We start from the raw sequence: 57,671 nt of genomic DNA, 5'->3' as shown, positions 1-57,671 counted from the left end.
CAACGGTGTCGCTACGTTCCGCTATCTGGCGATGCAAGGAATCGACGTAGCACTGGTTGAGCGCGGCGACTACTGCCAGGGAGCATCCGGCGCCAGCTCGCATATGATCCATGGAGGCATCCGCTACCTGGAAAACGGCGAATTCCGCCTGGTTCACGAGTCCGTGCAGGAGCGCAACTCGCTGCTTGAAATTGCACCCCACTACGTCAAGCCGCTGCAGACCACCATCCCCATCTTCTCGACATTTTCCGGCATTCTCTCAGCCCCGATGCGCTTTTTGACCCACAAGTCGGGCAAGCCCACCGAACGCGGCGCCGCCCTGATCAAGGCCGGCCTGATCATGTATGACGTGTTCGCAGGCGTCGGCGGGCGCAACACCCCTTGGCACAATTTCAAGTCCGGCAAGGCAGCCCGCAGGGATCTTCCTGCCTTGCGCGACGATGTGAAGTACACGGCAACCTACTTCGATGCATCGGTGCACAACCCCGAGCGGCTCACGCTTGATGTGCTGCAAGAGGGGCTGAAGGCCAGCCCCTTGGCCCGCGCCAGCAACTACGTCGAGCTTGCAGGAGTGGAGTCAGGCACCGCGAAGCTGCGCGATGTCCTCACCGGTGAAGCTTTCGACTTCGATGCCGACGTAATCATCAACGCCACCGGCGCCTGGGTGGATTTGACTAACAAGGAACTGGGCCGTGAGACCAGATGGACCGGAGGAACCAAGGGTTCGCACATCGTCCTGGACCACCCTGAGCTGCTGGCGGCCACCGGCGGCCGTGAGATCTTCTTCGAACACGAAGATGGACGCATCGTGCTGATCTACCCGATGCTTGGCCGCGTACTGGTGGGCACCACCGACCTTGAGCACAACATGAACGAGCCGGCAGTATGCACCGACGAAGAGGTCGACTACTTCTTCGAGCTGGTCCACCATGTCTTCCCCGGAATCAAGGTCAGCGAAGAGCAGATCGTCTACAAGTTCTCCGGGGTTCGCCCGCTGCCAAACCACGACGACACGGCCCCAGGATTTGTTTCGCGCGACTACCAGGTGAAAGAAACCCGCCTGACGGATAAGACCACGATGCTCTCGCTGATCGGCGGCAAGTGGACGACCTTCCGTGCACTGAGCGAAAACCTCGGCGGCAAAGCGCTGGAATTCCTCGGCGAACGTGAAGTTGCAAGCACCGCGGGAGTCGCCATCGGCGGCGGAAAGAACTACCCCAAGAATGAGGGGGAGCTGGCAGCCTGGTTTGCCGCACGCGAACACTTGGCAGGACGCGAACGCCTGCGCGTGTTGCTTGAACGCTATGGAACAGGCGCAGATTCAGTGCTCGACCAGCTCGACGACGACCAGCTATTGGAGAATTCCTCCGAACTTTCGGTCCAAGAAATCACCTACATGGCCGCCAACGAGCAGGTGGGCCGCCTGATCGACGTGTTCATCCGCCGCACCAACCTTGCCTTCCGCGGCTTGGTTAGCAAAGACCTGGTCACCGAGGTTGCACAAAACCTCGCCGGACCAATGGGCTGGGACAAGTCTCAGACCCAAACCGAGATCGACCATTCGCTCTCGGTCCTCGCGGAAGGCCACGGAGTCACCCTGGTCTAGTCCGCGCCGCGGCCGGCGGCAGATCGCCGTCGGCCGAAGACGAAGTCACTTAGGGGTCGCCGTTGTCCACTCATGTGTTTCTTTCCGAAGTGATCGGAACCTTTGTCCTCATCCTCATGGGCGCCGGTGTCTGCGCCAACGTATCAATGAAAGGCACCCTTGGCAGCGCCGCCGGCTGGATCTCCATCAGCTTCGGCTGGGGTCTGGCAGTGTTCTGCGGCGTGTGGGTCTCAGCCCCATCCGGTTCGCACCTTAATCCTGCTGTCACCGTCGGGCTCATGCTCAACTCAGATGCAACGGAGCTAGCTCCTGGCGTCGACAAGACCATCGTCAACGTACTGCTCTACGTTCTCGCCCAATTCATCGGCGCCTTCCTCGGAGCGGTGACCGCGTGGCTCGCCTATAAGAAGCATTTCGACGACGAAGCGAATCACGGCAAGGTGCTGGGAGTATTCGCCACCGGCCCGGCTATCCGTTCCTATGGTTGGAACGTCGTCACCGAAGTCATCGGCACCTTCGTGCTGGTATTTGTCATCGGTGGATTCGGCAGCACGCCTCATCAGCTCGGCCCGCTGGCCGTTGGCCTGCTGGTTGTCGCCATCGGTCTGTCTTTGGGCGGCCCTACGGGATACGCTATCAATCCAGCGCGTGACCTCGCGCCGCGTATTGCCCACGCGGTACTGCCGATTCCCAACAAGGGTACTTCTGACTGGGCCTACTCCTGGGTTCCCGTCGTAGGTCCGCTGTTGGGCGGCGCCCTGGGCGGCGTAGCCGTGGCCGGACTGCTGTAGCCCCATCGAAAAAGAGAAAGTTAATTGACCATGAGCAAAAAATACGTCATCGCAATTGACCAAGGAACCACCAGTTCCCGCGCCATCGTCTTCGACCATGCGGGCGAAGTCGTTTCGGTGGGCCAAAAGGAACACGAGCAAATCTTTCCCGCCGCGGGGTGGGTTGAGCACAATCCGGAAGAGATCTGGGTCAACGTACGCGAAGTGATCGGCACCGCCCTGTCGACGGCAAACCTAACGCGCCACGACATTGAGGTCGTCGGCATTACCAACCAGCGTGAAACCACGGTGGTGTGGGATAAAAATACCGGCGAAGCCGTCTACAACGCGATCGTGTGGCAGGATACCCGCACCCAGGACATTGTCGACGAACTCGCGGCCGACGGAGGGATCGAACGCTATAAGCAGACCGTCGGGCTGCCGCTGGCAACGTATTTTTCCGGCACCAAGATCAAATGGATCCTCGATAATGTCGAAGGCGCCCGCGAGCGGGCCGAGTCGGGTGACCTGCTTTTCGGAACCACCGATACCTGGGTCCTGTGGAATTTGACGGGCGGACCCGAGGGTGGTGTACACGTCACCGACGTGACCAATGCGTCGCGCACCCTGTTCATGGACCTGAAAACACTGAGCTGGGATGAACAGATCATGGCTGACTTTGGTGTGCCGGTGTCCATGATGCCGGAAATCAAGTCCTCTTCCGAGGTCTACGGCACGGTCGCTTCCAACCAGCTGTTGCGCGAGGTACCGGTAGCCGGCATCCTCGGCGACCAGCAGGCGGCGACCTTCGGACAGGCGGCGTTCACGGCTGGCACGGCGAAGAATACCTACGGCACCGGCTGCTTCCTGATCTTCAACACCGGCACCGAGATTGTGAATTCCAGCAACGGACTGATCACGACCATGGCCTATAAGTTGGGTGACTCCGCGCCCGTGTACGCGCTGGAAGGTTCAATTGCCGTGGCAGGTTCCCTGGTGCAGTGGCTACGGGACAACATCGGCATGATCGCCACCGCGCCGGAGATCGAAGAACTGGCGAACCAGGTCGAGGACAACGGCGGCGTATACATCGTCCCGGCATTCTCAGGCTTGTTTGCCCCCTACTGGCGTTCCGATGCGCGCGGCGCAATTGTGGGCCTGACCCGCTTCGCGAACAAGAACCACATCGCCCGCGCGGCGCTGGAGTCGACAGCATTCCAGACCCGCGAGGTCCTCGACGCGGTGAACGCCGACGCGGAGGTGCCGCTGACCGAGTTGAAGGTCGACGGCGGCATGGTCGCCAACGAGCAGCTCATGCAGTTCCAGGCAGATATCCTGGGGGTTCCGGTGGTTCGTCCGAAGGTTACGGAAACCACCGCGCTGGGCGCCGCCTATGCGGCCGGACTGGCCGTCGGATTCTGGAAGGATCTTGGGGAGCTTGAAGCCAATTGGTCCGAGGACAAACGATGGATTCCCGCCCTTGCCGAGGAAGAACGCGAACGCAGCCTCCGCCTATGGAAGAAGGCTGTCACTCGAACCTTCGACTGGGTGGATGAAGACACCAAGGCCTAACTAATCAAGTTCTAGCTTAAGGTCCGGCAGCGCCCGGACCTTAAGCTGTTTAAAGGCTGCCGTTGAGCACGGACGTCAGCCAGGCGGTTCGTCTTCGATCGGGCCTGGATAGTCCGGGGCATCGCCCAACTGCAGCCCGTCCCAATAGGTGTTGCGACGAGGAATCTGCTCGGGGTCGATGTGTTTTGGCAGGATGACATGCGGCAGGCCCCCAACATCGACGATCTTGATCTGTCCCACATGGCGGCTGTGATGCCCATCGGTGCATATCGCGGCACCCGAGTCGACGCTCGTCGTACCGCCTTCAGCCCAAGGGCGTTTGTAGTGATCGATCTCGACCTGATCCGGTGCAGTGGTGCAGTCTGGGACGATGCAGCCGCGGTCGCGGGCCATAATGGCGGTTCTGATCGCACCGACGTGGAATCGCTTGGCCCTGCCCACGTCCAGCGGCTGCGAGTTTCCGCCCAAAACAATGGGGATGATATTCGCGCTTGCCAGAATCCGGCGCAGTTCCCCAGGTGGGATGCGCACGGAATTCGAGGTGATCCCGTGGGTTCTGGCAAGGTGGTACAGGTCGTGCAGCCACATGTAGACGACGACCCGTGGCGTGATGCAAGTCGAATCTCCAGCGCCGGGCCTGCTGCCGAGTTTAGCCATCACGGCGTTGAGCTTGCGCAGCGGCGGGTCCACTTCAGCCTCGGCGTCGTTGGCCGGTTGCTGTTCGGGGTACGCTCCCGCCGGTCTTGGGTCTTCTGATGCATACGGCGCGGCCCATTCGGGCATGGGCGCATCGGCAATCAGCCACTCGGGGACCGAAGGCTCCGGCCCGGGCTGGCTAGTTCCGGCGTTGCGTCCGGATTCGGTGCGGCGAGAAGAGGCCTGGGCAATAATCGAGTGCAGCACCTGTGCTTGAGCCGCTGTAGTGCGCAACTTGAATTCATGCACACCTAATTTTACCGGGCCGATGAACAGTCCCCGCGGCGGCGGGAGCTCTTCGCTGTGCTGCGAAATATAGTGCGAAAGCGCCGTGCTGATCTGTTTGCGGGCAGAACGCGGGCCCAGAGACGCCAAGTTCTGTGCACAGCGTTCTTCCAGCAGGACCCCGTCCTCGTCTTCTGCCTGCAAATCGATCTGCGTTCCTTCAAAAATCAGGTCCTTCGGTTCCAGCTTCGCCAACTTGCGCGCGGTGGATATCAGCTGTTGCGGATCAGTGGCCCCGGCTTCGCAGAGCCTTGCCAGGTTCGGCATGCGCGGCGGCGCCACGGTGCCCTGCACAGTCCGTCTGCCGACGAGCAAGTGCGCGTCGGAAAATCTGGCGGCAGCCGCGAAATAGTTGATGTGCAGCCAGGCCGCCAGAAGATCCTCGGCGCTGCGGTAGCAGGGTTTGCCTTGCGTCCGCTCCGGCTCTTCGCTGAAATCTGCGTCGCCCCTACGAATCGAGTCCAGGACCGGAAGGCTTAGTGCATTGGCGCCGCTGACTTCTAGATCCAGGGCGGCGGCAAGCTGCTCGCGGTGCACCCTGCGGGCGAAAATTTCGACCAGTTGCGCATAGGCCAGGCTCAAGCGGGGATCCTGACGATCATGAACCACGTCGCCGATGGCCGTGAAGAGGCTCAAACACATTTCACCCAGCCGCAACAGAGCGGCACAGCTCAGCTGCGCTCCCAGCTGCAGGGGCGTCGCGCACAGAAGGTGCAGCGCGTTGAGATAGGCCTGGTAGTTCATGCTCCTAGGATGTGGTACCCCGCGGCGGACAGCGGGGTGGACGCCGCTGCTTGTGGATAACCTAAGCTGGCCATATGCAGGAAATTGAACTAAGCGGCGGCAACGCCAGCGGGGTTGTGGTGCGCGTCGGTGCCAGCGTGCGCAAGCCGGCGACTGCATCCACCCCTGTGGTGATGCGCTACATGGAATTCCTTCGCCGACGCGACGTGCCGGTGCCAGCACATTACGGGTTCGATGAGCTCGGCAGGCAAAACCTTGAGTATATTGACGGCACGCTGGCCATGGACTGCACCGAATTCGGAGGTCCAGAGCTGCGGCGGGCCGGCGCCATGGTGCGGGAAATCCACGATGCCAGCGCCGAATTCCGCTGGGAGCAGTCGGATCAATTCTGCACGCCGATCGCCGCCCCAGATCAGCAGCTGATGTGCCATAACGATCTAGCTCCGTGGAACCTGGTGCTCGCGGATCAATGGGTATTCATCGACTGGGATGCCGCGGCGCCCAGCACCCGCCTGTGGGATCTTGCCTACGCGGCGCAGAGCTTCGCGGTCAACGACCCATCCGCCGATCCAAGGGAGGCTGCAGGGCGCCTGAGCGCGTTCGTCCACGGTTATCGGGCCGAGGCGGAGCTGACCGATCGGCTGATGGAAACGATGATCGCGCGGGTTGCAGCGATGCACGAGCTGCTGCGCTCATCGCACGAGGCGGGGATCGAGCCCTGGGGCTCGATGTATACCCAGGGCCACGGCCAGCACTGGGCCGGCGTGTATCGGTATTTGATAGCGCATCGGGTGGTACTGGGCGCAGCGGTTTAACCAATGCACGTGCGTGCGCAGAACTGCGATAGAATCGGGGCATGCATTCAGCGAGCAACCTAGTCTAAGCACGGCCAATGGCCGTACCCCCGAGTGGAAATTTGGGGGCTTTTGTTGTGTCTGGATACAAATACAAGTTTTTCCGTCAGGAAATTTTTCCGCAAGCGTGTGAGAAGAGCTCAGTGACATCATCGACGAACGAGACCAGAACCTACGACTTCAAGGACATCGAGTCCAAGTGGCTATCGGTTTGGGACGAGCTAGAGGTGTTCAAGCCCGCCGACGACGGCTCGCGTGAACGCCGCTACGTCTTGGACATGTTCCCTTACCCCTCGGGCGACCTGCACATGGGGCACGCCGAGGCTTTTGCCATGGGCGACGTCGTCGCACGGTACTGGCGCTTGCGCGGCTATGATGTCATGCACCCGATCGGCTGGGACTCCTTCGGGCTTCCGGCAGAGAATGCTGCGATCAAGAACAACCAGCATCCGAAGGAATGGACCTACAAGAACATCGAGACCCAGGCCCGCAGCTTCAAGCGCTACGCCATCTCGGCCGACTGGTCCCGCCGCCTGCACACCTCGGATCCGGAGTACTACCGCTGGACCCAGTGGCTGTTCACCAAGTTCTACGAGAAGGGCCTTGCCTATCGCAAGGACCACCCGGTCAATTGGTGCCCGAAGGACCAGACCGTGCTCGCCAACGAGCAGGTAGTCAACGGCGTCTGCGACCGCTGCGGCACCCCGGTGACCAAGAAATCGCTGAACCAGTGGTACTTCAAGATCACCGAGTACGCCGACCGCCTGCTTGAGGACATGGAGCAGCTCAAGGGCCACTGGCCTGAGCGCGTGCTGCTGATGCAGAAGAACTGGATCGGCCGTTCCGAGGGCGCCCAGGTCACCTTCGAAATCGAGGCACAGGATGACAAGCCTTCGGTAAAGATCCCGGTCTTCACCACCCGCCCCGACACCCTGTACGGCGCCACCTTCATGGTGGTCGCCGCCGACGCCGATCTGGCCGGCGAGCTGGTCACCGACGAGCACCGCGCCGCCCTGGAGGAATACCAGGAGCAGGTCAAGGCGCTCTCCGAAATCGAGCGCCAGTCCACCGAACGCGAAAAGACAGGTGTGTTCACCGGGCGCTTTGGCATCAACCCGCTGTCCGGCGAGAAGCTGCCGATCTGGGCCGCTGACTATGTGCTGGCCGACTACGGCACCGGTGCGATCATGGCCGTGCCGGCGCACGACCAGCGCGACCTTGACTTCGCCCGCGCCTTCGACCTGCCGGTGCGCGTGGTTGTCGACACCGGTTTGGAAGACCCAAATGAGACCGGCATCGCCACCGCCGGCGAGGGTCAGCTGGTCAACTCCGGCGAGCTGACCGGCCTGACCAAGGTGGACGCCATCGCCAAGGCCATCGAAATCGTTGAAGCCGCCGGCACCGGCGAGCACAAGGTGAACTTCCGCCTGCGGGACTGGCTGCTGAGCCGCCAGCGCTTCTGGGGCACCCCGATCCCGATCATCCACTGCGATCACTGCGGCGAGGTGCCGGTTCCCGAGGATCAGCTGCCAGTGCGCCTGCCGGATGACCTGCGCGGCGAACAGCTGGCACCGAAAGGTACCAGCCCGCTGGCCGCCGCCGAGGACTGGGTCAACGTGGCCTGCCCGACCTGCGGGGCGGATGCCAAGCGCGACACCGACACCATGGACACCTTCGTGGATTCCTCCTGGTACTTCCTGCGCTTCACCTCGCCGAACTACACCGAAGGCCCCTTCGACCCGAAGGCGGTGCGCGACTGGATGCCGGTGGGCCAGTATGTGGGCGGCGTGGAGCACGCGATCCTGCACCTGCTCTACGCACGCTTCTTCACCAAGGTTGTGCATGATCTGGGCCTGGTCGACGCCTCCGAGCCTTTCGGCGCGCTGCTGAACCAGGGACAGGTGCTCAACGGCGGCAAGGCCATGAGCAAGTCGCTGGGCAACGGCGTGGACCTGGGCCAGCAGCTTGATAAGTTCGGCGTGGATGCCGTGCGCCTGACCATGGTCTTCGCCTCGCCACCCGAGGACGATGTGGACTGGGCCGACGTTTCCCCTTCGGGCTCGCAGAAGTTCCTGGCCCGCGCCTGGCGCATTGCCCAGGACACCGACAGCGAGGCAGGCGTGGACTACGCGGCCGGGGACAAGGCGCTGCGCCAGGTCACCCACCGCACCGTGCACGAATCCGCCGCGCTGCTGGATTCGGGCAAGTTCAACGTGGTCATCGCCAAGACCATGGAGCTGGTTAACGCGACCCGCAAGACCATCGACTCCGGTGCCGGGGCCGCTGATCCTGCGGTGCGCGAGGCGGCCACCGTCGTCGCCCAGCTGCTGAGCATGTTCGCCCCGTACACCGCCGAGGACATGTGGGAGTCGCTGGGCTATGCACCGAGCGTCGTCACCAGCGCCTGGCCGCAGGTCGATCAGTCGCTGCTGGTGGATGACACCATCACCGCCGTCGTGCAGATCAAGGGCAAGGTGCGGGCACGCCTGGAGGTCTCGGTGGACATCACCGAGGACGAGCTGCGCGAGCAGGCCCTGGCCCATGAGGCAGTGGTGCGCATGCTGGACGGCAAGGAGCCGCTGAAGGTCATCGTGCGTGCGCCGAAGCTCGTGAACGTGGTCCCAGCACCATAAGTTTGCAGATCAACGGCCCAAGTGCCGTAAGCTTTGCTACATGAATGAACGTGCAAAAAGCCCACGTGGAGGTTGGCTGCCCAAATGGCTGGCTCCGCGTGGGCTTTCGCGCGCCCGGATTGGTGTGGTCAGTGACTCGGCCTCCTGCCTGCCCGCGCAGCTGCTTGACAGCGAGGACTTCATCCAACTGGGCATCCCGATCATCGTCGACGACGACGTGCAGGGCGAGGATGTGAACGCGCTGATGATGGGGCTGGCCATGGGCAAGAGCGTAAAGACCTCGCGCCCGGCGCCGGGGGAGTTCACCCGCGCCTACGCGCAGCTGGCGGCCGCCGGCTGCGAATCGATCATCTCCATCCACCTCTCGACGGGGCTTTCGGGCACCGCGGACGCCGCCCGGCTTGCCGCCGGGAGTGCACCGGTGCCCGTCACTGTCATCGACTCGAAGACCGTTGCCATGCCGCAGGGCTTTGCCATCGCCGACGTGCTTGAGGCGCGGGCCGCCGGGGCGCCGTTGGCCATGCTCGAACAGATCGCCTCCGGCGCCACGGCAAACACCGTCTACTTCGCAGTGCCGAGCCTGGACACCCTGCGCCGCGGGGGACGGATCAGCGCGGTGTCCTCGGTGTTCGGCAGCCTGCTGAACGTCAAGCCGATCCTGAGCATCCTCGACGGCGCCATTGCACCCATCGAAAAGCCGCGCTCCTTCGCCCGCGCCCAGGCCCGGCTCGTTGCCCTGGCCCAGCGTGATGCGCTGCGGGCCCAAGGCCCGGTCCGCATCGGCGTCATGCATTTCGGCGCGCTGGAACTGGCCCACGAAATCGCCGACGAGCTGCACCCCTACGCCCACGGCCCGGTGCTCATCGAATCGCTGCCAGCGGTGCTCGCGGCGCATACCGGCATCGGGGTGCTGGGAGTCTCCGTTGCCCCGCTGTATCCACAGGCGGAAGCGCAGCAGCCGGGGCAGGCGGCGAACTAGTCCACACTGGGGCCCATGGGGCGCCATGACTTCTTCAGCAGGTACGCGCCACGCCCGTCGCGGCTCCGCTTTGCCGTCTCGCGTGTGGCGGTGTTCGTGCTGGTGCTCATCGTGCTCGGCTGGATCGGGCTTTCGATCCTGCTCGCCCCGCCGCCGAAAAGCACCCAGTTGGATACCCTGCCGCTGGTCTCCTCGCCGTCGGGCACTCCTGCCGAGGAATCAGACCCTGGCCGATCTGCGACACCGGCTGCGCTCACCGTGCATGTGGTCGGCGCGGTAAAGAAGCCGGGCGTCTACCAGCTGGCTGCCGGTTCCCGCATCGTCGATGCCATCGCTGCGGCCGGTGGGATGACCAAAAGGGCCGTTCCGGAAAGACTGAACCTGGCAGCCCTGCTCGTCGATGGGCAGCAGGTGGTGCTGCCGGGGGCCACAGCGACGGGAGGCCAAGGCGCGGATGCGGCGTCGGAGAGCAGCGGCGGAAAAGTGTCGTTGAACACCGCCGATGCCGACGCATTGCAGGAGCTACCGGGAATCGGCCCCTCCCTGGCCCAACGCATCATCGACTTCCGGACCAAGAACGGTCCGTTCACCTCGGTTGCGGACCTGGATGCGGTCTCCGGGATCGGGCCGTCGATATTGGCGAACCTCGAAGGTCTGGCCGAACCGTGAGTACGGGCCGATGAATACCGATTTTCGCGGACTCTGGTTCCTGGCCGGCGCATGGCTCACGGCACTGCTCAAGCCCGCGTGGCCGGTGATGCTGGCGGCAATTGTGCTCTTTGCGGTGCTCTTCGCACTGCTGCTGCGCCAACGCCACGACAAGCGCTACGCGGCGCCGTGGTTCACCGGTCCGCTGCTGCTCCTATTGGCGTCCCTGGCGGTGGCCGGGGTGGGGCTGGGCGCCAGCGAGTGCGGCCTGCCGGTTGCGGGGGAGCAGCAGCGGCGGGTGCAGCTCGCATTCGACACCCCGCCAACGCCCACCGATCGCGGCCAGTTTTCCGGGAGCGGGCGGATCGTGGCTTTCTACGACGCGGAGGGCTGGCGCCAATGCACCATGTCTGCATATATCAGCCTGCGTGAGGCACCGCCCGATGACACCGACGTGTTCTCAGCCATTGCCACACTCCAGCCTGCCGAGGGTTCCGGAAAGTTCGCCTGGTGGGTGCACACAGACACACGAATAGCGGTGCTGAGCAGGCATGAGCAGGGCCCGATCGAGAACCTCAAGGCAAGGTTCAGCACCCAGCTTGAGCCATTGAGCGAGAATGCACGGGGACTGCTTCCGGGCATACTCTACGGCGATCGGTCGGGGCAGAACGAAGAACTCAAAGAGGCGATGAAGGGTAGTGGACTGAGCCACTTGACCGCCGTAAGCGGATCGAACATCGCGCTGATCGGCTCCATCGTCATGCTGATCCTGCGGCTGTTCACCCTCCCGCGGGTGCTGAGCACCCTCATACTGATTGGCGTTCTTGCAGCCTTCGTTGTTTTCGTCGGCCCCGACCCAAGCGTCTTGAGGGCAGGCGCAATGGGAGCGGTTGCCAGCCTTTCACTGCTTTCTGGGCGTGGTCAAGGCACCTTGAGCATCCTCGCATTCTGCGCCAGTGCGCTGCTGCTGCTCGACCGCGGTCTGGCCAGCGACCCTGCCTTCGCACTGTCGGTGCTGGCCACGGCAGGAATCATCATGCTGGCGCCGGCCCTCACATCGGCTTTCAGCAGGGCGGTGCCGCAGACTTTGGCGCAAATGACCGCAATCTGCTGCGCCGCACAATTCACCTGCCTTCCGGTGGTGATCGCATTGAACAGCAATTTCAGCCTCTATTCTTTGCCAGCAAATCTCCTGGTAGCACCGCTGCTTCCGTTCATCACGATCCTCGGGGTGGCTGCGGTGTTGCTCTGCACCCCCATGCCGCCTGTGGCTTTTGCCCTCAGTTGGCTGATCAGTTGGCCGGCCGAATTCATCGGGCAGATCGCTCGATGGGTCATCATGCTACCCGGCGCCGCCCGGCCATGGCCTGCCGGAGTCTCCGGGATGGTGCTGGCCGCAGGGGTTGCCCTCATCTTCACGGTACTGGTGGTGCTCGGGCATGAAACCGAGCGGCTGCGCATCAGGCGCACAGCTCAGCTTGGAATGAGTGTGCTGGCGGTATTTCTGACAGCCTTGGTGCTGCCGGCGACGCTTTGGTGGCCTCAAGGTACAGACCAGCCCTGGAATATAGCAATGTGCGACGTCGGCCAGGGTGATGCACTGCTGGTCCACACCAGAGAACAGGACGCCTGGCTGATCGATACCGGGCCGCCCGGCTCCCCGTTGCTTTCCTGCTTGGCCCAGTTGAATGTGAAGACATTGTCAAAGGTTTTCATCACCCACGCAGACAACGATCATCGCGGAGGAATACCGGATCTGGAAAATTCGGGGATTCTCATTGGGCAGCGGCTGGTATCCGGTGGATTTCCATCCCACCTGTGGAAGAACCCCCAGGTGCTGCAGCCAGGCGACAGCGGTACGGACCTTGCAGTCAAGTACACGGTGATCGGCCCCGATCCGCAGGGGTTGAAGTATGCCGAGTCCAACGACACCTCGCTGGTGCTTCGCTTTAGTTTCTCCACACCCACCGGAAACGTCGAATTTTTCAGCGCGGGAGACATGGAAGAAGAGGCAATGCACCGACTGCTGGCCACGCACCCTCAGCCACCGGCCGCAATCCTGAAGGCGTCGCATCATGGTGCGCGCAACGGCGGAGTTGAGCTCGTTGAAGCCATCGATCCCAAGGTCTTTTTGATTTCGGTGGGCGCCGAGAATACCTACGGCCACCCCAACCCAGGAATCGTAGATGCCGCCAAGGCTCAGGGCGCCACAGTATTGCGCACCGATCAGCTGGGGACTGTGGTGCTTAGCATCGCTTCAGACGGCGTGCATACCGCGTCGTTAGGCGCCCCGGTTCGGTAGGCTAGAGGTATTGCACGCGGCACTAAGGAGTTCGATGGCACGCGCCCAAACCAGCCCCGGGATCTCATGGAGGCAGATCACCCCAGCCCCATTGATTTTGCTGCTGGGAACCGACCAGTACCTTGCCTCCCGGGCATTTGAACTATTGCGTCAGCAAGCTGCCGGACGTGAAGACATTCAACAGACGCGCCTGAATGCCCAGAGCTACGAACCGGGGGAGTTGCTGCTCGCAACTAGTTCTTCGTTGTTTTCCAGTGCAAACCTCGTAGAAGTGCACGATCTGGCGACCATGAACGAATACTTCTTAAAAGACGCCAGCAACTACCTCAAGGATCCAGCCGCTGAAAACGTATTGATCCTCCATTATTCCGGCGGAACGCGCGGCAAAAAACTCATCGATGCCATCAAGGCGGCCGGTGCAGTCGTCGTGAATTGCCAGCCCTTGAAAAAGGATGCGGAGAAGATCGAGTTTGTCAGTGCCGAATTCAAGGCCGCCAAACGACGCATCACCAACGATGCGGTCAAGGCATTGGTTGCGGCTGTCGGAAACTCGCTGGCAGAACTCGGGTCAAGCTGCGCGCAGTTGATCCAAGATACCACCGGTGTCATCGACCAAGACCTAGTAGATAAATACTACGGCGGACGGGTTGAGGCTACCGCCTTCAAGGTGGCAGACGCAGCGATTGCGGGCAACGCCCAGCTGGCATTGCGCACTCTGCGCCACGCACTGAATACCGGGACCGATCCGATCCCCATCGTCGCGACCCTGGCAATGAAGACACGTCAGCTGGCCAAGGTGCTTGGGGTCAATGAACCGGCTGCGCAACTTGCCTCTGAATTAGGCATGGCGCCGTGGCAGGTTCAGCAAGCGCAGCAACAAGCCAGGGGCTGGAAGAGAACCGACCTGGTGGCCTGCATCGAAACAATCACGGAAACCGATCATATGGTCAAGGGCGGGGGAAAATCCCCTGATTATGCCCTTGAACACGCCGTGCTGTTCATCGCTGGAAGAGCACCACGAAACTAGCAACCCAGCACTACCCGCCCAAAGATCCTACTTCGGGCGGGTAGTTGATGCTCAAGAACTTGTCAGAAAAACAAAACCCTCGCATCCTGTGGATGCGAGGGTTTTGAAGAAGTCTAGCTGCGCTTAGAGGGCGTTAACCTTCTTGGCCAGAGCCGACTTGCGGTTAGCAGCGTTGTTCTTGTGCAGAACACCCTTGCTAACAGCCTTATCCAGCTTCTTGCCAGCCAAACGCAGAGCGTCGGTTGCCTTCTCCTTGTCACCGGCAACCACTGCGTCGTTGACGCTGCGGATTACGGTCTTAACCTCGGAGCGGACAGCTACGTTACGCAGGCGTGCCTTCTCGTTGGTGAGGATGCGCTTCTTCTGGGACTTGATGTTTGCCACTTAATAAACTCTCTCGTTTATCGTCTTATACGGTCGGTAGAGGGTTCATCCTTCAGGCCATCGACTGAGCGGTGTGGGGCACCTATGGCGACCTAAAGGGGGCGTGTCGCCCAACCTGCGCGACACACAAGAATTAACTTTAGCAGAAACGCGAGTTTCCAGCGAGCGATTATCCGTGCTGGTTTAGGGCGTTCACCACAGTTTTGAAACGCTTTTCTTCGAGGATTGCTCCCTCGCGACGTACCGTGCTCTGCGAAACGCGGATGATGCGGTCCAGTTTCACCTCGCTTGGGCGGCGTTCTCGGTCCCACGCACCGGTTCCGATATCAAGGTAATTCGGGTTGTGATGTGCAGAATTATTCTTATCCTTGCTGGTCAGCATCAGCCCAAGGAGCCACTTGCCGTCTCGTCCGATGATAAGCACCGGACGGTCCTTACCCTGAGAGTGGTCTTCTTCAAACGGGACCCAGCCCCAGACGATCTCACCGGGATCTGCGCTGCCGTTTTTGTTCGGGTTGTACTCGTAGTGGACTACGCCATGGAAGTCGCCTGGGTACTTTGCTGCACCGGCTGGTTTGCCGGCAGTTGTGGTCGTGCGACTCGCATCCGAACCCTTTGAATCGGAGGATGCAAGCGACTTGAGTGTCTTCTTGAGGAACTCGAAGATCTTATTTAAGTTCAAAGCCATGATCCACAAACTACCAGCGTTGGACGCCAGAAATATGTGGTGACCCGCAAACCATGACAGAATGGAAGTTAATTCAACTCCGTCTGCTCATCGCAAGTGAGGTCTGTTTAGGTGTCTCCATTGGCCCGCACCGCTCCGGTGCCTGCCGCGACCGATCCGTCGCTCATCCGTAACTTCTGCATTATCGCGCATATCGACCACGGTAAATCCACTCTGGCCGACCGCATGCTGCAGCTCACCGGCGTCGTTGCCGCCCGTGACATGAAGGCGCAGTATCTTGATCGGATGGATATCGAACGCGAGCGCGGTATCACCATCAAATCCCAAGCCGTACGCATGCCCTGGGAGCAGGATGGAACCTCCTACGCCCTGAACATGATCGATACGCCAGGCCACGTTGATTTCACCTATGAAGTCTCCCGCTCGCTAGCCGCCTGCGAGGGTGCGATTCTACTGGTAGACGCCGCGCAGGGCATCGAAGCTCAAACCCTGGCGAACCTGTATCTGGCGATCGAGGGCGACCTGACGATCATCCCGGTGCTTAACAAGATCGACCTTCCGAACGCACAGCCGGAGAAGTACGCTGCCGAACTTGCCTCGTTGATCGGTTGCGAGCCCGAAGATGTGCTGAAGGTTTCGGGCAAGACCGGCGAAGGCGTCGAGGCACTGTTGGATGAAGTCATCAAGCAGCTGCCAGCCCCGGTCGGCGTCGCAGATGCACCGGCCCGTGCCATGATCTTCGATTCGGTCTACGACACCTACCGTGGTGTGGTGACCTATGTCCGCGTGGTCGACGGCAAGCTGGAGCCTCGCGAGCGGATCCAGATGATGTCCACCGGCACCACCCATGAGCTGCTGGAAATCGGTGTGTCCTCCCCGAACCCAGTTCCGAGCAAGGGCCTTGGCGTCGGTGAAGTGGGCTACCTGATCACCGGTGTGAAGGACGTGCGCCAGTCAAAGGTCGGCGATACCGTCACGAACTCGCTGAACCCAGCCACCGAGTCGCTGGGCGGCTACGAAGAACCCAAGCCAATGGTGTTCTCCGGCCTCTACCCTTTGGACGGCACCGACTACCCTGCACTGCGCGACGCACTGGATAAGTTGCAGCTCAATGACGCCGCGTTGATTTACGAACCGGAGACCTCCGTCGCACTGGGTTTCGGCTTCCGCGTCGGATTCTTGGGTCTGCTCCACCTGGAAATCACCCGTCAGCGCCTTGAATCCGAATTCAACTTGGATCTGATCTCCACCGCACCAAATGTGGTCTACGAGGTGATGGGCGAAGACAAGCAGCTGATCACCGTGACCAACCCTTCGGAGTTCCCGGACGGGAAGATCCTCGAGGTGCATGAGCCGATGGTTTCGGCCACCATCCTAGCTCCGAGCGAGTTCATCGGCGCCGTCATGGAATTGTGCCAGTCCCGCCGCGGCACCATGCGCGGCATGGACTACCTCTCCGAAGACCGTGTGGAGATGCGCTACCACCTGCCGCTGGCGGAAATCGTCTTCGACTTCTTCGACCAGCTCAAGTCCCGTACCCGCGGCTACGCTTCGCTGGACTGGAAGGCCGACGGCGAGCAGGTCGCGGACCTGGTCAAGGTCGACATCCTATTGCAGGGTGATCAGGTGGATGCCTTCAGCGCCATCACCCACCGCGACAAGGCCTACAGCTACGGCACCATGATGACCTCCAAGCTGCGCGAGCTCATTCCTCGCCAGCAGTTCGAGGTACCGATCCAGGCGGCCATTGGTTCGCGCATCATCGCCCGTGAAAACATCCGTGCCATCCGCAAGGACGTTCTTGCCAAGTGCTACGGCGGCGACATCAGCCGCAAGCGCAAGCTGCTTGAAAAGCAGAAGGAAGGCAAGAAGCGCATGAAGATGGTTGGCCGCGTGGAGGTTCCTCAGGAAGCGTTCATTGCCGCACTGTCCACCGAAGAACCCAAGAAGAAGTAGCTTCAATGCCTTCAGTATTGCCTGACGGCGATCCGGCTCCGGCCGATGGTCTGCTCCCTGCATCGTGTGCGCACGGTGCTGCGGAGCGGACCATGTCCTTTTATGTCCACATCCCGTTCTGCACCGTGCGCTGCGGATACTGCGATTTCAACACCTATACCGCGAAGGAGCTGGGTTCCGGTTCAAGCCAGGACACCTATGCTGCCACCGTCGGCAAGGAAATCGGTTTTGCCAAGCAGGTGCTTGACCGCTCTGGTGTGCCTCACCGAAAGATCGACACGGTGTTCTTCGGCGGCGGCACGCCGACCCTCTTGCCTGCCCGCGATCTGGTATCCGTGCTGGGACGCATCCGCGATGAGTTCGGCATCAAGCCGGATGCTGAGATCACTACCGAGGCGAACCCCGACTCGGTGACCCGGGAAAGTCTGCAGGAACTGGCAGATGGCGGGTTTAACCGCGTGTCCTTTGGCATGCAGTCGGCGGTTCCGCACGTTCTAAAGGTTCTGGAGCGAACCCACGATCCGGCTCGTGTCCCACAGGTGGTTCGGTGGGCTCGAGAAGCAGGCCTGGATGTGAGCGTCGATCTGATCTACGGGACTCCGGGGGAGACGCTGGCCGATTGGCGCACCAGTATCGAAGCGGCGTTGAGCTACGAGCCGGATCATATCTCGGCCTATGCGTTGATCATCGAAGAGGGCACCAAACTTGCGGCGCAGATCCGACGCGGCGAGGTGCCCAATATCGACGACGACGATCATGCAGAGAAGTATCAGCTGGCCGACGAACTCTTCGCCGCCGCCGGGCTGTCCTGGTATGAGGTGAGCAACTGGGCCCGGAGCCCGCAGCATGCCTGCCGCCACAACCTTGCCTACTGGCAGGGCGGCGACTGGTGGGGTGCAGGCCCCGGAGCCCACTCGCATGTAGGCGGGCTGCGCTGGTGGAACGTGAAGCATCCCGCCGCGTATCAGCAGCGCATCGACGGCGGCATCTCCCCGGGTCATGGCAGGGAATTTCCAGATGCTCAGGCCGTGCAGCTCGAACGCACCATGCTGCTCACCCGCATCAATACGGGCCTGCCGATCAGTGAGCTGGATGAAACGGGACGCACCAAGGTCGCGGGCCTGATCGCCGATGAACTGATCGATGCGAAACAGGCGTTTGCTGGATATGTCGTGTTAACGCAACGAGGCCGGCTCTTGGCCGACCTCGTGGTGCGAGAACTATTGGATTTCTAAGCGTCCAGGCTGCTCCGCCGCTATTTCATGAGTCGAAGATTGATGAGGTAGCGGTAGGGGCGGCCCTTATTTGCTTGAATGCCGGCGTAGGCCCCAACCACTGTCATCGTCACCCAGAGGACAACTGCGATGATCGCAAAGAGCCAGCCGATGGCTGGCAGCAGCGCAAGGATATTCAGGACGATTGCCAGCACGGTCAGCGGGAAGGTGAAGTTGAACGCTTCCTTGGACTCCTGTGCGGTAAACGGTCCGCGGTCCCGGAAGACTGCGTAAATCACCGCGGAGGGAATGCACCCGAGAATTGCGCCGAAATGCGAGAGCATGGCCCACTGTCGATCCTCGGAAGGGGAGAGCGGCAATGCTGACACGTTTGATCCTTCGAAACGCGAATTCTCTGATGATGGTGCCTGGTGAGATGTCACGGGATAATCCTTGTCTTGCAGTGCGGCTTAGTCCAATAATATCCAGCATCCAACGGCGACCTATGCATCGGCGCTCAAAAAGTCCAAATCTTAGTCAATTGTTAGGAAACCGTAATCTTCAGTGGTTAAAAAGTCGATCAATTCCTCAACTTTTCCTAAGAGTTGCGGTTCTAACTGCCCATAGTGCTGAACCGTCGATAGGATGCGCTGCCATCCCAGCCCAATGTCTTCGGCGGTTTCATGGGGCCAGCCGAAGGCTCGAAGAATTCCGGTCTTCCAGTCCATTCCACGGGGGATGAGCGGCCAGGCTTTAATTCCCAGGGTTTCGGGCTTGATAGCCTGCCACACATCCACATAGGGGTGGCCGAGGATCAAGACGTTGCCTGCGGCCCCGGGAACCTTCATGGCAGCCTGGACGATGCGTTCTTCCTTGGTCCCGGTCACCAGGTGGTCTACGAGGATGCCCAGCCTTCTGGTGGGAGAGGGCGAGAATTCCCTAATTGCCCCGGCGAGGTCGTCCACGCCGTGCAGCGGCTCGACCACGATGCCTTCCACCCTAAGGTCATGGCCCCAGACTTTTTCCACCAGTTCGGCGTCGTGCTTGCCTTCGACCCAGATGCGGCTGGCACGGGCTGTGCGCGCCTTGTGCCCGGTGACCGCGCGCGAACCCGATGCGGAGATCAGTGGTTGAGCTGGCTGGCTCTTGGCCACAGGTTCAACAATTTCGACTGGTTCGCCTTCGAGCAGAAAGCCGAAGCCAGCCTGAAAGGATCTGGTTCGATTGTGACGGTCTTCGAGAACTATGACGCGCATCCCGCCAGACTTTTCGGTGCGCACCACTTCACCGACCCATCCCGAAGTCGCATCTTCAAGGATCATGCCGCGTTCTACAGGGACCTGACGAAGTTTTTTCGGTGCTGGAGCACTAAGGTCCTGCGGTCCCCAAGAGTAATTAGACACGGACTGCCTTTCGCTGTGATCGAATACGCTCGAAATCCCATGCTAGCAACAGCTTGACGTACTAGACTTGGCACTTGACAGGTTGGAGTGCCAATTCTTGGCCAAACGTCCCGGGAGGTGTTTTACGTGAGCGAATTGCGTCGTCTCGATGTGCTGCGCGCCATCGTGGAGGACTACGTGCAATCCCGGGAGCCAGTAGGCTCCAAGGCGCTGCTTGACCGCCACAACTTGGGCGTCAGCGCGGCTACTATCCGTAATGACATGGCGTTGTTGGAAGAAGAAGGCTTGATCGCAGCCCCGCACACCTCATCCGGACGGGTCCCTACCGAAAAAGGATATCGCCGCTTCGTTGATGAAATCGGGGAGCTTAAGCCGCTGTCCCGTGCCGAACGCGATGCCATCAACAAGATCCTCGATAGCTCCCAAGATCTCGACGAGATGCTCAACAGCACGGTGCGGCTGCTGGCTCGGCTCACGAACCAGGTGGCAATGATCCAGGTTCCGCACTATGACACCGCCTCATTGAAGAACCTCGATCTGGTAGGTCTGGGCAGTAGCCAGGTGCTGATGGTGATGATCGCCTCCAACGGCACCGTCGACCAGCGCATGCTGTCTGTGACCCGGCTCTACGCCGACGAAGAGCTCAACGGTCTCAAACAATGGCTGCTGAACTCCTTCGGCGGCCGGCAGTTGGCTGAGCTCGTCGGCCCGCTGAGCGGTGAGGGGCTGATCCCGGAACAGCGCGATGACGCACTTGTGGCTGGCGTCCTCAAAGGCCTGGAAGAGATGGCCCAAGCGGCAAATGTGCAGCGCATCGTGATGGCGGGCACCGCAAATCTGGCCCGTGTCGAGGGAGATTTCCCCCTGAGCATCACCCCGGTGCTGGAGGCGTTGGAGGAACAGGTCGTGCTGCTCAAGCTCTTCTCCGAACTGGAGGCAGATGCCCACGGCATGTCGGTGGCAATCGGCACCGAGCACCACTACGGGCAGCTGTCGGATGCTGCGGTCATCGCAACTACCTACAGCAATGATCAACGCAGCAAGCTCGGGGTGCTGGGCCCGACGCGCATGAACTACCCGACCTCCATGGCCTCGGTCCGTGCGGTAGCGCGGTACCTATCCAAGATTTTGGCGAACTAGCTTCGCAAAGTGCAATAACAAGTTTTGAACTGAAAAGTTTTTTAGGAAAGGACACGGCGAATATCGTGAGCTCGCATTACGAGACGCTGGGTGTCGCCAAGGACGCGACCCCACAGGAAATTAAGAGCGCCTACCGCAAGTTGGCCCGCAAGCTTCACCCGGATGTGAACCCGAGCGAGGAAGCTGCCGAACAGTTCAAGCTCGTAACCCGCGCCTATGAGGTGCTTTCCGATGAGAAGAAGCGCGCGAACTACGACGCTACCGGTGATGAAAACGGCAACGGACAGCCGGGCTTCGGCGGGGGCGGATTCGGCGGATTCGGCGATATCTTCGAGCAGTTCTTCGGCGGCGGTCAGGCACAGGGGCCGATGTCCCGCACCCAGCCGGGCCGCGATGCACTGATTACCATCACCATCGACCTGGAAGACGCGGTCAAGGGCACCGTCTACCCCCTGGAAATGGAAACTGCGGTGGTCTGCAAGACCTGCAACGGCACCTGCGTGCGCGAAGGCACCAGCGTCGTCACCTGCACCATCTGCCATGGCGCCGGCCAGGTGCAGCGTCCGGTCCGATCGTTCCTGGGCCAGATGATGACCGTGGAAACCTGTGCCGCCTGCCGCGGGTACGGCACCACGATCCCGGATCCCTGCCTAGAGTGCAATGGCGAGGGACGCGTGCGAGAGCACGTCTCAAAGTCGCTGAACGTTCCTGCAGGCGTTGACTCCGGAACCCGCATCCAGTTGCGCGGACAGGGTGAAGCAGGCCCGGGTGGCGGTCCGAACGGCAACCTGTTCGTCGAGGTTGACGTCCGCCGCCACAAGGTCTTCGAGCGCACCCAGAACGACCTGCACGCGAAGATGACCATCCCGATGACGGCGGCGGCGCTGGGCTGCGAGCTCAAGCTTGAGACTTTCGATGGCGAGCAGTCATTGAATGTTGTTTCCGGGGCCCAGGACGGGGACACCATCACCCTGCCGGGCCTGGGCGTGCCGCGCCTTCGCGGCGGGAAGCGCGGAGACATCATCGTGCACCTGCAGGTGGAAACCCCAACCAAGATCGATGCCGCCCAGCGCGATCTGTTGGAACAACTGGCAAAGCTGCGCGGGGAAGAAATGACCTCGGGACGAGTGGAGCATTCCGGCGGGATGTTCTCGCGCCTGCGCGATAAGTTGAATCAGCGCTAAGAATGAGCAACCACAGTTTTGTGATCGACCCGCAGCAGGCGGAATCGGCACGGGTAGGCGATGTGCTGGAGCTGACCGGTCCGGAAGCCCACCATGCGGTGGCGGTGAAACGAACCCAGGTCGGCGAGCATCTGGATCTGCTGGACGGACGCGGCCTGCGGCTCATCGTTGAGGTGCTCGGCGCATCAAATCAGTTGCTGTCGGTGCGCGTCATCGAACGCGTTGAAGAACCGCCGCCCGCGCATCCGACAACCTTGATTCAGGCGTTGTCAAAGGGCGACCGCGATTTACAGGCTGTGGAATCAGCGGTGGAACTCGGCGTGTGGTCGGTCCGCCCGTGGCAGGCGGACCGTTCGATCGTGCGCTGGAACGCTGGCAAAGTCGAGAAGGCCATGGCCAAGTGGCGTTCGCTGGTGCGTTCGGCGCAGAAGCAGTCACGTCGAAGCTATGAACCGGACGTTTTGGACCCGATGGGCAGCAAGGCGCTGGCGCAGAAGATCCAGGAACATACAGATTCGGGCGACCTGGTGCTGGTATTGCATGAGCAAGCTAAGGAATCGGTGGCTTCGGTCTGCTCCGCCTGGATTGCCGACGCGCCAGAACGCACCGGCGTGGTCCTGATCGTAGGCCCCGAGGGAGGGATCAGCGATGCCGAACTTGCCGCCTTCGAGCAAGCCGGGGCCAAGCTTGGCCTTCTGGGACGACATGTCCTTCGAGCCTCGACGGCGGGTCCGTCGGCCCTCGTCTTGGTCAGGCACATCGCAGGAGACCTGTAGTTGGTGACGAACTACTAAATAAACGCCGATGGCGCCGTTCAAGCGGCGCCATCGGCGTTTGCGGTATTTTTAGCCCGACGGACTAGTTGACGGTGAATTCGGAAGTGACCAGCCCGATCTTTTCCTTGCCGTCGTTATTTTCGCCCCAAAACGTCAGGGTGTACTTCCCTGGATTCAGTCGTTTCGTCATGATGAAAGAACCGTCGGACTCTACTGACTTGGGATTAAGCCGCGTCGGACCCGCAACAGACTTGCTCGCACCGTTGGCGTTCTTTGACTCCAAGGAATAGTAAGTTCCCTCGGTGAAATCTGACGTGCGGCCATGGATTCTAACCGCCCCGGCGTCGACGGTGGAGCCGAACTGCGGGTCAATGATCCACAGGGGCGCCATAAACGAAGCATCGCGCTGGTAGGAATCTTGCAGCGTGTAGTCACCGAAAACTACGGCATTGGGTTGACCATCGACGAGAATGCGGACGCTGGCAGGGGTGCTTCCAACAAGAATTCCAGAGTTCGCGGCGGCGGCAGTGGCGGTAAACACCAGCTGCTGAACGGAGCGTTCGGACAGTCCGCGGTCAAGGCGTGCGCTGAAGACCTTGGCAGGCAGGTCCAGGGTGATCAGATTTGAATTGTCGATCGAAGCGCCGATGTCTTCGCTGGACTTCAGGTGCGTGTACCACGTGGGATCGGCTGGCTTGCCGGCCAGCAGGTAGGCAATGGCGTCGCTGATCGGCTCCTGATGGCGGGTATCCTGCGCATACTCCCGATAGAGGTACACGCCTGAATCAGTATTATCCAGCCAATAGACGGGCATGCTTTGTCCGGCACCGGCACGTTCCACGGAATCACTGGCGGGCGGAACATAGGTTGAGGAGGCAGATGTTCCCGTCGGCATTTCATAACTATCATCGCCGTTGGTCAACCCGCAACCGGCGGCAAGACCAATACCGAGAATGGCACACGTAGCCGCGATTCGACGCGGAACACGACGTGTAAACCAATGCTGCACTTGATACCAATCCGATGAGTACGTTAAAGCTCGAAAATCGCCCTGTTGGCCATTGCTGGTTCAGGACGCTCATATAGCCTGACACATCAACTTGTAGATTCGGACCGAATTTGGGCTAACTTACCAATCCGTAACCAAATCTATATCTTTGGCATCGGCGCACTCAGTCGCGTGAAATGCCGACGTTTTCTCTTTTCAGCGCAGGGCTAAGCGCCACACCTCGCGCCAGTGCAAATGCACTCGTTAGACTAGAAACTACAAGCTTTTCATTTCATCAAGCTCAAAGGGGCACGAAGCACTGCATGCAGGTTGAACAACACCAGCAGCCGACCGAATCCGGGGCGGCCACGCTGACCATTTCCTTCGATACGCCAGAGTTGATGATCGCCACTTTGGGCCCCAACGATGAACTCCTGAGAATTCTCACGGGAGCCTACCCCGAGGTGCAGTTCCGCCCCAACGGGTCGAGCCTCACCCTTGTCGGCAATCCGCTGCAGGTGCGCAAGGCCCAGCGGGTATGCGAAGAAGCAAGGGCACTGGCAGTTCGCGGTTCGCGAATGAGCGCTGAAACCATCGAGCAGATCATCAAGATGCTCAGCGCCGGAAATCCGGATGCTCCCACCGACGTCCTGGGGTTGAAAATCCTCTCCGGACGCGGGCGCTCAATCAGGCCGAAGACCGTCAACCAGAAGTCCTATGTCGATGCCATCGAAGACAACACAATCACCTTCGGCATCGGTCCCGCGGGCACCGGCAAGACCTTCCTGGCCATGGCGATGGCTGTCGCGGCGCTTCAGGACAAGCAGGTCAACCGCATCATCTTGACGCGTCCGGCGGTGGAAGCAGGGGAGAAGCTGGGCTTCCTTCCCGGCTCCCTGTCCGAAAAGATCGACCCCTACCTGCGGCCGCTCTACGACGCCCTGCACGACATGGTTGACCCGGATTCTATTCCGCGCCTGCTGGAGGCGGGGACCATCGAGGTCGCACCGCTGGCCTATATGCGAGGACGTACGCTCAACGACGCATTCGTGATCCTTGACGAAGCGCAAAATACCACCAGCGAGCAGATGAAGATGTTCCTCACCCGCCTGGGATTCGGCTCAAAGATGGTCATCACCGGTGATATCACCCAGGTCGACCTTCCGGGCAACACCACCTCCGGGCTGCGCATGGCCAGCGAGGTGCTCGATAACATCGATGACATCGCCATCCGCCGTCTCGATGCCAGCGATGTGGTGCGCCACCGACTAATCGCGGACATCGTCTCCGCCTACGACCGCTGGGACGATACCCGGCGCAAAGACCACCAACGGCCACGACGCAACAAGTGAGCACCCACATGAGCATTGAAGTAAATAACGAAACAGAATTCGACGTCGACCTGCAGGACGTGAACAAGCTGGCCGAATCGGTCATGAGCGCGATGTTCCTGCACCCGGAAACCGAGGTGTCGATCGTTTTCATCGACGAGGATGCAATGAGCGCCCTGCACGTGGAATGGATGGAGCTCGAGGGCCCCACCGATGTCATGAGCTTCCCCATGGACGAACTGCGCCCCGGCAGTGAATCCGCCCCCGGGCAGAACGGCATCCTGGGCGACATCGTAATCTGCCCTACCGTAGCCGAAGCGCAGGCCAAGGCCGGTGGACACAGCACCCACGATGAGATCCTGCTGCTGACCACGCATGGCCTGCTTCACCTGATGGGCTTCGATCACATGGAACCAGATCAGAAGGAAGAGATGTTCTCCCTGCAGCGCAGGCTGCTGGAGTCCTACACCGGACGCCCGGCGCCCAAGGAAACGGTGGAATAACACCGTGGGGATACTTCTGCTGATTCTTGCCGTCGTCTTCATCGCCTGTGCCGCGGTGCTCACGGCCGCAGACTCAGCCTTCTACGCTCTGTCGCGGCACGCCGCCGAGCGGCTGCGCAATGACTCCGACTCCAAATCGCTGAGCAACATCCTGGACGACCCGGATTCGCATGCTCAGGCAATTAAGTTTTGGCGCATCTGGTTTGAAACCGCCTCAGCGGTGGCAGTTGCCCTGCTGGTTTCGCGCTGGGTTCAGAACATCTGGCTGACCGGGCTGATCTCCACCGTGCTCATGGCCGGCCTGGGATTCGTCCTGGTCAGCGTCTCACCGCGCCGCTTCGGCCGCTCCAACGCGCAGCGAGTGGTTGAATCCACCGCACCACTGGTACGCCTGCTGCGCATCGCTTTGGGCCCGCTGGCCAATTGGCTTGCATCCATCGCCGCCGCGCTGAGCCCCGGCGGCAGCGACGAAGACGGCTACCTCGGCAAGGAGCGCCTGCGCGACCTGGTGGACCGAGCCAGCGAGGGCGAGGACCTGGACGAAGAATCGGCGGAGCTGATCTCCGGGGTCATCGACCTGGAGGAAACCAACGTACGCGCCGTCATGGTGCCGCGCACCGACATGGTGGTGCTGGATTCCGACCACACCTTCCACAGCGCACTTGATCTGTTCATGGCCTCCGGGTATTCCCGGATCCCGCTGATCGGCGAAGACTCCGACGACATCCGCGGCATCATCTACCTCAAGGACCTGATCAACGAGATCCACGGGCTGCAGCAGGCAGCTGATCTTGCGCAGCTCGCGCGTCAGGTACGCTTCGTCCCCGAGTCCAAGTCGGCCGCCGAGCTACTGCAGGAGCTGCAGCAGGAATCGATCCACCTGGCTGTCGTCGTCGACGAATACGGCGGCACCGCGGGCCTGGTGACCCTGGAGGACTTGATCGAGGAGATCGTCGGCGAGATCGACGATGAATACGACCGCAGCAAAACCGAGCTGGTTGAGAACCCCGACGGTTCGCTAACTGCCGTGGCAAGCGCCTCAATCGACGATGTGGCAGATCACTTCGATGTGCTCATCGATGAGGAGGACGTCGACACCGTCGGCGGCCTGCTCTCCAAGGCGTTGGAATCCGTGCCCGTGCTCGGTTCCACCGCCGATGTCTTCGGTCTGCGCCTGACCGTCGTCGCCCTGGCAGGGCGGCGCAACCGCATCGGCAAAATCCATGTAGAGCGTTGCGAAAAGAACGCTTCCGACCATATAGAGAACGATGAGGATTCCTCAGATGAGTGACAACCACAACCTGCTGGCCTCCAGCGGATGGCCAGAGGGCTTCCGCTCCGGCTTCACCTCCTTCGTAGGCCGCCCGAATGCGGGCAAGTCGACGCTGACCAATGCCCTGGTAGGACAGAAGGTGGCAATCACCTCGGCGAAGCCGCAGACCACCCGCCACACCATCCGCGGCATCGTGCACCGCGAGGATGCGCAGCTGGTGCTCGTGGACACCCCGGGGCTGCACCGCCCGCGCACCCTGCTGGGGCAGCGGCTGAACGACCTGGTGGCCGAAACCCTCTCAGAGGTCGACGCCATCGGCTTCTGCATCCCCGCCAATGAGAAGATCGGTCCCGGAGACCGCTTCATCGCCACCCAGCTGGCCCAGCTGCAGCGCAAGCCGATCGTCGCCCTGGTGACCAAGGCCGATTTGGTGGACCGCGAGCAGCTGGCGCAGCAGTTGATCGCCGTGACCGAACTGGGCAGCCAGAACTTCGGGCCGAACGGCTTCGCCGCGATCGTCCCGGTCTCCGCGGTCAAGGAGTTCCAGGTCAAGGAGGTGGCCGACGTACTGGTCGAGCAGCTTCCGGTGGGTCCTCCGCTGTATCCAGATGGCGAGTTGACCGACGAGCCAGAGGCCAAGATGGTCGCCGAGCTGGTGCGCGAAGCTGCGCTGGAGGGCGTGCGCGACGAGCTGCCGCACTCGCTGGCGGTGGTCGTCGAGGAAATGCAGCCGCGCGAGGGCCGCAGCGAAAACAACCCGCTGGTAGATATCCACGTCTCGCTGTATGTTGAGCGCCCGAGCCAGAAGGCCATCGTGATCGGCCGCGGCGGATCACGCCTGCGCGAGGTGGGTTCCAACGCCCGCAAGGGCATTGAAAAGCTGCTGGGCACCAAGGTGTACTTGGACCTGCACGTCAAGGTGGCCAAGGACTGGCAGCGCGATCCCAAGCAGCTGGGCCGCCTGGGCTTCTAAAAATATTATCAACCGCGCCGTCAACGACGTGGCTGAAGGGGCGGGTGCCCGGGGAATCTTCGTCCCCGGCCACCCGCCCCTTCGCATACTGGAGCCGCACCAGGGGCCGCGTGTCCACAATGTGACACAAACACGCAATATGTTGCCGGGGGCACAAAACCCGGTGTTATGCTCAAAACGTGCATTTCGAGCTTCTACTACTACTTAGCCGCTGCGAGGATCCAACGGACCGCTAGTGGTCCATCGGCCGACCCCTCGCCGCGGAGTAGCTCTTGTCTGGCCCCCAACTACGCACTCATTCTTGTCTAGGGGACAACCGAAATGCAGAACATGCAAAAATCTTCGAACATGCCAATCCACAAGTATGTTCCTTTCCAGGACCAGATCGAGGTCAACCTGCCCGATCGCACGTGGCCCGATAAGTACATCACCAAGGCCCCGCGCTGGTGCGCGGTCGATCTGCGCGATGGAAACCAGGCGCTGATCGACCCGATGAGCCCCGAGCGCAAGCACAAGATGTTCGACCTGCTGGTCCAGATGGGCTACAAGGAAATCGAGGTCGGCTTCCCCTCGGCTTCGCAGACCGACTTCGACTTCGTCCGCCAGCTCATCGAGCAGAACCGCATCCCTGACGACGTCACCATCCAGGTGCTCACCCAGTCCCGCGAACACCTGATCGAGCGCACCTACGAGGCGCTGGAAGGCGCCAAGCAGGCCATTGTCCACCTGTACAACTCCACCTCGATCCTGCAGCGCGAAGTGGTCTTCCGCCAGGACGAGGACGGCATCGTGGACATTGCAGTCTCCGGCGCCCGGCTGTGCAAGAAGTACGAAGAGCAGCTGTCCGGCACCAAGATCACCTATGAATACTCGCCGGAGTCCTACACCGGCACCGAGCTGGAATTCGCCAAGCGCATTTCCGAAGCGGTGGCCGAGGTGCTGGAAGCCACCCCGGAAAACAAGATGATCCTGAACCTGCCGGCCACCGTGGAAATGGCCAGCCCGAACGTGTACGCGGACTCCATCGAATGGATGCACCGCAACCTGGCCAACCGCGATTCGATCATCCTGTCCCTGCACCCGCACAACGACCGCGGCACCGGCGTCGCCGCCGCTGAACTGGGCTACCTGGCTGGCGCGGACCGCATCGAAGGCTGCCTGTTCGGCAACGGTGAGCGCACCGGCAACGTGGATTTGATCACCCTGGGTATGAACCTGTTCGGCCAGGGCGTGGACCCTGAAATCGACTTCTCCGATATGGACCACATCCGCCGCACCGTCGAATACTGCAACCAGCTGCCCGTGCCGGAGCGCAGCCCCTACGGCGGCGACCTGGTGTTCACCGCGTTCTCCGGTTCCCATCAGGATGCGATCAAGAAGGGCCTGGAGGCGATGGACGTCAAGGCCGCAGCTGCAGGCAAGGACGTCAATGACATCGTCTGGGCCGTCCCGTACCTGCCGGTGGATCCGAAGGACATCGGCCGCAGCTACGAGGCAGTCATCCGTGTGAACTCGCAGTCGGGCAAGGGCGGCGTCGCCTACCTGTTGAAGAACGACTACAACCTGGATCTGCCGCGCCGCGCGCAGATCGAGTTCTCCGGGGTCATCCAGCGCAAGACCGACACCGAGGGCGGCGAGATCTCTTCGCAGGCCATCTGGGACGTCTTCCAGGACGAGTACCTGCCGGTGGAGGATGCAGTCAACGGCGACGCCTGGGGCCACTACCGCGTAGCCTCGGCCACCGCCACCTCCAACGAGGACGGCAGCTTCCGACTGGACACGAAGCTGATCAACGACGGCATCGCCCAGGAGCGCAGCGCCAGCGGCAACGGCCCGGTCTCCGCCCTGGTCAAACTGCTCAATGAAGACGGCGTCGACCTGCGCGTGCTCGACTACACCGAGCATGCCATGAGCGAGGGTGGCAACGCCCGCGCCGCAGCATTCGTCGAATGCGCCGTCGGGGACCGCATCCTGTGGGGTGTCGGTCTGGATACCAACACCAATATTGCAGCCCTGAAGGCTGTGGTTTCTGCGGTCAACCGCGCGATCCGCGACGCCAAGTAACCACGCCCGAACATTATCCAACGCCACGTCCGGCACCACCGTGCCGGCCGTGGCGTTGTTCGTCCCTGCGGCGGTTCAGTGGGAGAATTAACCTCGTGTCCAGATCAGGCTTCGCTTCCAAGAGCTACCGCACCCGCGGCATAGTTCTGCGTACCCATAAGCTGGGGGAAGCCGACCGCATCATCACCCTGCTTACCCCGAACGGGATTGTGCGCGCGGTGGCCAAGGGGGTGCGGCGCACCTCATCTCGTCTGGGAGCGACACTGGAGCCGTTCATGGAAGTCGACGCCCAACTGGTGATGGGGCGAAACCTCGACATCGTTTCTCAGGCACAATTGCGGCACGCCTACGGCCAGCTGCTGGTCATGGACTACCCAAGCTACACGGTGGCGAACGCCATGGTTGAAATTGCCGAAAAGCTCCTGGAAGCAGACTCGGATTCAACCGCACGCCAGTACCGGTTGCTACACGGGGCCATCGCACTGCTCTCCAAGCACTCGGTGGTTCCCGGTGCGGTGCTTGATTCCTATATTCTGCGGGCCCTGGCGGTCGCTGGTTGGGCCCCGTCCTTTACAGACTGTGTGCGCTGCGGTGCGGCGGGGCCTCACACGGCACTGAACGTCCAGTTGGGTGGCGTGGTGTGTGCCCAGTGCAGGCCCTCGGGTTCGCTCTCGCCGCACCCGGTGACCATCCAGTACCTGCAGGCGCTGCTGGAGGGGGACTGGGACACCGTCGCCCAGGCCGGACCCCGCGCCCGAGACCAGGCGGCGGGCATCGTCGCCAACTATTTGCAATGGCACCTGGAGCGTGCCGTGAAGTCCCTACGCCATGTGGAGAGAACATGAAGAAGCTTCCCAAAATCACCGGCAAGGCAGGCCCCGCGGCACCCTTCGCCCATCCCGCAAATCCCGCGGTGCCGCAGATACCCAAGGAGCTCATTCCCGAACATGTAGCGATCGTCATGGACGGCAACGGCCGCTGGGCAAATCAGCGCGGCCTGCCGCGCACCGAGGGCCACCGTGCAGGCGAAGCAGCCCTGCTCGACGTCATGGCAGGCGCCGTGCAATTGGGCATTAAATACGTTTCGGTCTATGCCTTCTCCACCGAGAACTGGAAGCGCAGCCCCGAGGAAGTGCGCTTCCTGATGGGCTTCTCCCGCGATGTGCTGCGCCGCCAGCGCGACACCCTGAATTCGTGGGGTGTACGCATCCGCTGGTCGGGACGCGAGCCTAAGTTGTGGAAGTCCGTGATCAACGAACTGCGCGATGCCGAAGAGCTGACCCAAGACAATCTGGGCTGCCAGTTGACCATGTGCGTCAACTACGGCGGGCGTGCTGAATTGGGCGACGCTGTGGCGGCCATCGCGAAGGATGTGGCGGCGGGTAAGCTTCGGGCATCGGCGGTGGGGGAGAAAACCATCGGCAAGTATCTGCATGCGCCCGAATTGCCGGATGTCGATCTCTTCCTGCGCACCAGCGGCGAACAGCGCACCAGCAACTTCCTTTTGTGGCAGTCGGCCTATGCGGAGATGGTTTTCCTCGACCAGTTGTGGCCGGATGTCGACCGCCGCACCCTATTTACTGCGGTGCAGGAATATGCACAGCGCGACCGCCGCTACGGCGGTGCCATCGACAAGCCCAAGGCCTAGCACTCCAGCATTTTCAGCCATAACTGAAGGTCTCGATAGGCAGTGGCGCGGGCGGGCTCCGCTGAGGAAAACACGTCGTGCATCGCCCCCTTCACCCGGGACAGCGTCACGAAACTTCCAAGCTTTAAGGCACGCAGCCGCGTTTGGTTGACGTCGATTACCGAATCGGCGTACTGCATCGCCGCCGAGTAGGTGGTGCTGAGATGAGATTCGTTCGAGGTCAGCAAGAGTACTGGAATGCTCAGGCTCAGCCCCTTGGCGATTTGAGCGTGGCCCTCCAAAATGGTGTGCAGCCAGCCCGCGGTGCTGGGGAACGCAAAGGCAGGACGCCAGATCGGATGAAGGTCCCACTGGCCCTGGGCGCTGTCGCTCAGGGACTGCCAATAGTGGTCGAACTGTGTTGCCAGGATTTTTCGGCGCGGGTTGCTTCGCGCCATGGCCTCCATCAACCCGTTGATTGGAATGCGCAGGAATGCGGTGCCTTGAAACTCCAGCCATGGTGCGTTGAGCACCAACGCTTGGATCGGAGCATGCGTTCGATCGATCCAAAGGCTGAGAACCAGCCCGCCCATCGAGTGGCCCTGCGCCACCACCGGCAGATCGGGGTGTGCGCGTCGCACCAGGTCCAATGCAGCGTTCAATTCCAGATCGAGGTGCTGCAGATCATCAACGTAACCAGGAAGCTGATGTTCTTCGCGCAGGCTGCGGCCGTGATGGCGAAGATCCAGTGCGTAAAAGTGGTAGCCCTGCGCATGCCAGAATTCGGCCAGCTGCCGGTTGTAGAAATAGTCGCTCCAACCATGTACGGAGAGCACTACTCCCTTGACACGGCGCCCACGAAGCCACCCAAAACGCTGCGCCGGAACGTAGCGCACCACCGTAGCAACCAACGGCCCTTCGGCGTCGACGCCAAAATCCAAGGTGGTGTATTCATAGTCCGGCCCCAATGGATCTGCCAGCCACTGGCCCTCGGTACTTGATGGGAGAAACTGCGGCCATTGATCGGCGGGAAGAATTTCGGTGCCCCTCATGGTAGTAGCTTACCGATCTCAAGTTGTCTCAAAGCACCACTTCACGGGAAGATTAACAGCATGCGCATTTATCCTTCGGTCTTCAAACACGTATTCACCAAGATGGATCCCGAAAAGGCCCATCACTTTGCCTTTGACGCGATTAAGCTCGCGCAAAAAGTGGGACTGACCAAGGCAACTCGCAAATTTTTCGCACCGGCACCGCAATTGAAGCGCACCGTCATGGGGATCGACTTCCCGTCTCCATTCGGATTGGCCGCAGGATTCGACAAGGGTGCCACCGGAATCCTTGCGTTAAGCGATATCGGCTTCGGGCACGTTGAAATCGGCACTGTCACGGGTCAGGCTCAGCCTGGCAATCCACAGCCCCGCCTGTTCCGTTTGGTAGAAGACCGTGCGGTCATTAACCGAATGGGTTTCAATAATGAGGGAGCTGAAGTCGTCGCCGCACGGGTTGCACAGGCCCGGCAACATCTTAAGTCTGACTATTCGCAGACCCGTCCAGTGGTCGGCGTCAATATCGGCAAAACCAAGGTCGTGGAACTGGATGACGCGGTGGGGGATTACCTCACTTCGACTCGACAACTGGCGATTCATGCGGATTATCTCGTCGTAAACGTTTCCAGTCCCAATACCCCGGGCCTTCGACTCCTGCAAAGTGTCGAATCCCTGCGTCCGCTGTTGACCGAGGTCGGACAGCTCGCGGATCACGTCGCGGGCCGCCATATTCCATTGCTTGTTAAAATCGCTCCAGATCTCAGCGACGAGGACCTAGCCGACGTTGCAAAGCTGGCAACCGAACTTGGCCTCGACGGGATTATCGCCACGAATACGACCATCGGCCGCGAAGGTCTAGACAGCGCTCCGAACAAGGTGGAAGAAATCGGAGCTGGCGGCTTGTCGGGCGCCCCGCTCAAGGAACGCTCCCTTGATGTTCTTCGCCAGTTGCGCTCAATGGTCCCGGCCGACATGGCGTTGATCGCTGTCGGCGGCGTCACCACCGCAGCAGATGTGAAGGAACGATTGGACGCCGGAGCTGACCTCGTTCAGGGATACACAGCTTTCCTCTATGAAGGACCATTCTGGGCCCGTACGATCAATCGTGAACTGGAGCGCATGCTCTAGCTTTAGAAAAAATTGTTTCTTCCCGAAATTCCACCGCGGCCTCGAACTCACACCAGTGGGTTCGAGGCCGCGGCCTTTAAAGTAGGTACACTTGGTAAGACTTTCTGATCAAACATGGGGGAGAACTCGAAACGCTTACACAACTCAACCTTGTAGACGGCGGTACAAGGTTTTCAATTACTTCATGGGCGCTCAATAGATGTCGGACGAGCTGGATCGACAGTTGTTTCGGTGGAGAGCCAATGTCCCACCATACAATTGCCGCCGTTTACGGAGTTACTACAATTTTCACGATTTGTTTTGTACCAATCGAAAAGATTCGCGAGGTACCGGTCGACAAATTTTTATCATTGTACATCGGCAGTGCCGCACTCAACGAGCACAGCGTAACCTGCTTCAGATGGACTGACGGGGAATGCGAAAGAGGCGGATTCCATGGTGGAATCCGCCTCTTAACCTTGTTGGATCGGTTAGTCGATCGAAGCGCCGCGCTTTACCTGAGGTTTTGGCAGTCGCAGTTTGCGGAACTGAAGACCGCGCATGGTGGCGTACATACGTACACCCCTGTCGACGCTGCCGAACTTGGCAGTCAAGCGACGCTTGAGGATGGTATTAGTGATGATTGATTCGATAACTATGATCGCTATCAGCACCCAGAGGCCGGTCTGAACAGCTACCTGGATGTTGATATTTCCGCTGAAAGTCAGCGAAATAATCAGGAATGCGAGGACGAAGAACATCATGAACTCGCCGATCATCCACCGTGCATCAATGAAGTCGCGGGCATAGCGTTTCTGCGGTCCCTTGTCGCGGGGCATCAGGTAGCGCTCGTCGCCGGTTTCATTCGCGATGCGCAGGCGATTCTGGGCTTCGATGCGCTGCTGGCGCTCAACTTCCTTCGCCGCCTTACGATCGGTAGGTACCAGCGGCCGCTGACGGCTTGCTTGCTGCTCGCTACGCTTGGGCGTGGGGCCGGATTTACGGCCGTCGCCAGATTCAGGGGCCTGCTCAGCGGGCTCCACATTTACTTGGGATTGAGATTCATCCTTCTTACGTCCAAACACCTCTCCATCCTAGCGGTGATTGATACTCAGGGTGACATCGACAACCCCAGAATTGCTAGGCTGATTCCATGACATCAGATTCAACCGAGCAGTCCACTGCACATGGTGTAGACGTAGCTGCACTCAAAGGTCATATCCAAAGCAACTTTGAGAAGATCCTTGAAGAGCTGACCGCGCTCGTCGCCATCCCGAGTATCGCCTGGGATTCCTTCGATCCGCAGAACCTTGAAAAGTCAGCCCAAGCCGTTGCGGCACTAGCCGAAACCGCGGGTATGCAAAGCATTGAAATCCTGCGAGAGCCAACTGACAACAGTTCGATGGGTGCGCCGGCACTGGTCGCGCACCGCCCGGCAGTCGAGGGTAAACCCACCGTCCTGTTGTACGCACACCACGACGTGCAGCCTCCGGGCGACGAAGCCGACTGGAACACACCAGTCTTTGAAGCCACGCGTGTCGGCGACCGGCTCTTTGGCAGGGGAGCTGCCGATGATAAAGCGGGAATCATGGTGCATATCGCCGCGATGCGTGCCGTACTCGACTCGGTACAAGACTTTGGCGTGGGCGTCACCTACTTCTTCGAGGGGGAAGAAGAGGCCGGATCGCCGTCATTCCGCAATTTCCTCGAAGCTCACCAGGACAAGCTGGCCGCCGACGTCATCATCGTTGCCGATTCCGGCAACTGGGCCGTCGGCACACCTGCGCTTACTACTTCTTTGCGAGGAATGTGCGCCGCAGAGATCACGGTTCGATCATTGAAGCACGCCGTCCACTCCGGAATGTTCGGAGGCCCGATTCTGGATTCTCCACTTCTAGCGGCCAAGCTTATCGCGACCTTCCACGATGAAAATGGCGACGTTGCAATCGAGGGCCTTGTTTCCCATGATTCAGCCGATGTTGACTTCACCGAAGAGCAGTTCAGAGCGGATTCCGGCGTCTCCGATTCCTTCCAGTTGGCGGGGACAGGAAAACTGACCGATCGATTGTGGAATAAACCAGCCCTGAGTGTCATTGGTATGGATGTCCCGAGTGTTAGCCATTCATCAAACACCCTGATTCCGCAGACGCGCTTCAAGGTATCGATGAGGCTGGCGCCGGGGCAGGACCCGGCCACAGCGCTTGAAGCATTCGAAGCTCATATAAAGAGCGTTGAACTGCGAGGCGCCGAAGTTGAGTTCAAGCCAATCGAAGCCGGCAGTTCCTACCTCGCAAACATCGATGCCCCTGCAAACGCCACCGCCGCATGGGCGTTGGAACAAGCTTGGGGAGTTGTACCAGTGAACATGGGCCTCGGGGGATCCATTCCATTCATCGCTGATCTTTCGGAAATCTTCCCTGAGGCTCAAATACTGGTGACCGGAGTGGAAGATCCTGATTCGCGCGCGCATTCAGCTAACGAGTCCCTGCATTTGGGAGATTTCCAGCATGCGATTGAAGCTGAAGCTCTGCTGCTGGCACGGATCAACGCCGAAGGTCTATGAGCCGCGTCATACACGTTGTCTCAGAGGGGGCTTTCCAAAGCCCGCAGACGTAGGATAGAACTAAGAAAAGGGTTCCAAGTCGGCACCACAAGGGTAAAACTTGGTACCACATCGAGCAGTTTGGGAGGAAATCATGACTGCAGCCGTAGATCAGACCAAGGGTGATCCAACCGAGGTCCCAACCCACGAAGTCAACATTTCAGATGTTGCAGCAGCCAAGGTTCGCTCACTTCTTGAGCAGGAAGGCCGCGACGACCTGCGCCTGCGCATTGCTGTGCAGCCAGGCGGTTGCTCGGGCCTTATTTACCAGCTCTACTTTGACGAGCGCATGCTTGAAGGCGACGCAGTACGCGACTTCGACGGCGTTGAGGTCATCGTCGACAAGATGAGCGTGCCTTACCTGGCTGGCGCTTCCATCGACTTTGAGGACACCATCTCGAAGCAGGGCTTCACCATCGACAACCCAGCGGCCTCCGGCTCTTGCGCTTGCGGAGATTCGTTCCACTAAGCCTCTGGGAACTAACGCCGCTGTTCATTCGTTGAAGAAATTTCTCGTCTGAACAGCGGCGTTTTTCGGTATTCTGAGCCCGAAGAGGGTAAGCTCTACATTAAGTAGTAAAACTATGTTTCGCTTCGTGAGCCACCTCACCGTGCATCTCGTAAATAGCGAGGTGACTTATGAAGACCACATTCTGCACCAACAAAGAGGAAGGGCCGTCTGTGAGTTCGCAAGACCGAACCGGCAGTCGCGGTACCGCTAAGGCCAAAGTACTGGCCTTAGTGGGTACTAGTGCATTGCTGTTGACGGGATGTTCAGCGGAGGTCAAACGCGGTTGGCTCCCCAACGTGGACCGCGACACCACCAACCACACTGCTGCGATTCAGGATTTCTGGGTCCACTCGTGGATTGCTGTGATTGTCGTCGGTATTTTGACTTGGGGTTTGATGCTGTGGTGCATCATTGCCTACCGTCGCCGCAAGACTGACACTGGCTACCCGCGTCAGCTGAGCTACAACCTGCCATTGGAGATCTTCTACACGGCCATTCCGCTGGTCCTTGTTCTGGTCTTCTTTAGCTTCAACAACAACTTGGTCAACAGCATCAACAAGCCTGTTGATTCCGAGATCACCGTGGACGTCCGCGCCAAGCAGTGGGCATGGGACTTCAACTACACCTTCGATGGTGGAACCGAGAAGTACTTCGCCGGCACCCAGGCTCACCTGAACACCGATGGTTCGCCAGGTGCTCAGGAAACCCTGCCAACCCTGTACCTGCCAGCTGGCAAGTCCGTGGACCTGCAGCTGAACAGCCGCGACGTGATCCACTCCTTCTGGGTACCAGCCTTCCTGCAGAAGCTGGACATGATCCCAGGCAAGACCAACCACATCTACCTGACCCCACAGGTTGAAGGCACCTACGATGGCAAGTGCGCCGAACTTTGCGGCGAGTACCACTCGGAAATGCTGTTCAACTTGAAGGTTGTCTCCGAGTCCGAGTTCAAGGCTCAGATGGCAAAGCTGGAAGATGGACACATTGGTGAAGAGTACGACCGCGTTCCTGACGAAGTGAACAGCGTTGTCGTTGAGCACGAAGGGGAAGGAGAGTAATCGCTATGACTACGTTTGAATACGCAACTGACGACGTCAAGTCGATTGCCCCAGCCGTTGTGCCGAAGTCCAAGGGTCGTCTCTTCGTCGACTTCATTACTTCGACCGACCACAAGAAGATCGGGTACATGTACCTGATCTGCTCGTTCGTCTTCTTCTGCGTCGGCGGCATTATGGCGCTGCTGATTCGTGCAGAGTTGTTCGAACCAGGTATGCAGATTCTGCAGACCAAGGAACAGTACAACCAGCTGTTCACCATGCATGGAACCATCATGCTCCTGATGTTTGCAACTCCGCTGTTCGCGGGCTTTGCAAACGTTATGATGCCGCTGCAGATCGGTTCGCCGGATGTGGCCTTCCCACGTCTGAACGCACTGGCCTTCTGGTTCTTCTCGTTCGGCTCGACCATCGCACTGGCTGGCTACCTCACCCCGCAGGGTGCTGCTAGCTTCGGCTGGTTCGCCTACGCTCCATTGTCGAGCACCACTTTCTCGCCAGGCATTGGCGGCGACTTGTGGGTCTTCGGCTTGGCTCTGTCAGGCTTCGGCACCATCCTCGGTGCAGTAAACTTCATCACCACCATCATCTGCTTGCGCGCACCAGGCATGACCATGTGGCGTATGTCCGTGTTCTCTTGGAACACCCTGATCACTTCGCTGCTGATCCTGATGGCATTCCCACCGCTGGCTGCCGCGCTGTTCGCACTTGGTGCCGACCGCCGCTTCGGCGCTCACGTGTTCGACGCCGAGACCGGTGGCGCCATCCTGTGGCAGCACCTGTTCTGGTTCTTCGGACACCCTGAGGTTTACATCATTGCGTTGCCGTTCTTCGGCATCGTTTCGGAAATCTTCCCTGTGTTCTCGCGCAAGCCGATCTTCGGTTACAAGGGTCTGATCTTCGCAACCATTTCCATCGCTGCGCTTTCCGTTTCGGTTTGGGCACACCACATGTACGTCACCGGCTCGGTCGCACTGCCGTTCTTCGGCTTCATGACCATGCTGATCGCTGTACCTACCGGCGTGAAGTTCTTCAACTGGATCGGCACCCTGTGGCGCGGATCGATCACCTTTGAAACTCCGATGCTCTGGAGCATCGGCTTCATGATCACCTTCCTGTTCGGCGGTCTGACCGGTATTATCCTGTCGGCTCCTGCCATGGACTTCCACGTATCTGATACCTACTTCGTTGTGGCTCACTTCCACTACGTGGTCTTCGGTACCGTGGTATTCGCGATGTTCGCTGGCTTCTACTTCTGGTGGCCAAAGTGGACCGGACACATGCTCAACGAGCGTCTGGGCAAGATCCACTTCTGGATGCTGTTCATCGGCTTCCACGGCACCTTCCTGATCCAGCACTGGCTGGGCGTTATCGGCATGCCACGTCGCTACGCCGATTACATGCCTGAGGATGGTTTCACCTCCATGAACCAGGTCTCCACCGTCTTCGCATTCATCTTGGGTGCATCGATGATTCCTTGGTTCTGGAACGTGTGGATCACCCACCGCAACGCCAAGAAGGTTGAAGTTGACGATCCATGGGGCTTCGGCGGATCGCTGGAATGGGCAACCTCTTGCCCTCCACCACGCCACAACTTCCACTCGATTCCACGCATTCGTTCGGAGCGTCCAGCTCTTGACCTGCACCACCCAGAATTGAGCGGTCGTCACACCCCTGTTGCAGCTGCTGCAAAGATCTTCGGCCCTGCTGACCAGAAGGACCTGTAAAGATGAAAGTTGAATCCTGGATTTTCTTGGGTGGAGTTTTCTTCTTCATCCCAGTAGGAATTGTTTACGGTTACATGACCAACTGGGAAGAATGGGTAGGCTTCTTGGCTCTGCTCATGCTTGCCGGTCTGTCAGCCATGGTTGGTTGGTACCTGTTGTTCACCGCTCGTCGCGTTGGTCCTCGTCCCGAGGACCGTGTCGACGGTGAAATCCACGAGAACGCCGGCGATATCGGATTGTTCTCGCCTTGGAGCTGGTGGCCACTGGTACTTGCCGGTGCTGCGGCAATTTCCTTCCTCGGAATTGCAATCGGCTGGTGGGTATTCTACGTAGGCGCAGGCCTGGCCGTAATCGGCCTAGTCGGCTGGGTATACGAATACAGCCGCGGCGATCACGCTCACTAAGCACTAAACTAGTGGGGTGACAAGCAAGAAATTGTTTGTCACCCCACTAGTCTTTTAACCAGCAGGATCGCCGGACGTAATTGAACGACACGTTCGCTCACAAGGGGGAATTACATGCGCCATTCGCCTCAACCGGCAGTCACTGGACACCTTGATCCCGACAGTAAAATCAGTAAATACCGGCAGATCCGAGAAGTTCTTCGCGTCCACGCACGTGAACATTGCAAACCCGGATATCGCCTGCCGCCGGAACGAGTCCTGGCTGAACACTTCGGCGTGGCAAGAAAAACAATTCGCCAAGCCATCGACGCATTGGTCGACGAACAAGTGCTTAAAAGAGTGGTCGGCATCGGCACATTCGTTGTTCCAGAAAAAATGGACCTCCGTGTGCGGCTGCACTCCTATTCCGAAGACATGATGCGACGCGGCATGGTCCCGGACGCCCACGTTCTTCAGTTTGCCGAGATCAAGTCCAACGCTAACCTTGCCTCACAGTTGATGATCGAGGAGGGGGATCCCGTAGTTCAGTTCAAACGACTCCTACTGGCCGATGGGACTCCGATGAGCTTGGACGAAAACTACATGCCTGCCGACCTCGTGCCGGGATTCGTCGATGGAGACCCACCCTCGAAGCTCTACCAGGCCCTCCACGAGCGCTACGGCATCCTGTTGGAGTGGGGCGAAGACCAGGTCGAGAGCACCGCCGCCAGTTCCAGTCAGGCCCGATTGCTCGGCGTTGAGACAGGTTTCCCGCTGTTGCAGATCACCCGCTATGCCTACGTCGGCGAACGGCTGGCTGACTATTCGGTCTCGCTCTACCGCTCGGACCGCTACAAGCTCTTCGTGCCATTGCAGCGTCTGGGGACCAGAACTCCGCGCTACACGGATACCATGTGATGTCTCAGACTCACGCCATGCCAAGCGTGCAACGGAGTAACTTCCTACGCGCGTCAGACAGTGGCGCCCTGCAGCGCTCCTCCTAGGCATAATTTGTCGTCAGCACAGATCATCGGGCTCAGGGTTGACTGCGGCCGGCCAACCAGGGTCGGAGTCGACTGCGTCGCCCTAAGTCGCTTCTACACGCCCTGAATGTGAAAACGCTCTTGGCCACCCGTCTAGCGCCGTTGAAAGCAGTTTCGATTCGTGGCGTTACTGCTGCCGATTCCAACCCAGGCTCTATCGAGACTGCCGCCCATGGCAAGACGCCCGGTGCCGAGAATAGCTAAGATTTGGCGCGGGTCGGCCCATTGACTCCAACTCAACAGGGGCGTCATTTCGTACGTGACAGAGTACGAAGTTCTTCGTCAACGGGAAGCTATATGTAATCGCCGTCCAGCAGTAGCAATGAGCTGCGATGGGCTTGGGAATTCCCCTCGACCCTGAGCTCTGGTTTTGCAGCATGAAGCGACGAAGATTCGCCGCGGGCTCAGAAGGCTCTGAAGCGGCACTGAGCGATTCAAAACGGCTCGGACGCGGGGAAGTGCACCTTAGTGAGTAGGAACGCGCCTGAGAGCGCTGAGGGGCTTGAGAACTTCGGCTTAACCAAACGAGGGACATACCGAATGGTATGTCCCTCGTTTTGTGACTAGTGCGAGTCGAGATTACTTCTCGATCGAGTCCTGCTTGTCGCCTTCAACCTCGTGGTGGCCGTGAGCTGCATGTGCAGCTTCCAGCTCCGACGGGGTGACCGGTGCGACGCGATCTTCGAAGAAGAACTTCGAGATCTTTGCACGACGCTTCTCCGAGCGGGAGATGTGTCCTGCAGCATCCGGCTGGGCCGGAATGTACTTGTTGTCGTTGAAGTTCGTCAACAGGTAGCGCTTGTAAACGTCAACTTCCTCGTGCTTCTCAGAGAAGCCGCCCTCAGGAGACATCTGGATGATGCCGGCTTCGCGGCCGTGCAGCACGATCTCTCGATCCTTGCGCTGCAGCGACAGGCAAATGCGGCGGGTCAGCCAGAAGGCAATGATTGGGCCGATGAAGAAGAGCGTACGCAGCCAGTAGGTGACGTCGTTCAGTGCCACGTGGAAGTGGGTTGCAATCAAGTCAGATGAAGCAGCTGCCCACATGACCGAGTAGAAGACAACGCCGGCTGCACCCATTGCGGTACGGAACGGTGCGTTACGCGGACGATCCAGCAGGTGGTGTTCGCGGTTGTCCTTGGTGACCCAACGCTCAATCCATGGCCATGCGAACATGACGGTGAACAGTGCGCCTGCAGGTACCAGAGCAGGAAGCAGAACCGAGAGAACCAGAGTGTTCGAGCCCCATGGGAATGGAATGTTCCACTCGAAGCTGAAGTTGCCCAGAACACCTGGCATCAGGCGCAGCGCGCCGTCAACGAAACCGATGTACCAGTCAGGCTGGGTACCAGCCGAAACAGGGGACGGATCGTATGGACCGTAGTTCCACACCGGGTTGATCTGTACCAGACCGGAGATGGTGGCAATGATGCCGAAGATGATGAAGAAGAATCCACCAGCCTTGGCAGCGTATACAGGACCAACTGGGAAGCCGACAACGTTGTCGTTGGTGCGGCCTGGACCAGGGTACTGGGTGTGCTTGTGGGTAACCACCATGAACAGGTGGATGACCAGAAGCAGGATGATGACTGCAGGAACAATCATGATGTGCAGCGAGTACAGACGTGGAATCACGTGCTCGCCGGGGAACTCTCCGCCGAAGAAGAACATCGACAGGTAGGTACCGATCACAGGGATCGACTTCATCACGCCATCGATAATGCGCAGACCGTTACCGGAAAGCAGATCATCTGGAAGCGAGTAGCCGGTGAAGCCTGCAGCCAGGCCCATGATCAGCAGCACGCCGCCGACAACCCAGTTCAGTTCACGCGGGCGACGGAACGCGCCGGTGAAGAATACGCGCAGCATGTGCACGGACAGGGAAGCAACGAACAGCAGTGCCGACCAGTGGTGTACCTGTCGCATGAACAGGCCACCGCGGACGTCGAAGGAAATATCGAGGGTCGAGGCCATAGCCGTCGACATGCCGATGCCCTTCAGCGGTACGTACGAACCTTCGTAGACAACGTGTGCCATCGATGGGTCGAAGAAGAACGTCAGGAAGGTGCCCGAGAGCAGCAACAGCACAAAGCAGTACAGCGCCACTTCACCGAACATGAACGACCAGTGATCAGGGAAGATCTTACGGCCGAATTCCTTGACGATGCCTGAAGCACCAACACGGGAGTCGACGAAGTCGGCCAGGCGGCCGGTCTTGGTCGACGCAGTGAACTCGTTAGTAGTCGTCATTAGTTCTTTCCACGCTCCCAGTAGGCCGGGCCAACTGGCTCATGGAAATCGGACTGAGCTACAAGGTAGCCGTCGGCATCCACGGTAATTGGCAACTGCGGAAGTGCGTGACCTGCCGGACCGAAGATGACCTTACACTCGTTGGTGAGGTCGAAGGTCGACTGGTGGCAGGGGCACAGCAGGTGGTGGGTGTGCTGCTCGTACAGTGCGATCGGGCAGCCAACGTGGGTGCAGATCTTGGAGTACGCGACGATGCCGTCGACGTTCCAGTCCTCGCGACCCTCGGAGATGTTCATTTCTGCTGGATCCATACGCATCAGCAGAACGACAGCCTTGGCCTTTTCGTTCAGTACGTTTTCGGCTTCGTTCAGACCTTCAGGAATGACATGGAATGCCGAACCGATCTGGACGTCCGAGGCCTTGATTGGGGTACCGGATGGGTCGCGGGTCAGACGGACGCCCGTGTCCCACATGGTGTGGCGCAGGGAGTCGACCATCTGGCTTGCGGTGTTACCGGTGCGGTCCAGGTCGCGGAACATAAAGATCGCTGGGATCGGAGCCAAGGCAATGGCACCAATCAGGGTGTTGCGGATCAACGGACGGCGCTTGATGCCCGATTCGTCAATGATGGTGTCGACGATCTCGACTGCATCCTGACGGTCCTCTTCGGTGCGGATCTCGTGGCGGCTTTCAACAAGCTCGTGATCCGGCATGAGGGTCTTGGCCCAGTGCACAATGCCTACACCGATGCCGAGCATCGCAAAGGCGGTGCCCAGACCAAGTGCAGCATTCTGAATGCGGAGTTCAGCAAAGGTCATCTCGCCCAGGCTGCCCAGGACGAAGTAGGACACAAAGAAGAACAGCGTGCCGATGATGGAGATGGTAAATAGGAGCGCTACTTGACGCTCGTGTCGCTTGGCTGCGCGCGGGTCGCGATCTGCGAGACGCGGACGGTGCGGCGGTAGTCCTGGATCAGGGAAGCGATCCTGAGCCACATCGTCAGCCTTAGCAACGGTGCCCGAATTTTCGGGACTGCCGTGACTATGGTCGCCCATGTTTCTCTCTCATCCTTCTGTTAGGAATTTTTGTACGTAGTGATGTTTACGGCCGTAAGCCGTGAGTGCCTTAGGAAGGACGCGAGGTCAACCAAATGGTGAAGGCGATAACGATACCCAGACCAGCGGTCCAGATGAACAGACCTTCAGCCACTGGACCAAGCGATCCTAGAGCAAGACCGCCGGCGGTGCCATTAGCTTCAATGGTCTTCAGGAAGGTGATCACGTCACGCTTCTCATCCGGGGTGATGTTCGAGTCGTTGAACACAGGCATGTTCTGTGGGCCGGTAGCCATCGCTTCGTAAATGTGCTTCTCGCTGACGCCGACCAGGGTCGGTGCGAACTTGCCGCGGGTCAGTGCACCACCGGCTGCTGCAGCGTTGTGGCACATGGCGCAGTTCACGCGGAACACGGTACCGCCGTGGGCTGCATTGCCCTTAGTCGTATCCAGGCTTTCCTCATCCGGGATAGCGGGGCCTGCACCGAGGCTGGCAACATATGCCGACAGCTGGGAAATCTGTTCATCGTTGAACTGCACCGGCTTCGCCTGAGCCTGTGGGCCCTGCATCTGCATCGGCATACGACCGGTGCCGACCTGGAAGTCAACCGCAGCGGCGCCAACGCCGATCAGCGATGGACCCGAGTCGCTGCCCTGGGCCTTCAGGCCGTGGCAGGTTGCACAGTTAGCAACGAAGAGCTTGCCGCCCTCGTCGATGTCGGACTGAGATGCAGTAGTGGTCTCTGCAGCCTTTGCTTCGCTGATGCTGCCCGCTGCAATGTAAAGACTGCCGGTGACCAGCAATCCGAATAACAGCAGGGCCACAGCGGCGAGCGGGTGGCGGCGCTTTGTTGAAAGAGCCTTCACTTGCTGGTTCCTCACTTAATTTCTTGGTGTGGTGTTGCCGTACTTCTGTGGAGGCAACTGGTGAATGTTAGTTGCCTACTTCAGGAAGTAGATGATCGCGAACAGAGCAATCCAGACAACGTCAACGAAGTGCCAGTAGTAGGACACGACGATGGCGCCGGTTGCTTCAAAGTGACCAAACTTCTTCGCGAGCATTGCACGACCAATGATCAGCAAGAACGCAATCAGGCCGCCGGTGACGTGAAGTCCGTGGAAGCCAGTAGTCATGTAGAACACTGAACCGTAACCGTTGGAGTTCAGAGCGACACCCTCGTGAACGAGGGTTACGTATTCAAATGCCTGAACGGAAACGAAGATAGCCCCAAGGAAGAAGGTGAGAATGAACCATTCGATCATTCCCCATTCCTTGAGGTTAAAGATTCCGCCAGTGCGGCGAGGCTTGAAGGCCTCAGCTTTGAATACGCCGATCTGGCACGTGAACGAGCTGGACACCAGAATCAAGGTGTTGACCAACGCGAACGGTACGTTCAGCTTGGCAGTTTCAGTCGCCCAGAGTTCGGGCGCGGCAGCACGAATGCTGAAGTACATGGCGAAGAGGGCGGCGAAGAACATGAGCTCGCTGGAGAGCCACACCATCGTTCCCACCGACACCATGTTTGGGCGGTTCGGCGCATGAGGCGCCGTCGTATTTGGGGCATGAGTCGCAGTTGTCACACTGACATTATGTCTCTAAATAGGGCTCAGATACCAATGCAAACGGGGCCTGACAGAGGTTTCTTCTGCCACACCGTTCGAACATCCGCGGAAACACGGGGAAGTTTGAATAAAACTCTTTCTACAATTCGTAGAGCGACATCCGGCGCGTCTCTCGCAATATTCATTTATGCAACAAGCCCATGACGTAATTATGCGCGAATTTCTGCCGAAAAACAGCGACTTGGGCCACATCATCTTAAGAAATGAATTGGGCTGGACTACGGCGATCTCGATAGGCTTACATACGTGTCAACGAGCCTTGAAAACGAAAAGTTCCCGACCTGGCCAGATTTGCTGGCCACCTTGATTTCCGGCGGTGATCTTAGCCGGTCCGAGGCCGGTTGGGCGATGAACGAGATCATGAACGGCGAAGCGAGCGATGTACAAATCGCAGGCTTTTTGGTCGCGCTGCGCGCCAAGGGGGAGACCGTTGCCGAATTGACCGGCCTGGTGGACTCCATGGTGGCAAACGCCAGGCCCCTTCGCGTCAATGCACCAACTTTGGACATTGTAGGAACGGGCGGCGATCGTCAGAACACCGTCAACATTTCAACGATGGCCACCCTGGTCTGCGCTGGCGCCGGTGTGAACATAGTTAAACACGGAAATCGAGCCTCATCTTCCTCGTCGGGATCGGCCGACGTGCTGGAAGCTTTGGATGTTCGTCTTGACGTACCAATCGACCGCCTTGTAGAGGTCTATAACAAGGTTGGTATTGCGTTCTGCTTCGCCAACGTGTTCCATCCGTCGATGAAGCACGTAGCAGCTGCTCGACGTCAGCTTCGCATCCCAACGGCTTTCAATTTCATGGGGCCATTGACCAATCCTGCCCTGCCCTCGGCCTCTGCCATTGGGTGTTCAGATCTGGTCATGGCGCCCATCATGGCTGGAGTATTGGCAAGCCGCGGAGTTCGAGGCCTGGTATTCAGAGGCGAGGACGGCCTCGACGAAATGACCACCACCGCGTCAAATCGTGTCTGGGAAGTCCGCGACGGACAGGTCACCGAGTTCTCCTTTGACCCTCAGAGTGTTGGCATTCCACGCACTACTCTGACCGAGCTCCGTGGCGGCGACGCCCTACATAATGCGGAGGTTGTCAGAAGGATTGTCCACGGTGAGACTGGCCCGGTCCGTGATGCCGTCCTGATCAACGCTGCAGCCGGAATGGTGGCTTTTGATGAATCTGCCGATACTCCATTCGAGGAGCGGATGAAGGCAGCCCTACTGCGGGCGGCAGATTCCATCGATTCCGGCGCTGCCGGGCGCGTACTAGACACTTGGTCGACAACGACGATGGAGATCGTCGGACGTTAGTTTAGATACAATTGAGGGCTTTGGTTCAGCGCGCTACAAGCACGGAACCAAAGCCCTCTAATATTGCGGAAGATCTCGCTATTCGCCCAGATCAAGCGAAAAGGCCGCATCCAAGTCATGGGTCGAATAGGCACGGAAAGCAATGTGAGTCTGAGTTCCACGAATGCCCGGGATCTTTGAGAGTCGATTGGCGATCACTTCGGCTAGATCTTCATGTTTGTGAACGTGCGCAATAGCGATTAGATCCCAGTCGCCAGCAACCGAGTAAACCTCTCGAATCCCATCAATCTCAGAGATCTGTTGGGCACATTCAGGGATGCTGTCAGTAGCCGTCTGAATCATAACAAATGCGGTGACCATTAATACCTCTCAACGCTTCTATCCCGAAATCCTCGGGTGGTTTATTAATTTCAACTCTAGTCGAGATCGGCCCTGAATTGGCTCAAACTTAATCGTCTGACGCAAAGAAGAACAATGGTTTTATTTTGTAAATAGTTAAACAATGTTTTAGCATTGTCTCATGATTGTATTGACGATTGACCAGAGACGTTCGCGATCTTCGGAGGACAAGGTCGAGGCGCTAGTCAAACAGGCTAATGCAACGGTACCCGTGGTGCGGCCATTCCAGAGAACTGCCGGCGATGAAGTACAAGCTGTACTAGACAACGCTTCGGAGGCGATCCGGCTAGCAGTCATGATGGCGGCATCGGGGGACTGGAGCGTTGGCCTTGGATTCGGGCAGGTCGAAACACCGCTTCCAAAAGAAACACGTGCAGGTAGGGGACCAGCATTCGAATTTGCGCGAGTAGCAGTTGAACGGGCAAAAAATACGAATGCGCACATTGCAGTACATGGCCCGTCTACCGAATCCAACCGTCTCGAAGCAGAATTGCAACTGACCGCCTGCATCGTTTCAAAACGCCGCGCCACAGCGTGGGAAGCAGGAACTCTGGCCGACGAGGGCATGACCCAGCAACAGATTGCCGAGCAACTAGGAATTACGCAACAGGCCGTTTCCTCACGACTTTCCGCAGCGCTGTGGTTTGAAGCGAATCGCATGATGGATGAGTCCGCCAAGTCCCTCGCACGGCAATTGAAGCTACTGGGGGAGTAAACCAACATGTTATGGCTTGCCTGGTACATACTCATTGCTGCATCACTGGCGTCGGCGACCGCAACGTTCATTGGTGCATCCTCCAACCCACGGGTGAAGCTGTGCACCACCCTGACCGTCACAGCGGCAATTCTGGCTCTTTCATCGATGGTCCTGGGAATTACTGGTACAAAACTGGTTGAGACTCCGGAAGTACCCAAAGTTCTAGCTATTGCCGTCAGCGTGGTCTTTGCTATCAGCTTCGGGGGACCGCTGACTGAGCTCCTGTTTAGGCTAGCTTCGCGAAGTATTTCGTCTACTGCCGCTGTTGAAATCGAACCTTCCCTGCTTCGCGGCGGCTTATGGATAGGCCTGCTCGAACGCACTGCCATCGTCGCGAGCTTATGGGCCTCTTGGCCTGAAGGAATTGCGGTAGTACTAGCCGTCAAGGGGCTCGGGCGCTTTGCCGAACTGAAAAACCACCAAGCTGCCGAACAGTTCATCTTGGGAACGTTCTCCAGCGGCTTGGTGGCTACGGGTGCCTATGGACTAGGCCTTTTGCTGAGCTGACTTCTTCGAAATTAAGGATGTTATGGCGCGGCGCCCCATAAGGAACACTCCCAAGACAACCGTGGCAACGATGATGAATGAAACGGCCGCCGTGGATCCAAACAAAAGCCGCGCCGCAACTCCAAGAGCTACAGTTCCTACCCATACCAGCACACCGGTCGGCCAAAGATTACTAATCGTCAGCCACGGCCTAGAGACCGACAGCATAATCACGTAGCCGATCATGAACGGCAAAGCGGTCCACAAGATTCCACCTATAGCCAAGCCGTGCTCGTGTTCGCGGCGGCCAAGCAGGGCAAACAAAATGATGAGCAGGATGTCGACGGCGGCCCAGAGCAGCCAAGAACGTTTATTTGGGACCATACATCCATCCTAATCTTCGTGACGAGCCGCTTCGAATCGAAGTATTCCATCAACAATGGCAGAGCCAAGGGGGAGTGGCCTCTACTTGGTAATTGGAAAGAACAAAGAAAGCGACAGACTTTTCATGCAGCATCTAAGCGTGTTCTTCCAAACTCGCCAAGTTTGGTTCTACTTCATCGCAATCATCATCGGCATCGGCGCCAGCGCGGTCTTCTCTGGTACCACAGCGGCATTCAGTACGGCTATCAACCCGGTTCTCGCCTTATTGCTTTTCGCCACTTTCTTGGCTGTACCGATGCGGAAGTTCTTAGAGTCTTTCAGGAATTTTCGTTTTCTGGCTATTGTGACCGCCGTAAATTTTGCGCTCGTTCCCCTCGTAGCTTTGGTTCTGACGCGACCCGTATCCGGGCAAGAAGCTCTTACGATTGGCGTGTTGCTGGTCCTTTTAGCACCATGCGTCGATTACGTCATCGTTTTCACGCGCCTAGCTGGGGGAGCAGATGAGAATCTCCTTGCAGCTACCCCCGTCCTCATGTTGCTTCAAGTACTGCTATTGCCGATTTATCTTGCATGGTTCACCGGTGGCACGTTTCTGGCATCAATGGATGCACGTCCCTTTATAGAGGCCTTTGTGTTCCTGATCTTACTTCCGCTCGTGGCGGCGGCGATAATTCAGTTCTTGGCCAGTCATTGGAGATGGCCAGCGCTTGTCATCGACACCATGGATCTTTTGATGGTTCCATTAATGATGCTTGTGCTGTTCTTGGTAATCAGCTCTCAATTTTTCATGGTCGCCGGCAACTTCGGCCAGTTGATGTACGTCGTACCCATCTATGTCGCCTTTCTGCTGATCATGGGGCCCTTGGGAGGCATTATTGCCAAAAGGATCGGTCTTGATTTCCGGTCTCAACGGGCCGTGGCCTTTTCTGGCGCGACAAGAAATTCGTTAGTGATCCTGCCATTGGCGTTGGCACTGGCAGCCGAATATCCACTGGTACCTGCTGTCGTCATCTGCCAAACAGTCGTCGAATTGCTCGGCATGCTTGCATACACTCGTGCGATTCCATGTCTTCTACCTGATGTTTGATGCTTGGAAATAGAACCGGCAAATTGACTTAATGCTAGGGGAGTAGGTTTTCGTCCTGCACTGCGCGCGAGCTAATGGGCCGCTCCATAACGATCTACAGCCAGATGCAAGGCATAGATCATCGTGCAACACTCGACTAGGCTTCCACACATGGACGTTACCGAGCTGAATTCACTGATCCTACTCGTGACGGCAACAGCAGTCTTTTTCTATGTGCTGTTCTGCGTTGTCAGAGCTGCCGTCAAGCGAGGAATTATCGACGCTCGTGAATACCTTGGTGCTGATCAAAAGAATCATTCAGCGACCGAGGACTGATGTTCTGCTGCGTCAACAACGCCGACGCAGCCGTGTTAACGAAACAGTCGAACCGACAAGCAACGGACGCAAGTACCCAAGCTTTGAGCGTGCAATTCTGGGACTGAAATGGACGGCAATTCGTGCGTCAAAATGGACCCTGGGGGACGCCCGCATTTCCACTACTTTACATAATGTAGATTATCGGCTTTTGCTTATGGTCTATAAGCGCGGGATTTAAGGGGTGATTTTGCAATATCTAATACAGTCCCAAAGTGCAAGTTCAGAGCCGAACGACCAATGTGCGATGCGGAACTTGATGCCCTGGATCGAAGCAAGTTGTCGGTAATGCCAGACATTCAGGATGCTGAAACCAAAGTGCCGTCCGGCGTATTGAAAACTACGGCATTAATGCAAAAGCTACATCCAAAGCGCGAAATGCCGTTTCGCCAACTTTCGTGTTCACAACACTGCAAGTTGACATAATTTCACAGATATCAATGAATTGATCCCATGTAGCTCTGGATTGACAGCCCTAGATCGCCGCCAATTCTTCAACTCAATGACATAGTGCGGCCCACTGCATATTGGGCCGCACTTTAGTTACCTCTGCTACTCACCAGAATCAAGCGCAAAGGTATCGACCCCGACAATGCCACCAGATGTTATCGGCCCATAACCTGTCAACGAACGATTTGCGGCCTTCGGGTTTGCATCCAAGTACAGATACAAATTCCCGTTTGCGTGCCGAGCCAACCACACGGTTTTCGCATCGTAAATCAAAGATTCCGGATATGGCACGCCATCGGCATGCGAACAATAACCGATCGAAACATCAGTGATGTTTTGCCATGTACTCGATCGGATAACCTTGCTAGTCCATTTCGTGGGGCTTGAATGTGGAATGAAGTACTCTAAAAGCCTGCCGTCGCTGGCGGTTGCCAAAATGACATCACCGCGTCCAAAACCAACCCTCTCTTCGGTGCGCGAGTACGAGAACGCCTTCAAACTCCCCCAACCTCGTGGAGAAACTCTGACGGTGCTGCGCATATTCGACACTCCAGCCCCTTGAATATACCGGTTCAGCGCACCGGAGGTCGTTATGGCATAAACGTAGTTGGGGACCGTCCAATAGCTAGCGCTGCTGTTAGCTGTCAGCGTCTTGATGCCAGCCCAAGTCTTATTCACCGCTGTCTTTTTAACGGTTCCATCAGGCTGAGTCTGCACTACGTACAACGTTCCATCCGGATGAACGGCATAGTACATCCGGTATCGCGAACCATCAGCATTGGGTGTCGTATCATATTTTTGGATCATCGCCTGTGGAGCAAAACCAAGGCTGCCAATCCCCCATGTTTTGCGCTGGTCAATAGTCGCCGTGCCGTCACTGGCCTGGTAATACGCAAATGTCGTGAAATTTCCAGCCGCATCAGAAGCCGTCAGACCCACTTCACAATAAGCCTTCGGACTCACGGACGGCGCTGGATCAGCGGCATTTGCTGGCGCAACCAACATAGTGGCACCGAAAGTTACAGCCGCCATTCCGGCCGCGACTCTTCGAATCTTTTTCATGAAACAAGCCCTTGCGTTCTAAATGTCGAGAGCTTTTCGTAGAAATGACCCAACGTCTTCCAGCCGCCCAACACTAATCGATAAACCGGAATTATCCTAGCACTTGGATTTACTCCTACGCTAGAGCGCCTAGGGGTATTTTTCCAAGTGTTTATAAAATCGATCCTGGTACGACTTAGCAACAGGCTTTTAGCATTTATCAATTGGTGCGCTAGGTCACGTTAAGGGCAAAAGTTATGCAACCTGGGTTTATTTCGGCAACACTCGAACTAAACGCCGCTAATGACGCACTCCAATCGGTGCGACCGTCGACAACACAAGCAATGCTCGACACAGTAGGAAAGGTATCTAGTGATCCGAACTTTGCTTGTCCAATGCCAGTCGATGCTCCGCAAAGTTCAAGGTCTGACGTACGAATTCCCTTGAATGCTCGTCATGCATCGAATAAATCATGTGACGTCCAGATTTATGTGCGTCCAATACCCCGGCGGCCCGGAGCTTGGTCAACAACTGACTTGCGGCATTCGGCGTCACACCAACTAACTGAGCCAGTTCAGAAAGCGTACGATCTCCAAGGCACAAGGCCCATAAAAGTTGTAATCTTGCGGGGTCGGAAAGGGTCTTGAGCACCAGCACCGACATGTCCAACAAGTCGTTGTCGATAATTTGATCGCGCATCGGTTCAACAGCAAAATCACTCATCGTGATGCACGCCCCTTAGTTGCTCACTGTGCCATGGCACCGGTCCCGTAGGTAAGTGAGACCATTATGCGCACTGAAACTGCTAAAACAATAGGGGCGGTAAAAAGATCCCAGCATCGCTATGTTTCAGGACGAGTGCGCCACTCCCCTGGTTAAGTCACTTATCGACAGTTCTCACTTCCGTTTCGAGCCGGTTAGTTGTTTTCGAGGTCACTCTTCTTCTGGTTCAGCCGGTCGTGCGGAAAATTGGCCATCCGGAACTCAAATGGGAAGATTTAGATATGCCCCTGCCGCCGTTTACTCGTCTCGCAACTAGTGGAATTTCAGATTCAATGGCAGAGAAACTTGCCATTAAACAGATCAGCCCGGATCCCGCACAGCGTTGCCTGATCCAGCTATTGGACAACGCACTGGGTAGAGGTCGTAAATGCTCAACGCAAGGAATCTATGTCTACGGCCCTCCTGGTCGTGGGAAAACCGTCGTCATTAACGCGCTAGTGGAACTCTTGCCTGAGCACGCGACAGCCAGATTTCATTTTCACGAGTTCTTCCATCACTTAAATTCCCCCAAGAATCGTGTGCCCGGCGAACGACTCGGATCAATATTCACACGGGGTCTCGAGCGTGAGCTTCAGGGACTAAAGGTCCTGATTTTTGATGAGTTCCACTGCACCGAACCAGGTGATGCCATGTTGATGGCAAAACTCGTCAAATACTGCAGCCAACAATCAATCTTCATGGTCACGACCTCCAATTATTCACCCGAGCTCCTTCTGGATGACGAAGCATTCCATCACTTGGTACAGCCGACCATTGCAACGATTCACAATACCTTTGAAGTCTTCGAGTTAGACCACCAGGTCGACTACCGCACGTTGCCGTCAACGGGTGACGCAAAGGCGTCGGGATTCAGGGCTGGGAGTTTGGCTCTCGACAGGATTCCAGACCTTCCACAAGTAGCCCCACTTCAGGTTTCAATTGGGTATGACCATATTGGTTCCGCCCACATCCTTAATGACGCAATTTGGATTGATTTTGCTCAACTTTGCGGAACACGGCGAAACACTGTTGACTACTTAGAATTGAGTCAGAGGTACGCGGTCTGGCACATCATGAACATCCCTCGGAGCGCCGAGATTCCCATGGATGAGGAACGCCGTTTCGCCAACCTGCTAGACATCTTTTACGACCGAGATATGCAACTGCATCTTTATGCTCGCGATAATCTGGAGCGGCTGGGCCATATGCTACACAAAACAGAGAAAGACCGGCTCGTTTCTAGGCTTGCCGAATTGACGTACTCCCACCCAGAACGGACGAACTAATTCATCATGTCCCCTATCTACTCCCCCGAACAACTGATTGAGATAGTTTCAGAAGTCCTTGAATCAGCGAACGAGAACGTCGCCCCTATCGTGCAGCTGGGGCATCCGGTACTACGCCAAAATGCCCAGCCATATACAGGTCAGTTACCTGACGATCTCTTGGACAAGCTCCTTGTGGTCATGCGGGAGACCATGTATGACGCGCCGGGTGTCGGCCTGGCGGCCCCCCAAATCGGCATCCCGCTGAAAATTGCTGTTCTCGAAGATCTCTACCAAATTCCCGAAGACATGGCCGCTGAGCGCGAACGTAAGCCAATGGAGTATCTTGAAATCTTCAACCCTTCATATGGGCAGGTGGGCGAACGCACCGCCGAATTCTATGAGGGATGCTTATCCTTTGATGGTTTCCAAGGCGTAGTAATCCGACCTGCAGATATTTCTGCTCGCTATGAGGATCGATCAGGGCGCCCGATCAGCAATGAGTTCTCGGGTTGGCAGGCACGAATTTTCCAACATGAAACAGATCACCTCTATGGCACCGTCTATGTTGATAAGGCGGTGACTAGGTCTCTGATCAATGAATCTGAGTTGTGGCGCCACAACGGGCTGTCGGTGGCGTCTGCCAAGAAGGCGCTTGAATTCTGATGGCCGCATCGACGAGCATCAATTGCCCGGTATGCGCTGCACCGTTGGAGCAAGTGAAGCAGCCTCGGAATACCTTGCAGTGCCCCACGGGGCACCGATTTGACGCCGCGAAGCAGGGATACTTCAATTTCTTAACCGGCAAGGGCACTAGCTTTCTCGAAGACACCGCAGCCATGGTTCTCGCACGCGAATCTTTTCAGGAGCGAGGTCACTACGCCCCGTTGGCGAACTTGATTTCCGAAATTGTGGTGAATCAAGGTCTTGGTTCCAACCTGAACGTGCTCGACGCGGGGGCAGGAACTGGCTACTACCTCGGCGAACTGCTGCGTCGTCATCCATCGACGCATCAAGATGCGATCGCGTTGGATATTTCCAGATATGCCATGCGCCGCGCTGCCAAACTGCCGAACACAACTGCCATTGTGTGGGATGTTTGGCGCAGGTTGCCTACGAGCAATCGCACACGCGATGTAGTTCTCAATTGTTTTGCACCCCATAACCCTGCTGAGTTTTCCCGAGTTCTTCGAGCTAATGGACTCTGCATTGTCGTCACCGCAGCGCCGGATCATCTAGAGGAAGTGCGAAACGAACTTGGCATGCTCAACATCGGTGCCGACAAGCAACAAATTCTCGTAGAAAAGTTCGCCACTGAAAATCTTGTCCACCAAGGTACACAAAACCTGAAGTATGAAATGCTGCTTGATTCCCGGGACCTGTTCGACTTAGCCTTCATGGGACCGGCGGGGCACCATCTTTCACCCGACGCACTTCGGACGACGACCGATTCTTTGCAGCAGCGACGCGTCCACGCATCCTTTGACGTACATTTGTTCGCGCACTCCCGCTAGGAAATACCCCAAAATGACTACTTCTTTCCGAGGCTGTGTACGGCAGAATAAGAACAAAGGCCACACGCAACGGGCTTTTGATCGAACAGAGCGAAGGTGGATGCCATGACAACGGCAGAATGGATCGGCAACAACGCGTGGGTCATTTGGCTCGCACTGTTTTTGCTCTTGGCAATCATTGAGATGCTGTCGCTCGATCTGTACTTCATCATGCTCGGAGTCGGCGCCCTGGGCGGTGTGGCGGTTGCGTTGCTCGACGGTCCCGTGTGGCTCCAGGTAGTCGTCTTCTGTGTAGTTTCACTGCTCATGATTCTTTTGGTACGCCCCCTCGCAGTGAAACATTTACGGAAATCACCCGAGGGGTTCCGTACAAACATCGATCGCCTGATCGGCAAAGATGCGCTCATCCTTGAGCCAACGTCCCGCTTGTCGGGTTCCGCAAAGATTCAGGGCGAGATTTGGACGGCTCGGGCCGAGGCCAATGTGCCGACCATGATGCCCGGAACCTATGCCATCGTCAGCCGCATCGACGGTGCAACTGCATACCTGGAGAACGCTCCGCAAAAGCCAGAAGCCTAGCAGCGTTTCCCACAACACGTTCATCCATCACTCAAGCACAAGGAAAGAGAGTACAAACCATGAGCGGTAACAGTTTGGGCTTGACCATCGTCCTTGTTGTACTGGCGATCTTCGTGATCGTCGTGCTATTACGCAGTGTCCGAATTGTGCCTCAGGCACGTGCCGGCATTGTCGAACGCCTCGGCAAGTACAACCGGACCCTGAACCCGGGTCTTACACTCCTGATCCCATTTGTGGATCGCCTGCTGCCACTGCTGGACCTGCGCGAACAAGTTGTCTCGTTCCCACCACAGCCGGTGATTACCGAGGACAACCTGGTCGTCTCCATCGACACCGTGGTGTACTTCCAAATCACCGAGCCGCGGGCTGCGACCTATGAAATCGCCAATTACATTCAGGCCGTAGAACAGCTGACCACCACCACGTTGCGTAACGTCGTTGGCGGGCTGAATCTGGAAGAGGCCCTGACCAGTCGCGACCAGATCAACGGTCAGTTACGCGGTGTCCTTGATGAGGCCACCGGCAAGTGGGGCATCCGCGTCTCACGAGTCGAGCTCAAGGCCATCGATCCTCCCCTGTCCATTCAGGACTCCATGGAGAAGCAGATGCGCGCTGAGCGAGATCGCCGTGCAGCAATTCTCACCGCTGAAGGAACCAAGCAGTCGGATATCCTCACGGCTGAAGGTGAACGTCAGGCCGCGATTCTCAAGGCAGAAGGCGACGCCCAGGCCTCCATCCTTCGCGCGGACGGTGAAGCCCAGGCGATTCAGAAGGTGTTCGACGCAATTCACGCCGGTCGTCCGGACCATGAGCTGTTGGCGTACCAGTACCTGCAGACGCTCCCGAAGCTGGCTGAAGGTACCTCCAACACCCTGTGGGTCATTCCAAGCGAACTTACCGAAGCGCTGAAGGGCATCGGCGGCGCCTTGGGCGGAACGAACCCACCAAAGAGCCCTGAGGCTCCCGGATCAAGCGATAACTTCTAGGCCACACGCTTGGTTCTTGACAATCACGTCACATTGCGGCGAGGTGCATCTCTTGCACCTCGCCGCAGGCGCGTATAATAGATGTTTTGGTGCCTGAATTAATCTTCAGCCTGAATTGCTGGAATTAGTTCAACGCGCCAAACGTTGGTACGTGTAGCGAATAAAACAGACATCGCGGAGGGAAAACATGAGCGATCGCAGCCTACGAGGCATGCGCCTGGGTGCACAGAGCATGGAATCTGAGGCAGGTGTGGAGCCGGCTGCCCGTCA

Annotated in this window: 54 protein-coding genes and 1 pseudogene (1 of these 55 running past the window's edge); 39 read left to right on the top strand and 16 right to left on the bottom strand. The window is 58.4% G+C overall.

Annotation, left to right across the window (positions count from 1 at the left end; all coding sequences use genetic code 11):
• From RUH64_RS12585 to glpK, 3 genes are all read left to right on the top strand, one after another.
• A protein-coding gene (locus RUH64_RS12585; protein ID WP_313813805.1) for a glycerol-3-phosphate dehydrogenase/oxidase crosses the window boundary here: on the top strand, positions 1-1,606 show its 3' portion. The gene continues 71 nt to the left of window position 1, outside the view; 1,606 of the gene's 1,677 nt are visible here — the last part of the coding sequence; its start codon lies beyond the left edge, outside the window; its stop codon occupies positions 1,604-1,606.
• A gap of 62 nt (positions 1,607-1,668) precedes the next feature.
• Positions 1,669-2,397, top strand: coding sequence for an MIP/aquaporin family protein (locus tag RUH64_RS12580; protein WP_313813803.1), 729 nt, complete (start codon positions 1,669-1,671; stop codon positions 2,395-2,397).
• Positions 2,398-2,427: 30 nt separating this feature from the next.
• Complete coding sequence (gene glpK, locus RUH64_RS12575; RefSeq protein WP_313813802.1) at positions 2,428-3,948, top strand: glycerol kinase GlpK; 1,521 nt, start codon at positions 2,428-2,430, stop codon at positions 3,946-3,948.
• Between the two features lie 75 nt (positions 3,949-4,023).
• Here the strand turns inward: glpK and RUH64_RS12570 are convergent, their stop codons facing one another.
• Positions 4,024-5,673: a DUF222 domain-containing protein gene (locus tag RUH64_RS12570; RefSeq protein ID WP_313813799.1), complete on the bottom strand. Its 1,650-nt coding sequence runs from the start codon at positions 5,671-5,673 to the stop codon at positions 4,024-4,026.
• Between the two features lie 74 nt (positions 5,674-5,747).
• Here RUH64_RS12570 and RUH64_RS12565 point away from each other — a divergent pair, with 74 nt between their 5' ends.
• The 6 genes from RUH64_RS12565 (at position 5,748) to holA (ending at position 14,116) form a co-directional block, all read left to right on the top strand.
• Complete coding sequence (locus RUH64_RS12565) at positions 5,748-6,488, top strand: phosphotransferase (protein ID WP_313813797.1); 741 nt, start codon at positions 5,748-5,750, stop codon at positions 6,486-6,488.
• Positions 6,489-6,670: 182 nt separating this feature from the next.
• Positions 6,671-9,160: a leucine--tRNA ligase gene (gene leuS, locus RUH64_RS12560; RefSeq protein ID WP_313813796.1), complete on the top strand. Its 2,490-nt coding sequence runs from the start codon at positions 6,671-6,673 to the stop codon at positions 9,158-9,160.
• Positions 9,161-9,200: 40 nt separating this feature from the next.
• A complete protein-coding gene (locus RUH64_RS12555) occupies positions 9,201-10,139 on the top strand; it encodes a DegV family protein (protein WP_313813795.1) in 939 nt (312 codons plus the stop codon).
• Positions 10,140-10,154: 15 nt separating this feature from the next.
• Complete coding sequence (locus RUH64_RS12550) at positions 10,155-10,808, top strand: ComEA family DNA-binding protein (RefSeq protein ID WP_313813794.1); 654 nt, start codon at positions 10,155-10,157, stop codon at positions 10,806-10,808.
• A gap of 10 nt (positions 10,809-10,818) precedes the next feature.
• The gene (locus RUH64_RS12545; RefSeq protein WP_313813793.1) at positions 10,819-13,089 is read left to right on the top strand and encodes a ComEC/Rec2 family competence protein; all 2,271 of its coding nucleotides are present in this window, start codon (positions 10,819-10,821) and stop codon (positions 13,087-13,089) included.
• 34 nt (positions 13,090-13,123) lie between these two features.
• Positions 13,124-14,116: a DNA polymerase III subunit delta gene (gene holA, locus RUH64_RS12540; RefSeq protein WP_313813792.1), complete on the top strand. Its 993-nt coding sequence runs from the start codon at positions 13,124-13,126 to the stop codon at positions 14,114-14,116.
• Positions 14,117-14,239: 123 nt separating this feature from the next.
• On the opposite strand, the gene rpsT is transcribed toward holA, so the two are convergent.
• Both rpsT and RUH64_RS12530 read right to left on the bottom strand, forming a co-directional pair.
• Positions 14,240-14,500, bottom strand: a complete 261-nt coding sequence (rpsT, locus tag RUH64_RS12535) for a 30S ribosomal protein S20 (RefSeq protein ID WP_313813790.1) — start codon at positions 14,498-14,500, stop codon at positions 14,240-14,242.
• A gap of 169 nt (positions 14,501-14,669) precedes the next feature.
• Positions 14,670-15,188 carry a type II toxin-antitoxin system PemK/MazF family toxin gene (locus RUH64_RS12530; RefSeq protein ID WP_313813788.1) on the bottom strand — a complete coding sequence of 173 codons (519 nt, stop codon included), beginning with the start codon at positions 15,186-15,188 and terminating at the stop codon, positions 14,670-14,672.
• 111 nt (positions 15,189-15,299) lie between these two features.
• Here RUH64_RS12530 and lepA point away from each other — a divergent pair, with 111 nt between their 5' ends.
• The gene (gene lepA, locus RUH64_RS12525; RefSeq protein ID WP_313813786.1) at positions 15,300-17,144 is read left to right on the top strand and encodes a translation elongation factor 4; all 1,845 of its coding nucleotides are present in this window, start codon (positions 15,300-15,302) and stop codon (positions 17,142-17,144) included.
• Positions 17,145-17,149: 5 nt separating this feature from the next.
• On the top strand, positions 17,150-18,379 hold the full coding sequence (gene hemW / locus RUH64_RS12520) for a radical SAM family heme chaperone HemW (RefSeq protein ID WP_313813784.1): 1,230 nt from the start codon (positions 17,150-17,152) through the stop codon (positions 18,377-18,379).
• A 20-nt stretch (positions 18,380-18,399) separates the two neighbouring features.
• Here hemW and RUH64_RS12515 read toward each other — a convergent pair whose 3' ends face one another.
• Both RUH64_RS12515 and RUH64_RS12510 read right to left on the bottom strand, forming a co-directional pair.
• The gene (locus RUH64_RS12515; RefSeq protein WP_396276023.1) at positions 18,400-18,801 is read right to left on the bottom strand and encodes a DUF4870 domain-containing protein; all 402 of its coding nucleotides are present in this window, start codon (positions 18,799-18,801) and stop codon (positions 18,400-18,402) included.
• 90 nt (positions 18,802-18,891) lie between these two features.
• Positions 18,892-19,761 carry a DUF3097 domain-containing protein gene (locus RUH64_RS12510; protein ID WP_313813782.1) on the bottom strand — a complete coding sequence of 290 codons (870 nt, stop codon included), beginning with the start codon at positions 19,759-19,761 and terminating at the stop codon, positions 18,892-18,894.
• A gap of 126 nt (positions 19,762-19,887) precedes the next feature.
• Here RUH64_RS12510 and hrcA point away from each other — a divergent pair, with 126 nt between their 5' ends.
• The 3 genes from hrcA (at position 19,888) to RUH64_RS12495 (ending at position 22,861) form a co-directional block, all read left to right on the top strand.
• Entirely contained in the window at positions 19,888-20,901 is a 1,014-nt protein-coding gene (gene hrcA / locus RUH64_RS12505) for a heat-inducible transcriptional repressor HrcA (RefSeq protein WP_313813780.1), read from the top strand.
• A gap of 65 nt (positions 20,902-20,966) precedes the next feature.
• Positions 20,967-22,085 (top strand): molecular chaperone DnaJ, encoded by a 1,119-nt coding sequence (dnaJ, locus tag RUH64_RS12500; protein WP_313813778.1) that lies wholly within the window; start codon positions 20,967-20,969, stop codon positions 22,083-22,085.
• 2 nt (positions 22,086-22,087) lie between these two features.
• The gene (locus RUH64_RS12495) at positions 22,088-22,861 is read left to right on the top strand and encodes a 16S rRNA (uracil(1498)-N(3))-methyltransferase (RefSeq protein WP_313813776.1); all 774 of its coding nucleotides are present in this window, start codon (positions 22,088-22,090) and stop codon (positions 22,859-22,861) included.
• 82 nt (positions 22,862-22,943) lie between these two features.
• Here RUH64_RS12495 and RUH64_RS12490 read toward each other — a convergent pair whose 3' ends face one another.
• The gene (locus RUH64_RS12490) at positions 22,944-23,756 is read right to left on the bottom strand and encodes a GerMN domain-containing protein (RefSeq protein ID WP_313813775.1); all 813 of its coding nucleotides are present in this window, start codon (positions 23,754-23,756) and stop codon (positions 22,944-22,946) included.
• A gap of 416 nt (positions 23,757-24,172) precedes the next feature.
• On the opposite strand from RUH64_RS12490, the gene RUH64_RS12485 reads away from it, so the two are divergent.
• From RUH64_RS12485 to RUH64_RS12455, 7 genes are all read left to right on the top strand, one after another.
• On the top strand, positions 24,173-25,201 hold the full coding sequence (locus RUH64_RS12485) for a PhoH family protein (RefSeq protein ID WP_313813774.1): 1,029 nt from the start codon (positions 24,173-24,175) through the stop codon (positions 25,199-25,201).
• Between the two features lie 8 nt (positions 25,202-25,209).
• A complete protein-coding gene (gene ybeY, locus RUH64_RS12480) occupies positions 25,210-25,683 on the top strand; it encodes an rRNA maturation RNase YbeY (RefSeq protein ID WP_313813773.1) in 474 nt (157 codons plus the stop codon).
• 4 nt (positions 25,684-25,687) lie between these two features.
• Positions 25,688-26,974 (top strand): hemolysin family protein, encoded by a 1,287-nt coding sequence (locus RUH64_RS12475; protein WP_313813772.1) that lies wholly within the window; start codon positions 25,688-25,690, stop codon positions 26,972-26,974.
• Positions 26,967-27,929 carry a GTPase Era gene (gene era / locus RUH64_RS12470; protein ID WP_313813770.1) on the top strand — a complete coding sequence of 321 codons (963 nt, stop codon included), beginning with the start codon at positions 26,967-26,969 and terminating at the stop codon, positions 27,927-27,929. Before RUH64_RS12475 ends, era begins: the two co-directional genes overlap by 8 nt.
• A 321-nt stretch (positions 27,930-28,250) precedes the next feature.
• Positions 28,251-29,993: a 2-isopropylmalate synthase gene (gene leuA / locus RUH64_RS12465; RefSeq protein WP_313813769.1), complete on the top strand. Its 1,743-nt coding sequence runs from the start codon at positions 28,251-28,253 to the stop codon at positions 29,991-29,993.
• A 95-nt stretch (positions 29,994-30,088) separates the two neighbouring features.
• Positions 30,089-30,838, top strand: a complete 750-nt coding sequence (recO, locus tag RUH64_RS12460) for a DNA repair protein RecO (RefSeq protein ID WP_313813768.1) — start codon at positions 30,089-30,091, stop codon at positions 30,836-30,838.
• Positions 30,835-31,641, top strand: coding sequence for an isoprenyl transferase (locus tag RUH64_RS12455; RefSeq protein ID WP_313813766.1), 807 nt, complete (start codon positions 30,835-30,837; stop codon positions 31,639-31,641). Before recO ends, RUH64_RS12455 begins: the two co-directional genes overlap by 4 nt.
• Here the strand turns inward: RUH64_RS12455 and RUH64_RS12450 are convergent.
• On the bottom strand, positions 31,638-32,672 hold the full coding sequence (locus RUH64_RS12450; RefSeq protein WP_313813764.1) for an alpha/beta hydrolase: 1,035 nt from the start codon (positions 32,670-32,672) through the stop codon (positions 31,638-31,640). The genes RUH64_RS12455 and RUH64_RS12450 overlap by 4 nt on opposite strands.
• Positions 32,673-32,732: 60 nt before the next feature.
• Here RUH64_RS12450 and RUH64_RS12445 point away from each other — a divergent pair, with 60 nt between their 5' ends.
• Complete coding sequence (locus RUH64_RS12445; RefSeq protein ID WP_313813763.1) at positions 32,733-33,797, top strand: quinone-dependent dihydroorotate dehydrogenase; 1,065 nt, start codon at positions 32,733-32,735, stop codon at positions 33,795-33,797.
• Positions 33,798-34,267: 470 nt separating this feature from the next.
• Here the strand turns inward: RUH64_RS12445 and RUH64_RS12440 are convergent, their stop codons facing one another.
• Positions 34,268-34,861 (bottom strand): DUF3043 domain-containing protein, encoded by a 594-nt coding sequence (locus tag RUH64_RS12440; protein WP_313813762.1) that lies wholly within the window; start codon positions 34,859-34,861, stop codon positions 34,268-34,270.
• A gap of 68 nt (positions 34,862-34,929) precedes the next feature.
• Here RUH64_RS12440 and RUH64_RS12435 point away from each other — a divergent pair, with 68 nt between their 5' ends.
• The 6 genes from RUH64_RS12435 (at position 34,930) to RUH64_RS12410 (ending at position 40,972) form a co-directional block, all read left to right on the top strand.
• Positions 34,930-36,339, top strand: a complete 1,410-nt coding sequence (locus tag RUH64_RS12435; RefSeq protein ID WP_313813761.1) for a dipeptidase — start codon at positions 34,930-34,932, stop codon at positions 36,337-36,339.
• Positions 36,340-36,472: 133 nt separating this feature from the next.
• Entirely contained in the window at positions 36,473-36,847 is a 375-nt protein-coding gene (locus RUH64_RS12430; protein ID WP_313813760.1) for an iron-sulfur cluster assembly accessory protein, read from the top strand.
• Positions 36,848-37,017: 170 nt separating this feature from the next.
• On the top strand, positions 37,018-37,947 hold the full coding sequence (gene coxB, locus RUH64_RS12425; RefSeq protein WP_313813759.1) for a cytochrome c oxidase subunit II: 930 nt from the start codon (positions 37,018-37,020) through the stop codon (positions 37,945-37,947).
• 5 nt (positions 37,948-37,952) lie between these two features.
• Positions 37,953-39,671 carry a cytochrome c oxidase subunit I gene (gene ctaD, locus RUH64_RS12420; RefSeq protein WP_313813758.1) on the top strand — a complete coding sequence of 573 codons (1,719 nt, stop codon included), beginning with the start codon at positions 37,953-37,955 and terminating at the stop codon, positions 39,669-39,671.
• A gap of 2 nt (positions 39,672-39,673) precedes the next feature.
• Complete coding sequence (locus RUH64_RS12415; RefSeq protein WP_313813756.1) at positions 39,674-40,075, top strand: cytochrome c oxidase subunit 4; 402 nt, start codon at positions 39,674-39,676, stop codon at positions 40,073-40,075.
• Positions 40,076-40,189: 114 nt separating this feature from the next.
• The gene (locus RUH64_RS12410) at positions 40,190-40,972 is read left to right on the top strand and encodes a GntR family transcriptional regulator (protein ID WP_313813755.1); all 783 of its coding nucleotides are present in this window, start codon (positions 40,190-40,192) and stop codon (positions 40,970-40,972) included.
• Between the two features lie 704 nt (positions 40,973-41,676).
• Here the strand turns inward: RUH64_RS12410 and RUH64_RS12405 are convergent.
• The 4 genes from RUH64_RS12405 to RUH64_RS12390 all read right to left on the bottom strand — a co-directional run bounded on the left by RUH64_RS12405 (position 41,677) and on the right by RUH64_RS12390 (position 45,981).
• Positions 41,677-43,347 (bottom strand): ubiquinol-cytochrome c reductase cytochrome b subunit, encoded by a 1,671-nt coding sequence (locus tag RUH64_RS12405; protein WP_313813750.1) that lies wholly within the window; start codon positions 43,345-43,347, stop codon positions 41,677-41,679.
• Positions 43,347-44,402, bottom strand: a complete 1,056-nt coding sequence (locus RUH64_RS12400; protein ID WP_313813748.1) for a Rieske 2Fe-2S domain-containing protein — start codon at positions 44,400-44,402, stop codon at positions 43,347-43,349. Before RUH64_RS12400 ends, RUH64_RS12405 begins: the two co-directional genes overlap by 1 nt.
• Positions 44,403-44,472: 70 nt before the next feature.
• Positions 44,473-45,267 carry a cytochrome c gene (locus RUH64_RS12395; protein ID WP_313813746.1) on the bottom strand — a complete coding sequence of 265 codons (795 nt, stop codon included), beginning with the start codon at positions 45,265-45,267 and terminating at the stop codon, positions 44,473-44,475.
• 75 nt (positions 45,268-45,342) lie between these two features.
• Complete coding sequence (locus tag RUH64_RS12390; RefSeq protein ID WP_313813744.1) at positions 45,343-45,981, bottom strand: heme-copper oxidase subunit III; 639 nt, start codon at positions 45,979-45,981, stop codon at positions 45,343-45,345.
• Between the two features lie 288 nt (positions 45,982-46,269).
• On the opposite strand from RUH64_RS12390, the gene trpD reads away from it, so the two are divergent.
• On the top strand, positions 46,270-47,337 hold the full coding sequence (trpD, locus tag RUH64_RS12385; protein WP_313813742.1) for an anthranilate phosphoribosyltransferase: 1,068 nt from the start codon (positions 46,270-46,272) through the stop codon (positions 47,335-47,337).
• 78 nt (positions 47,338-47,415) lie between these two features.
• Here trpD and RUH64_RS12380 read toward each other — a convergent pair whose 3' ends face one another.
• Positions 47,416-47,697: an Lrp/AsnC family transcriptional regulator gene (locus RUH64_RS12380; protein WP_141361139.1), complete on the bottom strand. Its 282-nt coding sequence runs from the start codon at positions 47,695-47,697 to the stop codon at positions 47,416-47,418.
• A 160-nt stretch (positions 47,698-47,857) separates the two neighbouring features.
• Between RUH64_RS12380 and RUH64_RS12375 the strand changes: the two genes are divergently transcribed.
• Positions 47,858-48,451 (top strand): sigma factor-like helix-turn-helix DNA-binding protein, encoded by a 594-nt coding sequence (locus RUH64_RS12375; RefSeq protein WP_313813738.1) that lies wholly within the window; start codon positions 47,858-47,860, stop codon positions 48,449-48,451.
• Between the two features lie 6 nt (positions 48,452-48,457).
• Entirely contained in the window at positions 48,458-49,000 is a 543-nt protein-coding gene (locus tag RUH64_RS12370) for a hypothetical protein (protein ID WP_313813737.1), read from the top strand.
• Here the strand turns inward: RUH64_RS12370 and RUH64_RS12365 are convergent.
• Positions 48,980-49,363 (bottom strand): DUF3054 domain-containing protein, encoded by a 384-nt coding sequence (locus RUH64_RS12365; protein ID WP_313813736.1) that lies wholly within the window; start codon positions 49,361-49,363, stop codon positions 48,980-48,982. The genes RUH64_RS12370 and RUH64_RS12365 overlap by 21 nt on opposite strands.
• 55 nt (positions 49,364-49,418) lie before the next feature.
• Here RUH64_RS12365 and RUH64_RS12360 point away from each other — a divergent pair, with 55 nt between their 5' ends.
• The gene (locus RUH64_RS12360; RefSeq protein ID WP_313813735.1) at positions 49,419-50,450 is read left to right on the top strand and encodes a bile acid:sodium symporter; all 1,032 of its coding nucleotides are present in this window, start codon (positions 49,419-49,421) and stop codon (positions 50,448-50,450) included.
• Between the two features lie 150 nt (positions 50,451-50,600).
• Positions 50,601-50,765, top strand: coding sequence for a hypothetical protein (locus tag RUH64_RS12355; protein ID WP_313813734.1), 165 nt, complete (start codon positions 50,601-50,603; stop codon positions 50,763-50,765).
• Positions 50,766-51,356: 591 nt separating this feature from the next.
• Here the strand turns inward: RUH64_RS12355 and RUH64_RS12350 are convergent.
• Entirely contained in the window at positions 51,357-52,316 is a 960-nt protein-coding gene (locus RUH64_RS12350; RefSeq protein ID WP_313813733.1) for a hypothetical protein, read from the bottom strand.
• Between the two features lie 348 nt (positions 52,317-52,664).
• A complete protein-coding gene (locus tag RUH64_RS12345; RefSeq protein WP_313813732.1) occupies positions 52,665-53,018 on the bottom strand; it encodes a metalloregulator ArsR/SmtB family transcription factor in 354 nt (117 codons plus the stop codon).
• 332 nt (positions 53,019-53,350) lie between these two features.
• On the opposite strand from RUH64_RS12345, the gene zapE reads away from it, so the two are divergent.
• From zapE to RUH64_RS12315, 6 genes and pseudogenes are all read left to right on the top strand, one after another.
• On the top strand, positions 53,351-54,343 hold the full coding sequence (gene zapE, locus RUH64_RS12340; RefSeq protein WP_313813731.1) for a cell division protein ZapE: 993 nt from the start codon (positions 53,351-53,353) through the stop codon (positions 54,341-54,343).
• 6 nt (positions 54,344-54,349) lie between these two features.
• Positions 54,350-54,988 carry a peptide deformylase gene (locus RUH64_RS12335; RefSeq protein WP_313813730.1) on the top strand — a complete coding sequence of 213 codons (639 nt, stop codon included), beginning with the start codon at positions 54,350-54,352 and terminating at the stop codon, positions 54,986-54,988.
• Positions 54,988-55,836, top strand: a complete 849-nt coding sequence (locus tag RUH64_RS12330; RefSeq protein ID WP_313813728.1) for a putative RNA methyltransferase — start codon at positions 54,988-54,990, stop codon at positions 55,834-55,836. Before RUH64_RS12335 ends, RUH64_RS12330 begins: the two co-directional genes overlap by 1 nt.
• 105 nt (positions 55,837-55,941) lie before the next feature.
• Positions 55,942-56,415: an NfeD family protein gene (locus RUH64_RS12325; RefSeq protein WP_313813727.1), complete on the top strand. Its 474-nt coding sequence runs from the start codon at positions 55,942-55,944 to the stop codon at positions 56,413-56,415.
• A 59-nt stretch (positions 56,416-56,474) separates the two neighbouring features.
• Positions 56,475-57,401, top strand: coding sequence for an SPFH domain-containing protein (locus RUH64_RS12320; RefSeq protein ID WP_313813726.1), 927 nt, complete (start codon positions 56,475-56,477; stop codon positions 57,399-57,401).
• A gap of 187 nt (positions 57,402-57,588) precedes the next feature.
• Positions 57,589-57,671, top strand: a pseudogene (locus RUH64_RS12315) (RNA polymerase-binding protein RbpA); the annotation flags it as partial.

This window comes from Glutamicibacter sp. (assembly GCF_032154645.1).
Taxonomy (GTDB): domain Bacteria; phylum Actinomycetota; class Actinomycetes; order Actinomycetales; family Micrococcaceae; genus Glutamicibacter.
Note: the sequence above shows the minus strand (reverse complement) of the source record. Positions and strands in the feature narration are given on the sequence as shown.

Excerpts from the sequence above, each read along its gene's own strand:
- glpK (WP_313813802.1), top strand. The coding sequence starts at position 2,428 with ATGAGCAAAAAATACGTCATCGCAATTGACCAAGGAACCACCAGTTCC.
- RUH64_RS12570 (WP_313813799.1), bottom strand. The coding sequence starts at position 5,673 with ATGAACTACCAGGCCTATCTCAACGCGCTGCACCTTCTGTGCGCGACG.
- RUH64_RS12565 (WP_313813797.1), top strand. The coding sequence starts at position 5,748 with ATGCAGGAAATTGAACTAAGCGGCGGCAACGCCAGCGGGGTTGTGGTG.
- RUH64_RS12555 (WP_313813795.1), top strand. The coding sequence starts at position 9,201 with ATGAATGAACGTGCAAAAAGCCCACGTGGAGGTTGGCTGCCCAAATGG.
- RUH64_RS12550 (WP_313813794.1), top strand. The coding sequence starts at position 10,155 with ATGGGGCGCCATGACTTCTTCAGCAGGTACGCGCCACGCCCGTCGCGG.
- RUH64_RS12545 (WP_313813793.1), top strand. The coding sequence starts at position 10,819 with ATGAATACCGATTTTCGCGGACTCTGGTTCCTGGCCGGCGCATGGCTC.
- holA (WP_313813792.1), top strand. The coding sequence starts at position 13,124 with ATGGCACGCGCCCAAACCAGCCCCGGGATCTCATGGAGGCAGATCACC.
- RUH64_RS12530 (WP_313813788.1), bottom strand. The coding sequence starts at position 15,188 with ATGGCTTTGAACTTAAATAAGATCTTCGAGTTCCTCAAGAAGACACTC.
- hemW (WP_313813784.1), top strand. The coding sequence starts at position 17,150 with ATGCCTTCAGTATTGCCTGACGGCGATCCGGCTCCGGCCGATGGTCTG.
- RUH64_RS12495 (WP_313813776.1), top strand. The coding sequence starts at position 22,088 with ATGAGCAACCACAGTTTTGTGATCGACCCGCAGCAGGCGGAATCGGCA.
- RUH64_RS12490 (WP_313813775.1), bottom strand. The coding sequence starts at position 23,756 with ATGCCGACGGGAACATCTGCCTCCTCAACCTATGTTCCGCCCGCCAGT.
- RUH64_RS12485 (WP_313813774.1), top strand. The coding sequence starts at position 24,173 with ATGCAGGTTGAACAACACCAGCAGCCGACCGAATCCGGGGCGGCCACG.
- ybeY (WP_313813773.1), top strand. The coding sequence starts at position 25,210 with ATGAGCATTGAAGTAAATAACGAAACAGAATTCGACGTCGACCTGCAG.
- era (WP_313813770.1), top strand. The coding sequence starts at position 26,967 with ATGAGTGACAACCACAACCTGCTGGCCTCCAGCGGATGGCCAGAGGGC.
- leuA (WP_313813769.1), top strand. The coding sequence starts at position 28,251 with ATGCAGAACATGCAAAAATCTTCGAACATGCCAATCCACAAGTATGTT.
- RUH64_RS12455 (WP_313813766.1), top strand. The coding sequence starts at position 30,835 with ATGAAGAAGCTTCCCAAAATCACCGGCAAGGCAGGCCCCGCGGCACCC.
- RUH64_RS12450 (WP_313813764.1), bottom strand. The coding sequence starts at position 32,672 with ATGAGGGGCACCGAAATTCTTCCCGCCGATCAATGGCCGCAGTTTCTC.
- RUH64_RS12445 (WP_313813763.1), top strand. The coding sequence starts at position 32,733 with ATGCGCATTTATCCTTCGGTCTTCAAACACGTATTCACCAAGATGGAT.
- RUH64_RS12435 (WP_313813761.1), top strand. The coding sequence starts at position 34,930 with ATGACATCAGATTCAACCGAGCAGTCCACTGCACATGGTGTAGACGTA.
- RUH64_RS12430 (WP_313813760.1), top strand. The coding sequence starts at position 36,473 with ATGACTGCAGCCGTAGATCAGACCAAGGGTGATCCAACCGAGGTCCCA.
- coxB (WP_313813759.1), top strand. The coding sequence starts at position 37,018 with ATGAAGACCACATTCTGCACCAACAAAGAGGAAGGGCCGTCTGTGAGT.
- ctaD (WP_313813758.1), top strand. The coding sequence starts at position 37,953 with ATGACTACGTTTGAATACGCAACTGACGACGTCAAGTCGATTGCCCCA.
- RUH64_RS12415 (WP_313813756.1), top strand. The coding sequence starts at position 39,674 with ATGAAAGTTGAATCCTGGATTTTCTTGGGTGGAGTTTTCTTCTTCATC.
- RUH64_RS12410 (WP_313813755.1), top strand. The coding sequence starts at position 40,190 with ATGCGCCATTCGCCTCAACCGGCAGTCACTGGACACCTTGATCCCGAC.
- RUH64_RS12405 (WP_313813750.1), bottom strand. The coding sequence starts at position 43,347 with ATGACGACTACTAACGAGTTCACTGCGTCGACCAAGACCGGCCGCCTG.
- RUH64_RS12400 (WP_313813748.1), bottom strand. The coding sequence starts at position 44,402 with ATGGGCGACCATAGTCACGGCAGTCCCGAAAATTCGGGCACCGTTGCT.
- RUH64_RS12380 (WP_141361139.1), bottom strand. The coding sequence starts at position 47,697 with ATGGTCACCGCATTTGTTATGATTCAGACGGCTACTGACAGCATCCCT.
- RUH64_RS12375 (WP_313813738.1), top strand. The coding sequence starts at position 47,858 with ATGATTGTATTGACGATTGACCAGAGACGTTCGCGATCTTCGGAGGAC.
- RUH64_RS12370 (WP_313813737.1), top strand. The coding sequence starts at position 48,458 with ATGTTATGGCTTGCCTGGTACATACTCATTGCTGCATCACTGGCGTCG.
- RUH64_RS12365 (WP_313813736.1), bottom strand. The coding sequence starts at position 49,363 with ATGGTCCCAAATAAACGTTCTTGGCTGCTCTGGGCCGCCGTCGACATC.
- RUH64_RS12360 (WP_313813735.1), top strand. The coding sequence starts at position 49,419 with ATGGCAGAGCCAAGGGGGAGTGGCCTCTACTTGGTAATTGGAAAGAAC.
- RUH64_RS12355 (WP_313813734.1), top strand. The coding sequence starts at position 50,601 with ATGGACGTTACCGAGCTGAATTCACTGATCCTACTCGTGACGGCAACA.
- RUH64_RS12350 (WP_313813733.1), bottom strand. The coding sequence starts at position 52,316 with ATGAAAAAGATTCGAAGAGTCGCGGCCGGAATGGCGGCTGTAACTTTC.
- RUH64_RS12345 (WP_313813732.1), bottom strand. The coding sequence starts at position 53,018 with ATGAGTGATTTTGCTGTTGAACCGATGCGCGATCAAATTATCGACAAC.
- zapE (WP_313813731.1), top strand. The coding sequence starts at position 53,351 with ATGGCAGAGAAACTTGCCATTAAACAGATCAGCCCGGATCCCGCACAG.
- RUH64_RS12335 (WP_313813730.1), top strand. The coding sequence starts at position 54,350 with ATGTCCCCTATCTACTCCCCCGAACAACTGATTGAGATAGTTTCAGAA.
- RUH64_RS12330 (WP_313813728.1), top strand. The coding sequence starts at position 54,988 with ATGGCCGCATCGACGAGCATCAATTGCCCGGTATGCGCTGCACCGTTG.
- RUH64_RS12325 (WP_313813727.1), top strand. The coding sequence starts at position 55,942 with ATGACAACGGCAGAATGGATCGGCAACAACGCGTGGGTCATTTGGCTC.
- RUH64_RS12320 (WP_313813726.1), top strand. The coding sequence starts at position 56,475 with ATGAGCGGTAACAGTTTGGGCTTGACCATCGTCCTTGTTGTACTGGCG.